General features: G+C 64.4%; 48 protein-coding genes (1 of these 48 cut by a window edge). 18 read left to right on the forward strand and 30 right to left on the reverse strand.

Translation table 11 applies throughout. From position 1 onward, the window contains the following. Positions 1-151: 151 nt before the first annotated feature. Positions 152-967, forward strand: a complete 816-nt coding sequence (locus tag B0E51_RS13025) for a DUF481 domain-containing protein (protein ID WP_077445329.1) — start codon at positions 152-154, stop codon at positions 965-967. A gap of 78 nt (positions 968-1,045) precedes the next feature. On the opposite strand, the gene hemC is transcribed toward B0E51_RS13025, so the two are convergent. Further along, positions 1,046-1,963, reverse strand: coding sequence for a hydroxymethylbilane synthase (hemC, locus tag B0E51_RS13030; protein ID WP_077445330.1), 918 nt, complete (start codon positions 1,961-1,963; stop codon positions 1,046-1,048). 145 nt (positions 1,964-2,108) lie between these two features. On the opposite strand from hemC, the gene B0E51_RS13035 reads away from it, so the two are divergent. Further along, positions 2,109-2,864 (forward strand): Bax inhibitor-1/YccA family protein, encoded by a 756-nt coding sequence (locus B0E51_RS13035; protein WP_077445372.1) that lies wholly within the window; start codon positions 2,109-2,111, stop codon positions 2,862-2,864. Positions 2,865-2,904: 40 nt separating this feature from the next. Here B0E51_RS13035 and tkt read toward each other — a convergent pair whose 3' ends face one another. The 9 genes from tkt to B0E51_RS13080 form a co-directional block, all read right to left on the reverse strand. Further along, complete coding sequence (tkt, locus tag B0E51_RS13040) at positions 2,905-4,953, reverse strand: transketolase (protein WP_077445331.1); 2,049 nt, start codon at positions 4,951-4,953, stop codon at positions 2,905-2,907. Between the two features lie 37 nt (positions 4,954-4,990). Further along, positions 4,991-6,637: a phosphoglucomutase (alpha-D-glucose-1,6-bisphosphate-dependent) gene (gene pgm / locus B0E51_RS13045; protein WP_077445332.1), complete on the reverse strand. Its 1,647-nt coding sequence runs from the start codon at positions 6,635-6,637 to the stop codon at positions 4,991-4,993. Between the two features lie 141 nt (positions 6,638-6,778). Next, complete coding sequence (gene pgi, locus B0E51_RS13050) at positions 6,779-8,443, reverse strand: glucose-6-phosphate isomerase (RefSeq protein WP_077445333.1); 1,665 nt, start codon at positions 8,441-8,443, stop codon at positions 6,779-6,781. Continuing rightward, entirely contained in the window at positions 8,440-9,543 is a 1,104-nt protein-coding gene (gene tal, locus B0E51_RS13055; RefSeq protein ID WP_077445334.1) for a transaldolase, read from the reverse strand. The genes pgi and tal overlap by 4 nt, the downstream gene beginning before the upstream one ends. Before the next feature lie 35 nt (positions 9,544-9,578). Next, positions 9,579-10,292: an HAD family hydrolase gene (locus B0E51_RS13060; protein ID WP_077445335.1), complete on the reverse strand. Its 714-nt coding sequence runs from the start codon at positions 10,290-10,292 to the stop codon at positions 9,579-9,581. Further along, positions 10,286-11,692, reverse strand: coding sequence for a glucose-6-phosphate dehydrogenase (gene zwf, locus B0E51_RS13065; RefSeq protein WP_077445336.1), 1,407 nt, complete (start codon positions 11,690-11,692; stop codon positions 10,286-10,288). The genes B0E51_RS13060 and zwf overlap by 7 nt, the downstream gene beginning before the upstream one ends. A gap of 443 nt (positions 11,693-12,135) precedes the next feature. After that, positions 12,136-12,510 carry a transcriptional regulator gene (locus tag B0E51_RS13070; protein WP_077445337.1) on the reverse strand — a complete coding sequence of 125 codons (375 nt, stop codon included), beginning with the start codon at positions 12,508-12,510 and terminating at the stop codon, positions 12,136-12,138. Between the two features lie 8 nt (positions 12,511-12,518). Then, positions 12,519-12,821 (reverse strand): type II toxin-antitoxin system HigB family toxin, encoded by a 303-nt coding sequence (locus tag B0E51_RS13075; protein ID WP_077445373.1) that lies wholly within the window; start codon positions 12,819-12,821, stop codon positions 12,519-12,521. Positions 12,822-12,902: 81 nt separating this feature from the next. Further along, positions 12,903-14,432: an MDR family MFS transporter gene (locus tag B0E51_RS13080; RefSeq protein WP_077445338.1), complete on the reverse strand. Its 1,530-nt coding sequence runs from the start codon at positions 14,430-14,432 to the stop codon at positions 12,903-12,905. Positions 14,433-14,514: 82 nt separating this feature from the next. Between B0E51_RS13080 and B0E51_RS13085 the strand changes: the two genes are divergently transcribed. Beyond that, positions 14,515-15,252: a TetR/AcrR family transcriptional regulator gene (locus B0E51_RS13085; RefSeq protein WP_077445339.1), complete on the forward strand. Its 738-nt coding sequence runs from the start codon at positions 14,515-14,517 to the stop codon at positions 15,250-15,252. 16 nt (positions 15,253-15,268) lie between these two features. Here B0E51_RS13085 and B0E51_RS13090 read toward each other — a convergent pair whose 3' ends face one another. From B0E51_RS13090 to B0E51_RS13105, 4 genes are all read right to left on the reverse strand, one after another. Continuing rightward, positions 15,269-15,763, reverse strand: coding sequence for a GNAT family protein (locus B0E51_RS13090; protein WP_077445340.1), 495 nt, complete (start codon positions 15,761-15,763; stop codon positions 15,269-15,271). A 27-nt stretch (positions 15,764-15,790) separates the two neighbouring features. Then, a complete protein-coding gene (locus B0E51_RS13095) occupies positions 15,791-16,120 on the reverse strand; it encodes a DHCW motif cupin fold protein (RefSeq protein WP_077445341.1) in 330 nt (109 codons plus the stop codon). A gap of 570 nt (positions 16,121-16,690) precedes the next feature. Further along, positions 16,691-17,059, reverse strand: coding sequence for a hypothetical protein (locus B0E51_RS19275; protein ID WP_143525914.1), 369 nt, complete (start codon positions 17,057-17,059; stop codon positions 16,691-16,693). A 210-nt stretch (positions 17,060-17,269) separates the two neighbouring features. Further along, positions 17,270-25,906, reverse strand: a complete 8,637-nt coding sequence (locus B0E51_RS13105; protein ID WP_077445343.1) for a glycoside hydrolase family 94 protein — start codon at positions 25,904-25,906, stop codon at positions 17,270-17,272. A gap of 180 nt (positions 25,907-26,086) precedes the next feature. Between B0E51_RS13105 and B0E51_RS13110 the strand changes: the two genes are divergently transcribed. Then, on the forward strand, positions 26,087-26,566 hold the full coding sequence (locus B0E51_RS13110) for a GNAT family N-acetyltransferase (protein WP_077445344.1): 480 nt from the start codon (positions 26,087-26,089) through the stop codon (positions 26,564-26,566). Here the strand turns inward: B0E51_RS13110 and B0E51_RS13115 are convergent. Together B0E51_RS13115 and B0E51_RS13120 are read right to left on the reverse strand one after the other, a co-directional pair. Continuing rightward, a complete protein-coding gene (locus B0E51_RS13115; RefSeq protein ID WP_077445374.1) occupies positions 26,550-29,057 on the reverse strand; it encodes a GGDEF and EAL domain-containing protein in 2,508 nt (835 codons plus the stop codon). The two genes, B0E51_RS13110 and B0E51_RS13115, sit on opposite strands and share 17 nt — an antisense overlap. 99 nt (positions 29,058-29,156) lie before the next feature. Next, positions 29,157-30,299, reverse strand: coding sequence for a hypothetical protein (locus B0E51_RS13120; protein ID WP_077445375.1), 1,143 nt, complete (start codon positions 30,297-30,299; stop codon positions 29,157-29,159). 115 nt (positions 30,300-30,414) lie between these two features. Between B0E51_RS13120 and B0E51_RS13125 the strand changes: the two genes are divergently transcribed. Together B0E51_RS13125 and B0E51_RS13130 are read left to right on the forward strand one after the other, a co-directional pair. Next, positions 30,415-31,701: an acetyl-CoA C-acetyltransferase gene (locus B0E51_RS13125; protein WP_077445345.1), complete on the forward strand. Its 1,287-nt coding sequence runs from the start codon at positions 30,415-30,417 to the stop codon at positions 31,699-31,701. 37 nt (positions 31,702-31,738) lie between these two features. Then, positions 31,739-32,275, forward strand: coding sequence for an energy transducer TonB (locus B0E51_RS13130; protein WP_077445346.1), 537 nt, complete (start codon positions 31,739-31,741; stop codon positions 32,273-32,275). A gap of 3 nt (positions 32,276-32,278) precedes the next feature. On the opposite strand, the gene B0E51_RS13135 is transcribed toward B0E51_RS13130, so the two are convergent. From B0E51_RS13135 to B0E51_RS13155, 5 genes are all read right to left on the reverse strand, one after another. Then, positions 32,279-34,171 carry a phospholipase D family protein gene (locus B0E51_RS13135; RefSeq protein ID WP_143525915.1) on the reverse strand — a complete coding sequence of 631 codons (1,893 nt, stop codon included), beginning with the start codon at positions 34,169-34,171 and terminating at the stop codon, positions 32,279-32,281. Positions 34,172-34,194: 23 nt separating this feature from the next. Next, a complete protein-coding gene (locus B0E51_RS13140; protein WP_077445347.1) occupies positions 34,195-34,761 on the reverse strand; it encodes a YceI family protein in 567 nt (188 codons plus the stop codon). Next, positions 34,758-35,231 carry a histidine phosphatase family protein gene (locus tag B0E51_RS13145; protein ID WP_077445348.1) on the reverse strand — a complete coding sequence of 158 codons (474 nt, stop codon included), beginning with the start codon at positions 35,229-35,231 and terminating at the stop codon, positions 34,758-34,760. Before B0E51_RS13145 ends, B0E51_RS13140 begins: the two co-directional genes overlap by 4 nt. Before the next feature lie 57 nt (positions 35,232-35,288). Continuing rightward, complete coding sequence (locus tag B0E51_RS13150) at positions 35,289-35,921, reverse strand: ParA family protein (protein ID WP_077445349.1); 633 nt, start codon at positions 35,919-35,921, stop codon at positions 35,289-35,291. Positions 35,922-35,996: 75 nt separating this feature from the next. Beyond that, the gene (locus tag B0E51_RS13155; RefSeq protein WP_077445350.1) at positions 35,997-37,019 is read right to left on the reverse strand and encodes a hypothetical protein; all 1,023 of its coding nucleotides are present in this window, start codon (positions 37,017-37,019) and stop codon (positions 35,997-35,999) included. A gap of 151 nt (positions 37,020-37,170) precedes the next feature. Between B0E51_RS13155 and B0E51_RS13160 the strand changes: the two genes are divergently transcribed. Further along, the gene (locus B0E51_RS13160; protein WP_077445351.1) at positions 37,171-37,365 is read left to right on the forward strand and encodes an antitermination protein NusB; all 195 of its coding nucleotides are present in this window, start codon (positions 37,171-37,173) and stop codon (positions 37,363-37,365) included. 21 nt (positions 37,366-37,386) lie between these two features. Here the strand turns inward: B0E51_RS13160 and speE are convergent, their stop codons facing one another. Further along, positions 37,387-38,241 (reverse strand): polyamine aminopropyltransferase, encoded by an 855-nt coding sequence (gene speE / locus B0E51_RS13165; RefSeq protein ID WP_077445352.1) that lies wholly within the window; start codon positions 38,239-38,241, stop codon positions 37,387-37,389. 291 nt (positions 38,242-38,532) lie between these two features. Here speE and speA point away from each other — a divergent pair, with 291 nt between their 5' ends. The 4 genes from speA (at position 38,533) to B0E51_RS13185 (ending at position 43,351) form a co-directional block, all read left to right on the forward strand. Beyond that, positions 38,533-40,422 (forward strand): arginine decarboxylase, encoded by a 1,890-nt coding sequence (speA, locus tag B0E51_RS13170; RefSeq protein WP_077445353.1) that lies wholly within the window; start codon positions 38,533-38,535, stop codon positions 40,420-40,422. Between the two features lie 86 nt (positions 40,423-40,508). Then, positions 40,509-41,294 carry a 3-hydroxybutyrate dehydrogenase gene (locus tag B0E51_RS13175; RefSeq protein WP_077445354.1) on the forward strand — a complete coding sequence of 262 codons (786 nt, stop codon included), beginning with the start codon at positions 40,509-40,511 and terminating at the stop codon, positions 41,292-41,294. An 83-nt stretch (positions 41,295-41,377) separates the two neighbouring features. Then, complete coding sequence (locus B0E51_RS13180; RefSeq protein WP_077445355.1) at positions 41,378-42,118, forward strand: acetoacetate decarboxylase; 741 nt, start codon at positions 41,378-41,380, stop codon at positions 42,116-42,118. 30 nt (positions 42,119-42,148) lie between these two features. Continuing rightward, the gene (locus B0E51_RS13185; protein WP_077445356.1) at positions 42,149-43,351 is read left to right on the forward strand and encodes a patatin-like phospholipase family protein; all 1,203 of its coding nucleotides are present in this window, start codon (positions 42,149-42,151) and stop codon (positions 43,349-43,351) included. A gap of 73 nt (positions 43,352-43,424) precedes the next feature. Here B0E51_RS13185 and B0E51_RS13190 read toward each other — a convergent pair whose 3' ends face one another. From B0E51_RS13190 to radC, 4 genes are all read right to left on the reverse strand, one after another. Continuing rightward, on the reverse strand, positions 43,425-44,180 hold the full coding sequence (locus B0E51_RS13190; protein WP_077445357.1) for an SDR family NAD(P)-dependent oxidoreductase: 756 nt from the start codon (positions 44,178-44,180) through the stop codon (positions 43,425-43,427). A 75-nt stretch (positions 44,181-44,255) separates the two neighbouring features. Beyond that, positions 44,256-44,972, reverse strand: coding sequence for an SPOR domain-containing protein (locus B0E51_RS13195; RefSeq protein WP_077445358.1), 717 nt, complete (start codon positions 44,970-44,972; stop codon positions 44,256-44,258). Then, positions 44,972-46,660 carry an arginine--tRNA ligase gene (argS, locus tag B0E51_RS13200; protein ID WP_077445359.1) on the reverse strand — a complete coding sequence of 563 codons (1,689 nt, stop codon included), beginning with the start codon at positions 46,658-46,660 and terminating at the stop codon, positions 44,972-44,974. Before argS ends, B0E51_RS13195 begins: the two co-directional genes overlap by 1 nt. Positions 46,661-47,170: 510 nt before the next feature. Further along, complete coding sequence (gene radC / locus B0E51_RS13205; protein WP_077445360.1) at positions 47,171-47,842, reverse strand: DNA repair protein RadC; 672 nt, start codon at positions 47,840-47,842, stop codon at positions 47,171-47,173. Positions 47,843-47,938: 96 nt separating this feature from the next. Between radC and coaBC the strand changes: the two genes are divergently transcribed. The 3 genes from coaBC (at position 47,939) to B0E51_RS19765 (ending at position 51,982) form a co-directional block, all read left to right on the forward strand. Beyond that, the gene (gene coaBC, locus B0E51_RS13210) at positions 47,939-49,144 is read left to right on the forward strand and encodes a bifunctional phosphopantothenoylcysteine decarboxylase/phosphopantothenate--cysteine ligase CoaBC (RefSeq protein WP_077445377.1); all 1,206 of its coding nucleotides are present in this window, start codon (positions 47,939-47,941) and stop codon (positions 49,142-49,144) included. Beyond that, positions 49,141-49,599: a dUTP diphosphatase gene (dut, locus tag B0E51_RS13215; protein WP_077445361.1), complete on the forward strand. Its 459-nt coding sequence runs from the start codon at positions 49,141-49,143 to the stop codon at positions 49,597-49,599. The genes coaBC and dut overlap by 4 nt, the downstream gene beginning before the upstream one ends. Before the next feature lie 64 nt (positions 49,600-49,663). Then, positions 49,664-51,982 (forward strand): phosphomannomutase/phosphoglucomutase, encoded by a 2,319-nt coding sequence (locus B0E51_RS19765; RefSeq protein ID WP_077445362.1) that lies wholly within the window; start codon positions 49,664-49,666, stop codon positions 51,980-51,982. A gap of 66 nt (positions 51,983-52,048) precedes the next feature. Here the strand turns inward: B0E51_RS19765 and B0E51_RS13225 are convergent, their stop codons facing one another. After that, positions 52,049-52,696 carry a DUF4124 domain-containing protein gene (locus tag B0E51_RS13225; RefSeq protein WP_077445378.1) on the reverse strand — a complete coding sequence of 216 codons (648 nt, stop codon included), beginning with the start codon at positions 52,694-52,696 and terminating at the stop codon, positions 52,049-52,051. Positions 52,697-52,814: 118 nt separating this feature from the next. After that, a complete protein-coding gene (gene pyrE, locus B0E51_RS13230) occupies positions 52,815-53,462 on the reverse strand; it encodes an orotate phosphoribosyltransferase (RefSeq protein ID WP_077445363.1) in 648 nt (215 codons plus the stop codon). A 194-nt stretch (positions 53,463-53,656) separates the two neighbouring features. On the opposite strand from pyrE, the gene B0E51_RS13235 reads away from it, so the two are divergent. From B0E51_RS13235 to B0E51_RS13245, 4 genes are all read left to right on the forward strand, one after another. Beyond that, positions 53,657-54,427 carry an exodeoxyribonuclease III gene (locus tag B0E51_RS13235; protein ID WP_077445379.1) on the forward strand — a complete coding sequence of 257 codons (771 nt, stop codon included), beginning with the start codon at positions 53,657-53,659 and terminating at the stop codon, positions 54,425-54,427. 67 nt (positions 54,428-54,494) lie between these two features. Next, complete coding sequence (locus B0E51_RS13240; RefSeq protein WP_077445380.1) at positions 54,495-55,730, forward strand: MFS transporter; 1,236 nt, start codon at positions 54,495-54,497, stop codon at positions 55,728-55,730. Between the two features lie 43 nt (positions 55,731-55,773). Further along, complete coding sequence (locus B0E51_RS19280) at positions 55,774-56,001, forward strand: hypothetical protein (protein ID WP_143525916.1); 228 nt, start codon at positions 55,774-55,776, stop codon at positions 55,999-56,001. 21 nt (positions 56,002-56,022) lie between these two features. Beyond that, on the forward strand, positions 56,023-56,325 hold the full coding sequence (locus B0E51_RS13245) for a hypothetical protein (protein WP_254424520.1): 303 nt from the start codon (positions 56,023-56,025) through the stop codon (positions 56,323-56,325). Here the strand turns inward: B0E51_RS13245 and B0E51_RS13250 are convergent. After that, positions 56,271-57,425 (reverse strand): anhydro-N-acetylmuramic acid kinase, encoded by a 1,155-nt coding sequence (locus B0E51_RS13250; protein WP_077445364.1) that lies wholly within the window; start codon positions 57,423-57,425, stop codon positions 56,271-56,273. The genes B0E51_RS13245 and B0E51_RS13250 overlap by 55 nt on opposite strands. Positions 57,426-57,438: 13 nt before the next feature. Beyond that, positions 57,439-57,671 carry the final stretch of a peptidoglycan DD-metalloendopeptidase family protein gene (locus B0E51_RS13255; RefSeq protein ID WP_077445365.1) on the reverse strand. It continues 1,210 nt past the right edge of the window, so 233 of the gene's 1,443 nt are visible here — the last part of the coding sequence; its start codon lies off the right edge, out of view; it ends in the stop codon at positions 57,439-57,441.

Genomic DNA, 57,671 nt, shown 5'->3' on the forward strand with positions numbered 1-57,671 from the left:
AACAATGCTTGCATCGAGCACACTGCCAATGGCGTTGCCGACCAAGCTGAAATCACAGAACAGCCTGAACCGCGCCGCCAAGCGTTCATTGGGTGTTCAAGCCAAATCGTTAAGGTACGCATCACTATTAATTAACAAATGGACTGCCCCGATGAAAAAGACCTTGATCGCCGGCCTGCTGCTGACGGCTCTCACGACCTTTGCCGTGCAGGCCCAGGACAGCACCAATGCCAGCACCGCCAGCAACAATGGTGGCTGGACCGGTTCCGGCGAGTTCGGCTTCGCCTCTGCCACCGGCAACACGCGTTCGCAGAACATCAACGCCAAGCTTGGTCTGAGCCAGGAAAACGATCAGTGGAAGAACAACTTCTTCCTCGACGCGCTGCGTACCAAGAGCCAGCTTAAGGTGGTCGACACCTCCGGCAATACAATCAACGAATTCAATACCACTGCGAACCGTTATGACACCGGCGCCTCGGTCGGCTACAAGTTCGATCAGCGCAGCTACATTGTCGGTGCCGCCCGTTATGAGCACGACGAATTCGGCGCCAACCTGTGGCAGGGCGTGATTTCGCTCGGTTACGGCTACATCGCCCTGAAGGACGAGCGCAACGAGCTGTCGTTCGAAATCGGTCCGGGTTACAAGGAATACCGCCCGGCCAACGTCGACGTGCTGGTGGGCGGCGTGCTGGTGCCACAGCAGCAGTCGACCCTGAATGAAGTGGTTGCCCGTGGTCTGGTCAACTACAAGCTGAAGATCTCGGACAACACCTCGTTCGAGGATACGTTCCTGATGGAAGCGGGCTCGAAGAACACCTACCTGCAGAACGATGCCGGCCTGGCGGTCAGCATGACCAAGAAGCTGGCGCTGAAGGTGGGTTTCGAGGTGCGCCACAACAGCGACGTGCTGCCGGGCATCAAGAAGATGGATACGCTGGCCACCACCAACCTGGTCTACAGCTTCTGAGTTGATCCAGCCCAAGGCTGATCACATCGACGGCCCTCCCGCGCATGCGGCAGGGCCGTTTTCTTCATGGTGTCCGGTTCAGAGGCCGAGCAGCTTGTCGGCGCCTTGCGCCAGCAGGGTCGCGGCCACCTGCTGGCCCAGCGCGATCGCCTGATCGCCTGCGCTGCTGGCCTCGGCATGCAACAGCCGGCCGTTTGTCGCATCGCCGACCATGCCACGCAGATGCAGGCCGTGTTCGCCCAGCACGCACCAGGCACCGACCGGCACCGTGCAACTGCCACCCAATGCCTGGTTCATCGCCCGCTCGGCACTGATCGTCAGTCGGGTGTCGGCATCGTCCAGCGCAGCCAGCAGGGCAAGTACAGCGGGCTGGTTGTCGCGTGCCTCGATCGCAATCGCCGCCTGGCCGGGCGCCGGCAGCCAGTCCGGCGCGGCCAGCCGGGCACGGATGCGTGCAGCCAGTCCGAGCCGTTCCAGTCCGGCGCAGGCCAGCACGATGGCGTCGTAGTGGCCGGCATCGAGCTTGCCCAACCGGGTGCCGACATTGCCGCGCAGGTCGAGCAGTACCAGGTCCGGCCGCAACGCGCGCAGTTGCGCCTGCCGCCGCAGGGACGAAGTGCCGACCCGTGCGCCATGGGGCAGCGCGTCGAGATCCGTGTAGTCATTACTGACAAACGCATCGGCCGCATCTGCGCGCGGCAGGATCGCCGGCAACACGAAACCCGGCTCCAGCTGGGTCGGCACGTCCTTCAGCGAATGCACCGCCAGATCGGCACGGCCTTCCAGCATCGCCACCTCGAGTTCCTTCAGGAACAGTCCCTTGCCGCCGATCGTCGCCAGTGGCTGATCGAGGATCTCGTCGCCGCGTGTGCTCATCGGCACCAGTTCCACGGTCAGTCCCGAATGCGCCGCACGCAGCAGGGCGGCGACGTGCTCGGCCTGCCATAGCGCCAGCGCGCTCTTGCGGGTGGCAATACGCAGGGTGGGGGGATTCATTGGAACTCCGCGACATTCGAGATGGTCGCATTGTCGCGTAGTTTCCGCGTAGCAGTGCAGCGACATGCGCGGCGTATCGGCGCAGCATCGCTGTCAAGCCGGTAGCGGGACGGCTACGATGGTGGGCATCTCATGGGAGACGAACATGCAAAGCGGCAATCCGGCACTCAACAAGAACACCTTCCTCGATGCGGCCAGCGGTGCAGTCGTTTCGCGCGGCGACGAGGCGATGACGCTGAATGGCACGGTCAACAAGACCGGTTTGCTGCTGATCCTGGTGCTGGTCGGCGCGATGTACAGCTGGAGTCAGTTCAGCGGCCCGGCCAGCATGCCGGCGATGTTCCCGCTGGTGCTCGGTGGTGCGATCGGCGGTTTGATCCTGGCCCTGATCACCTCGTTCAAGAAGACCTGGGCGCCTATCACCGCACCACTGTATGCGCTGGTGGAAGGTGTCTTCATCGGCGCGCTGTCGGCGATCTTCGAGATGCGCTATCCGGGCATCGTGATCCAGGCGGTGGGGCTGACCTTCGGCACCATGGCCGCGCTGCTGCTGGCCTATCGCAGTGGACTGATCCGGGTCACCGAGAAATTCAAGCTAGGTATCGTCGCTGCCACCGGTGGCGTGATGCTGCTGTACCTGGCGAATTTCGCGATGGGCTTCTTCGGCCATTCGATGGGCTTCATCAACGGCCATAGCGGTATCGGTATCGCATTCAGTGTGGTCGTGGTGGTGATCGCCGCACTGAACCTGGTACTCGACTTCGACTTCATCGAATCCGGCGTCAACGCCGGCGCACCGAAGTACATGGAATGGTATGGCGCGTTCGCGCTGGTAGTCACCCTGGTCTGGCTGTACCTGGAACTGCTGCGGCTGCTGTCGAAGCTTCAGTCGCGCAACTAAGCATGCCGCTGCCGCCGAGGTCGCCCTCGGCGGCGATGGGTTACCGTGCCAGCAGCGCCTTCGCCCGCGTAACCACGTTGTCCACCGTGAAGCCGTACTCACGCAGCAACACGCTGGCCGGCGCGGAGGCGCCGAAGCGGTTGACGCCGAGCATGTCGCCCTTTGCGCCAACGTAGCGATCCCAGCCCTGCGAGACGCCCAGCTCCACAGCGAGTCGTGCGGAGACATTCGGCGGCAGCACCTGATCGCGGTAGCTCTGCGGCTGCGCATCGAACAATTCCCAACTTGGCATCGACACGCAGCGCACCGCGACGCCTTCGGCCTGCAGCTGGTCGGCAGCGGCGAGGATCAGGGCGACTTCGGAACCGCTGGCGAGCAGGATCAACGTGGGCTTGCCGTCCTTCGCGTCGCTCAGCACATAGGCGCCCTGTCGCACGCCGTCGGCACTGGCGTAGCGCGTGCGGTCGAGCGTGGGGAGATCCTGTCGGGTCAGCGCCAGCAATACCGGATGCTTCTCCGATTGCGCCGCCACCTTCCACGCCTCTGCGGTTTCATTCGCGTCGGCGGGACGGATCACGGTGAGGTTGGGGATGGCGCGCAGGCTGGCCAGCTGTTCCACCGGTTCATGCGTGGGGCCGTCCTCGCCTACCGCGATGCTGTCGTGGGTGAACACGTGCACCACGTGCACGCCCATCAGCGCGGCGAGGCGGATCGCCGGGCGCATGTAGTCGGAGAAGATCAGGAAGGTCGAGCCGTACGGCAGGAAGCCGCCGTGCACGGCCAGCCCATTGCTGATCGCGCCCATCGCGTGCTCACGCACGCCGAAATGCAGGTTGCGGCCGGCATAGCTCCAGCCGGCGCTATCGGAACCTTGCGTATCTTGTCCCGGCGTAGGAGCCGGGTTGAAGTCGCCGAACCCTTTCAGATTGGTATGCGTCGAGGAGTCGAGGTCGGCGGAACCGCCAAACAGCGCAGGTAGTTTCGCTGCAAGCGCATTCATCACCTTGCCGCTGGCGACGCGGGTGGCGAGGCCCTTGGCATCGGCGGGGAACACGGGAATGTCCGCGTCCCAGCCTGCCGGTAGTTCACCGCGCAGGCGACCCTGCAATTCTTTCGCAAGATCGGGGAACGCCTTGGCATAGGCGTCCAGACGTCCATTCCATTCGGCTTCCGCCTTGGCGCCCTGTTCGAGTGCCTCGCGGAAATGTGCCAGCGCGGGCTCCGGTTCCAGGAAATCGGGTTCGAGCGGCCAGCCGAGGTTCTGCTTGGTCTTCTTCGTATCCTCGACACCGAGCGGCGAACCATGCGCCTTGAAACTGTCCTGCTCGGGCGAACCGAAACCGATATGCGTGCGCACCAGGATCAGCGACGGCCGCGCAGTGTCGGCGCGGGCGGCGTCCAGCGCGGCGCTGATCGCATCCACATCATTGCCGTCGGCCACGTGGATGATCTGCCAGCCATAGGCCTCGAAGCGCTTCGCGCGATCCTCGGAAAACGTGATGTCTGTGCCGGCGGCGAGAGTGACGTAGTTGTCGTCGTACAGGCAGACCAACTTGCCCAGTTTCAGATGCCCGGCCAGCGAGGCGGCTTCGCTGGCGACGCCTTCCATCAGGTCGCCATCGCTGACGATCGCCCAGGTGCGGTGATCGATCACGTCATGGCCATCGCGGTTGTAACGCGCAGCCAGATGCGCCTCGCCGATCGCCATGCCGACTGCATTCGCCAGGCCCTGGCCGAGCGGCCCGGTGGTCACTTCGACACCGGACGTGTGGCCGTATTCGGGATGTCCCGGTGTCTTGCTGCCCCACTGGCGGAACTGCTTGAGGTCGTCCAGCGACAGCGCGTAACCGGTGACGTGCAGCAGGCTGTACAGCAGGGCCGAGCCGTGGCCGGCGGAAAGCACGAAGCGGTCGCGGTCGGGCCAGTGCGGATTCGCCGGGTGATGCTTCAGCTGCTTGGTCCACAACGTGTACGCCATCGGCGCGGCACCGAGTGGCAGCCCGGGATGGCCGCTGTTGGCCTTCTGCACCATGTCCACCGACAGGAAGCGAAGTGTGTTGATGCATTGCTGGTCGAGTGCGCTGGACATGGTGGTTCCCTGGATGACGTAAGGTGGAAAGCGTGGCTCAGGCGAGCGCGGCGTCGACGATCTTCTGTGCTTCGGCGAGCAGGCTCTGCAGATGGTCCGGGCTCTTGAAGCTTTCCGCGTAGATCTTGTAGATCGCTTCGGTGCCGGACGGTCGCGCGGCGAACCAGCCGCTGGCGGCGACAACCTTGATGCCGCCGATCGCGGCGCCGTTGCCGGGTGCCTTGTCGAGCACCTGTTCGATCTTCTCGCCGGCCAGCTGGTCGCTCTTCAGTTGATCGGGTGAGAGCTTGGCCAGCTTCGCCTGTTGCGCCGGGGTGGCGGCCGCGTCGACACGGTCGGCGAACGGTTTGCCGAGATCCCGGGTCAGCTGCGCGTACAGCTCGCCCGGATCCCTGCCCTCGCGCGCGGTGATCTCGGCCGACAGCAAGGCCGGCACCAGGCCGTCCTTGTCGGTGGTCCATACCGAGCCGTCGTGGCGCAGCAGCGACGCGCCGGCGCTTTCCTCGCAACCGAAGCCGAGCGAGCCATCGAACAGGCCATCGGAAAACCACTTGAAGCCGACCGGCACTTCATACAGCTTGCGACCGAGCCGCTTCGCCACGCGATCAATCAGTGCCGTGCTGACCACGGTCTTGCCGATCGCGGCATTGGCGTTCCATTGCGGCCGGTGCTTGAACAGGTAGTCGATCAGCACGGACAGGTAGTGGTTAGGCACCATCAGGCCGCTGCTGCGGGTGACGATGCCGTGGCGGTCGTGGTCGGTATCGCAGGCGAACGCGACGTCGTATTGGTCCTTCAGGCCAATCAGCCGCTGCATCGCGTACTTCGACGACGGGTCCATGCGGATCTTGCCGTCCCAGTCCACTGTCATGAAGGCGAACTGCGGATCGACCACGTCGCTGACCACGGTGAGGTCGAGCTTGTAGTGCTCGGCAATCGGCGCCCAGTAGTGTACGCCGGCACCGCCCAGTGGATCGACGCCCATGTGCACGCCGGCGCTGCGGATCACATCGAAGTCGATGATATTGGCGAGATCAGCGACGTAATGGTTGAGGTAATCGTGTTCGTGTGTCGTGGCGGCCTTGCGCGCCTGCGCGAACGGCATGCGCTTCACGTCCTTCAGGCCACCTTCGAGCAAGGCATTCGCGCGATTCTGCACCCAGTTGGTAATGTCGGTGTCGGCCGGACCGCCATTCGTCGGGTTGTACTTGAAGCCGCCGTTGTCCGGCGGGTTGTGCGATGGCGTGATCACGATACCGTCGGCGAGGCCGCTGGTGCGACCCTTGTTGTACACCAGGATCGCGTGCGAGATTGCCGGCGTCGGGGTGAACTCACCACCGGTGGCGATCATCGTTTCGACACCGTTCGCCGCCAGCACTTCCAGCGCATTCTCGAACGCGGGTTGCGATAGCGCATGGGTATCGAAGCCGATGAACAGCGGACCATCGATGCCCTTGCTCTTGCGGTACTCGCAGATCGCCTGGCTGATCGCCAGGATGTGCCACTCGTTGAAGCTGCGATCGAACGAGCTGCCGCGATGGCCGGAGGTGCCGAAGGCGACGCGTTGCGCGGGTACCGACGGATCGGGTTTCAGGTCGCTGTAGGCGGCCAGCAGCTTGGGGATATCGACCAGGATCGACGTCGGTGCCGGTTTGCCGGCAAGTGGACTGATTTGCTGACTCATGTGACCTCGAATGACTTGTTTTTGCCGTCATCCCGGCGAAAGCCGGGATCCATGTTGCTATGGCGCAAGGCCAATGGATTCCGGCTTTCGCCGGAATGACGCCATTTGGAAATTTTCAGCGAAGCCATCACTTGGTCCGAGTCATGAGCTTTCCGGGATTTTGCCATCGCGCAATTGGCGATAGCGATGGATCAAGGCGTTGGTCGAACTGTCGTGCGAGAGTTTCGGTTCGTCCTTCGCGGTCAGTTCGACGATGGTGGTCTTCGCCAGCTGCTTGCCCAGTTCCACGCCCCACTGGTCGAACGAGTCGATGTCCCAGATCGTGCCCTGCACGAAGACGCTGTGCTCGTACAGTGCGATCAGGGTGCCCAGCACATGCGGCGTCAGTTTCGCGGCGAGAATGGTGTTGCTGGGCCGGTTGCCCTCGAAGGTGCGATGCGGCACCAGCGCTTCCGGCGTACCTTCGGCGCGCACTTCTTCCGCCGTCTTGCCGAACGCCAGCGCTTCGCCCTGCGCGATCAGGTTCGCCATCAGCAAATCGTGTTGATCGCCGCCACCTTGCGCAGGCAGTGGGTTCAAGGTCTGACCGAAGCCGATGAAATCGCACGGCACGATCCGCGTGCCCTGATGGATCAATTGGTAGAACGAGTGCTGGCCATTGGTGCCCGGTTCGCCCCAGTAGATCGGGCCGGTGTTGTAGTCCACCATCTTGCCGTCGAGCGTCACGTGCTTGCCGTTGCTCTCCATCGTCAGCTGCTGCAGGTAGGCGGGGAAACGCTTCAGATATTGCTCGTACGGCAACACCGCGACCGTGGCGGCATCGAGGAAGTTGTTGTTCCAGATCGCCAGCAGGCCCATCAGCGCGGGCAGGTTGCGTTCCAGCGACGTATGACGGAAATGCTCGTCCATCGCATGGAAGCCGGCCAGCATCTCGCGGAAACCGTCTGCACCGATCGCCAGCATGGTCGACAGGCCGATCGACGAATCCATCGAGTAGCGCCCGCCGACCCAGTCCCAGAAGCCGAACATGTTCGCGGTGTCGATGCCAAACTTCGCCACGCCTTCGGCGTTGGTGGAGACGGCAACGAAATGTTTGGCGACGGCACTCTCGTCACCCAACGCCGCCACGCTCCACGCACGCGCAGCGTGCGCGTTGGTCAACGTTTCCAGCGTGGTGAACGTCTTCGAACAGATGATGAACATCGTCTCGGCCGCGTCGAGGTCGCGCACGGCCTCGGCAAAGTCGGTGCCGTCCACGTTCGAGACGAAACGGAACGTCATGTCGCGCCGGCTGTAATCACGCAAAGCTTCATACGCCATCACCGGGCCCAGATCGGAGCCACCGATGCCGATGCTGATCACGTTGCGGATGCGCTTGCCGGTATGGCCCACCCACGCGCCACTGCGCACCCGTTCGGAAAACGCGGCCATGCGGTCGAGCACTTCATGCACGTCTGGTTCCACGTCATGGCCATCGACCAGGATCTTTTCCGTGGTCGGTGCGCGCAGCGCCACGTGCAGTACCGCACGACCTTCGGTGCTGTTGATCTTGTCGCCGCGGAACATCGCCTCGATCCGCTGCGGCAGCTCGCAAGCCTCGGCCAATTCGCGCAGCAAGCGCAGCGTGTCGGCGTCGACGCGCTGCTTGGAATAATCCAGATACAGCCCGACGTCCTCGACAGTCAGTTGCTTGCCGCGTTGAGCGTCCGCAGCGAACAGCTCGCGCAGATGCTTGGTGCCGATCGTGGCGAAGTGCTGCTTGAGCGCCTGCCATTGCGGGAGTGTGGTGAGAGGGGCGTGGCTCATCGCAGGGCGGGTCCTTTCGATTTGTCGGCCAGTGCGCTGGCCTTGTCGGCGATCCGCTGCAGCAGCTGGTGCCAGGATTTGACGAACGCCGCGGCGCCATCCTGCTGCAGCTTCAGCGCCAGCGCATCGATATCCACGCCAGCCTTGCTGATCTGCGCCAGCACCGCATCGGCGTCGCCACCGTCGGTCGCCATCACACCGTGCAGTTGGCCGTGGTCGGCGAATGCCAACAGAGTTTTCTCCGGCATCGTGTCGATGGTGTCGGGCGCGGCGAACGCGCTGATGTACATCGTGTCCGTCGCGGACGGATCCTTGACCCCGGTGCTGGCCCACAGCAGACGCTGCGGCTGCGCGCCGGCAGCTTCGAGCTTCTGCCAGCGCGGCGAGGCGAGCATTTCACGGTAGGCGCGATAGGTCTGCTGGCCCACCGCGATGCCGAGCTTGTTGTGCAGTTCGGCCGGCAGCTGCGGATTGCTGGCGACATCCCATCGGCTGATGAACAGCGAGGCGACCGAGCCCACGCGCGAACCGAGTCCGGCGGCGATGCGCCGCTCGATGCCGCGCATATAAGCCTCGGCGACGGCCACATACTGCGCGCAGGAAAACAGCAGGGTCACGTTGATCGGGATGCCGAGGAAGATCGCCTCCTCGATCGCCGGCAGGCCTTCCGGCGTGCCGGGGATCTTCACGAACAGGTTGTCGCGCTGCGCCTGGCTGTGGATCTGCTTGGCCGCAGCGATCGAGCCGGCGGTGTCGGCGGCGAGCAGCGGCGAGACTTCCATCGAGACCCAGCCATCGACGTGGTCGGTGTCATCGAAGATCGGTCGGAACAAATCGGCGGCGCGACGCAGGTCTTCCAGCGCCAGCTCGGTGAACAGCTCCTCACCCGACAAGCCGGCCAGCGTCTTGGCGTGCACGCCGGCGTCGTAGGCGTCGCCGTCGCCGATCGCGGCGTCGAAGATGCTCGGATTCGAAGTCAGCCCGGTAACCGAGATATCCGCGATGTAGCGCGCCAGCGTGCCGTCATCGAGCAGGGTGCGGGTGATGTTGTCCAGCCACAGGCTCTGGCCGAGTTCGTGCAATTGCTGGGTCGCTTTCATGCTTGCTCCATGACTTCAGTTCAATACGGATTGTTTCAGTCTGCCCTAAGGCTGATGACGGGCGTGTCTGGCAGGAAGTCTTCCAGCTTACGCCCGCGCAGATCACCGATGCACGCGATCGTGAGGTCCGGCGTGGGCTGCAGGTCGGCCGGTGCAGCGGCCGCGTAATGGCCTTGGCGCACGAACACCGTGGTCAGCTTGTGGCCGAGGCGTTGCTTCATCTCGGCGAGGATCTGCGGCTTGTCGTCGACCATCACGTAATGCGCGGCCGGGTAACGCTGTTGCATCGCCACCAACATCTGCTGCTTGTGCAGGTAGATCAGCACCTCGCCGCGCAGTGCTTTCCACAGGCCCGCGTGCTGGATCTTGCGCGGCTGGAACACCACGTCGCCATCGGACAGGATCGCCGTCGGGCCGAGCGTGCGCAGGTGCGCCACGGTGTCCAGCGCGTGCGGATACAGCCGCTCGGCAAACGGATACTCCAGCAGGTAGGCCGACATCTGCAGCAGCGACGGATCGTTGTCGAGACCGGTGCGGAAGCGCTGCAGCGCGCCGAGGTAATCGGCATATCCCAGCTCGTCGCGCAGCTGCGCATAGATCGCCCAGTAACGGTCGCGCTCGGTGGTGCCGAACGCCTGCTCCAGCGTGTCACCGAGGTCGGCGGCAAAGCGGTCGTTGTCGAGCAGAGTGTTGTCGACGTCGAGCAGGAAGACGACGGAGGCGACACTACTGGCGTTGTCGCTCAGCATGGTTCGCTCGCTTCGGCAACGGGATCGTGCCAGCCCTCGGTACCGCTGACGATCTTCGCCGCCTCGGCCGGCCCCCAGCTGCCCGGCTCGTAGAAGCTCACGCGGCCCTCGTGCTGCAGTACCTGGTCGACCACGGCCCACGCGGCCTCGACGCATTCATCGCTGGTGAACAACGCGTTGTCGCCGCGCATCGCGTCGGCGAGCAGCCGCTCGTAGGGTGGCTTCTCCACCGCGGCATGGTGATGCGCGACCAGCTCCACCGGTTCGCCCTGCATCGCCTCGCCCGGCTTCTTCACCCGCATGCCTTCGGCAATGATCACCTCGGGACTGAGCCGGAAGCGGAAGTAGTTCGATTGCGGTGGCGTGATCTCGTCGAACACCGACAGCGGCGGCGTCTTCATGTCGACGATCACCTCGGTAGTGGTGATCGGCAGGTTCTTGCCGGTACGGATGTAGAACGGCACGCCGGCCCAGCGCCAGGTGTCGATGTGCAGGCGCAGAGCGACGAACGTCTCCACGTTGGAATCCGGCGCCACGCCGTCGACCTGGCGATAGCCGTTGAACTGGCCGCGCACCACTTCCTTCGGATCGAGCGGGCGCATCGCGCGGAACAGTCGCAGCTTTTCCGCATTCAGCGAGACGGGATCGTTGCCGATCGGCGCATCCATCGCCAGCAGCGAGGTCACCTGCAGCAGGTGGTTCTGCAGCACGTCGCGGATCGCGCCGACGCCTTCGTAGAAGCTGCCACGGCCATCCACGCCGAACTGCTCGGCCATGGTGATCTGCACGCTGTCGACATAGCGGTTGTTCCACACCGGCTCGAGCACACTGTTGGCGAAGCGGAAATACAGCAGGTTCTGCACCGGCTCCTTGCCCAGGTAATGGTCGATGCGGAAGATCGCCGATTCCGGGAACACCTCATGCAGGGTGCGGTTGAGGGCCTGCGCCGAGGCCAGGTCGCGACCAAAGGGCTTTTCCACCACCACCCGCGCGTTGTCGGCACAGCCGGCCTGCTGCAGGTTCTTCACCACCACGCCGAACAGACTCGGCGGAATCGCCAGGTAATGCAGCGGCGCCTTGGCGCTACCGAGCACCTGTTTCAAGTGGGTGAACGTGGCCGGATCGTTGTAGTCGCCATCGACGTATTGCAGGCGTGCCGAGAACTTCGCGAACGCGGCCTCATCGACGTCGCCGCCATGCTGCTTCGCCGCCTGCGTCAGGCTGTCGTGGGCGCGCTGGCGCAGCTTTTCGACGTTCCAGCCGGAATGCGCCACGCCGATGATCGGCAGATCCAGCCCATCGCGCAGCATCATCGCCTGCAGGGCGGGGTAGATCTGCTTGTAGGCGAGGTCGCCAGTGGCGCCGAAAAAGACCAGGGCATCCGAACGGGGTATCGGCATAACGATTGCTCTCTCCATGGAGCTGGCGGGCGCCGTCAAAAAACACGGCGCAAGGGGCAGACGATGCAGCGGTCACTTGGTCGCCCAAGATGCCGGACATCGGGTCTACTTTCCAGCCTGCACGCAGCGAGGTTAAAGCGATGCATAAGCCTGCTCGTGTACGGCGTGACGCGGTGGTCGCAGGAAGCTGCGTCGCTGGCCGCGCGAACGGTCAGGCTGCGGACCCGAGCGGCCATCTTGGGAAACTGAATACAGCAGGATGCAATTAAGAGCAGTCGCCAGCATGCTTGCACGCCCAACACTGACGGTTACATGCCTTGCCTCGATACCGGAGATATTGTGATCTGGACGATGCGGAACAGATCAGAAAGCTGTGTCAGGGGGAGGCCCTGCCACTGGCGAACGATGTGGACAGATTCTCCAAGGGATCTCGCGGATCGTGGTTACGCTACGTGAGTGTGGGTTGCTGGCCGGATAAGACTCTCGGCCGGGATGCCGAACATGTCGTGCAGCTTCCAGATCATGGGCAGTGTCAATGACCGTTTGCCGCTGAGTACCTCGTAAACCCGGTTCGAGCGGCCGATGGCAGGTTCAAGGTCTTTCACGGTCAAGCCGGATTGTTCCATGCAGAACTTGATGGCTTCGATCGGATCGGGCGGGCTCATCGGGAAATGCCGCGATTCGTAGGCTTCGATGAGAGTCACGAGTACGTCGAGCTTGTCGCCCTCGGGAGTGCCGAGTTTGGCGCTCATCAATCCGTCAACCACAGCAAGGGCTGCCTTGTAGTCTGCTTTGGTCTTGATGGGTTTGATGTTCATGGGGCACCTCAGATGTTTTGAGCGTCAATCTTGTCGTACTGCTTGTGCGTACCGATGAAGCGCACATAGACAACGCGGTAGTCGTAGTTGATCCATACGACCAGCCGGTATTTGTTGCCGGCAAGGTTGAACACGACGCGACCGTCCTGGAGGATGCTGGCCGTGCCAAATGCGGCCTTGACGTCCGCAGGCTGTGACCAATCGGCGGCAACGGCTTGCCGGTACCACGCCAGTGTCGGCTCTTCAGTATCCCGATAGGCCGGTGTGTTCGTCCAGAATGCCTTTAGTGTCGACAGGGCAATGATGCGCATGGGACGAATCATAGTCCCGGCATGGGACTATCGCAAGGATTGGCTTGATGGCCGTGAACCCCTCTGCAGCCCCATGACCCGTCAACGCTTCTTCAGCGGCACATCCTCGAGGAACCACGTCAGCGCGAAGGCCAGCACGATGATGCCGGCGGCCACCAGGTAGACCATGTGCAGCGCGCCACCGAAGGCCTGCAGGTAGTCCGCGCGCAACACTGGCGGCAGCTGATGAACCGTGGTCGGTCCGAGTGTGCGGGGCAATTCGGTTCCGGCGGGAATGAGCTGGTCCAGCCGCGCATGCAGCCCGTTGGTGAAGATCGCGCCGAACGCCGCCACGCCGATCGAGCCGCCGATCGAGCGGAACAGCGTCGCGCCGGAGGTCGCCACGCCCATGTGCCTGAAATGCACGCTGTTCTGCACGGCAAGGATGAGCACCTGCATCACCATGCCCAACCCGAGGCCCAGCATGCTTATATATACGTACATCACCTCGACCGGCGTCGAGTTCTGCAGGGTGCTGAGCAGCGCCATCGCGACAAACGCAACGCCGGTCCCCGCGATCGGGAAGAAACGATATTTGCCGATCCTGCTGATGATCCGGCCGCTGATGATCGAGCTCACCATGACGCCGCCCATCAGTGGCAACAGCTGCATGCCGGCTTGCGAAGGCGTGGAGCCCTTGACCACCTGCAGATAGAGCGGCAGGAAGGTCATCGAACCGAACAACGACATGCCGATCACCAGCCCGATCAGGCAGCTCAGCAGAAAGGTGCGTTCGCGGAACAGTTCGAGCGGAATGATCGGCTCGGCCGCGATGCTTTCCTCATAGATGAAGCCCACGATCGAGATCAGGCCGAACGCGAGCGTGCACCACAGTTGCGCCGACGACCACGGCAGGATGGTGCCGCCCTGGGTCGTGAACAGCACGATGCAGGTCAGTGCCAGCGCGAGGTAGGCGGCACCCGGGTAGTCGATCTTGTGCTTCACGTGGGCGACGTGCGGCTTGAAGACCGCCCCGATCACCAGCAACGCGATGACGCCGAGCGGCAGGTTGATGTAGAAGATCCAGCGCCACGAGAAATGCTCGACCAGAAAGCCGCCGATCAGCGGCCCGATTACCGTGGCCAGCCCGAACACGCCACCGAACAGGCCCTGGTAACGGCCACGCTCGGCCGGCGGTATCACATCGCCGATCGCCGCCATGGTCACCACCAGCAAGCCACCGCCGCCCAGGCCCTGCAGGGCGCGCATGAAGATGAGCTCGGCCATGTTCTGCGCCAGCCCGCACAGGGCCGAGCCGAGCAGGAACAGCACGATGGCTACCTGCAGGACGATCTTGCGGCCGAACAGGTCACCCAGCTTGCCGTACAGCGGCACCACGATCGTCGACGCCAGCAGGTAGGACGTGACGACCCACGACAGACTTTCCAGACCACCCAGCTCGCCGACGATCGTCGGCAAGGCGGTGGACACGATCGTCTGATCGAGCGCAGCAAGCAGCATCACCAGCAGCAAGGCCGAGAACAGCAGCCGGATCGGCGGGTGCTCGCGTGCGGGTGCGTGCGGCGAAGCCGTGTCTACGGCCTCGACGGGTGCGGAAATATCGGCGCTCATGGATGTGCCTGGTCTTGATATTAATTAACTAGATAATTAATATACGTGGGAGTATCCCGATCAGTCAACAGGCCAGCTCAAGATGGCAGCGCGAAATCCCGACAAGCCGGCGGCACGCGAGCCGAAAGCAGCGAAGAAACGAAGCGCCGCGCCACGCCGTCCCGGCCGACCGAGCGGCGGCGCCAGCGCCGTCGATCAGCGCAACCGGCTGATCGACACCGCCTTGACCCTGTTTGCGCAGCAAGGCATCGCCGATACCTCGCTCGCCGCGATTGCCAAGGCAGCCGGGGTAACGCCGGCGATGCTGCACTACTACTTCAAGACGCGCGAGCAGTTGCTCGATGTGCTGATCGATGAACGCTTCCTGCCGGTCCGGAAATCCATCGAGGAGGTGTTCGAGGCCAACGCGGACGACCCGGTGGCGGCGATCACCCTGCTGGTGCAACGCTTCATGAGCATCGCGGAGGAATACCCGTGGTTTGCCTCGATATGGATGCGCGGCGTGCTCAGCGAAGGCAGCCTGCTCAAGGATCGGATCCGCGAGCGCTTCGGCGACGCCCACCAGAAATCCGCGTTTCAGTGCATCGTGCGCTGGCAGGCCGAAGGACGCTTGAACGCGGATCTGGAACCTGCGCTGGTGTTCATGTCCCTGCTCGGGCTGACCATGCTGCCGCTCACCGCGGTGAAGATGTGGCGCGATGACCCGCTGCGCCGCGAGCTGGGTGCCAAGGAGATCGCGCGGCATGCGCTCGCATTGCTGATGCACGGCGTGGGGCCACAGCTGCCTGCTAGCAAGAAGCTCAAGAAGCAGGTTTCCTGACGCGGGGAAATTGCAGTCAGTTCGCCAGTTCCTTGAACATCACCAGGGCATCGACCAGGCCAAGGCGCTGGTGCCGGAAAGCGCGCGGCAGCGTGCCGACCACGCTGAAGCCAAGCTTCTTCCACAGGCGCACGGCGCGCTCGTTGGTCGATACGACCAGGTTGAACTGCATCGCGAGAAAGCCCATCGACAGCGCTTCCACTTGCGAGTGCACGCACATCACCGATGCAATGCCCTGACCCTGTGCCTCAGCGGCGACCACGTAGCCACAGTTGCAGACGTGTCCGCCGAGACCCGGCTGGTTGGGTTTGAGGATATAGCTGCCCACCACCTGCCCGTCCGGCGCACAGGCCACGAAAGTCGCGGCCGGAAGCTCGACCCAGGCCTGGTGTGTTTCGGCCTCGGTACTTTGCGGCGAGTTGGCGAGTGTGTCGCCGGACTGGAAGGTCGCGTGCAGGATCGACCAGACGGCGGACCAGTCGGTTTGCTGGAAGGGACGAATGAGGGTCATGGGTGTGGTGAGTCCGTTGCTTGGGCTTCAATCGACAATGAACAGCTTGGCCCCGACTTCGGTGAACGATCGATGTGGTTCCGCATTGTCGGCGACTTGATAGCTCATGCCCGCGGTCAGGGTGAACTTGCGACCGTCTTCCAGTTCGGTGTGAAGTTCTCCCTCGACACACAGAAGTACGTGCCCCTTGACGCACCAGTGATCCGCGAAGTAGCCAGGCGTGTACTCGACCATCCGAACGCGGATGCTTCCAAACTGCTGTATTCGCCAGAAGGCGATGCCGCTGACGCCTTTGTGTTCAGTCCGTTCGACCGTCGACCAGTCAGTCGTGCCGAAGGGGATGTCCGACATCTGCATGTTTGGTGCCCAGCGCTGGAGTTAAGCGGCGGCGTAGCCGTCCGCCTTGAACGAGTAGTTAGATGGTGCCTGTGAAGTTGCTAGAACCACCACATGAACCACCGCACAAACAAGCCGCCCCACCACAAGCTACAAGATAGACCAGCGGCAATGAACGTAAAAAGGGGAGCGACGCCACTCCGATACCCCGTCGCGGCGTCGTAGAAAAGCCACGCTAGTGCGGCAGCCAACGCTACAACAAGAGCAAGCCCGACTAACCACTGCCTAGGCTTGACGGAGAACGCGGGCTTGTTTTGGATACGAACAGCCGAACTTGACTGACGCGAATTGCGGACTAGGACAAGGCCTCCGAATAGTGCAAGCAGCCCAACGGACCGAATTGCGAAGTTGTGTTGCCCATAGACAAGCATGCAGACCGCTGCAAAAGCCAACAACAACGCTTGCAAGATAAAGGAGATTGCCCGTTTGAGTTTGGGGGGTGCTGCCATAGTTCTCTAGCCTCATGCCACGGAACATCTAACGCTGGAGTTAAGCGGCGGCGAAGCCGTCCGCCTTGAACGAATGGTTAGATCAGTTGCTGGTGAGATATTCCAACATGCTGCGGCAGCCAATGATCTGCTCGCTAGGAGCCATCCTATTAAAATCAGCAACGTCGACGGCAGCGTCAATCTTGGCTTGCTCTAACGTGGACACCCCATTTGCCTCGTGTTGTTTTGCCAACACTGAGGTTATTTGATCAATCGCTTGACGAGTGCGGCGCTGCCAAGCCTTTAGAGATGCATCGTAGGTGCTAGTGTGAGATGGGTTGATTCGCTTGCAAGTCTCAAACGTTGCTGGTGCGGTATATGACGCTAAGACTTGAACCAATTTTGGCGTTGGTACCTGAGCCACGGCACTGCTCCCCGTGGCCAAGGCGAAGACGATACCGAATAATGGCATTCCGCGAACTCCCTGAACTGATCTAACGCTAAGTAGATTTCAAAGTGCAGTCTAATCCCTGCAGCCTAATCCCTGCACACGATGTAGATAGTGGGTGGCAGTGCAAGGAAATCAGCTATTTGCTTTCTTAGTCGCAGCCTAATCCTGCAACCTAATCTCGCAGTGTTCATCGGTCGGAAATGACCGATCTTCATGAGCGAGAGACGCCGATCACTGCGTACGCGGATGATTGAGCTCCACGCTGTGCTCCACCCCATCATCGACCAGCGCAATGCATCCATCCGCCTGCGCCACCCCATCCAGCCACACCGTACTCACCGTGCCGACATCGCTCTGCCGCAGATTGATCCGGTACAGCGTGTCGTGATGGCGGTAGTCCAGCGAGAACCCTTCCCACTCCGCGGGCAGCACCGGCGCGAAGCGCAGGCGGGCGGCTTCCAGCCGCAGGCCGAGTAGCGACTCGACGATCAACCGGTACATCCAACCGGCGGAGCCGGTGTACCAGCTCCAGCCGCCGCGGCCGACGTGTGGCTCGACCGCGTAGACATCGGCGCTGACCACGTAGGGCTCGACCTTGTAGACGTCCATTTCTGTCGCGTCGCTGCCGTGGCTGACCGGGTTGATCATGCGCAGCAGTTCCCACGCACGGGCGCTGTCGCCGAGTTCGGCGAAGGCCATCGTGGCCCAGATCGCGGCGTGCGTGTATTGGCCGCCGTTTTCGCGCACGCCGGGGACATAGCCCTTGATGTAGCCGGGATCGAGTGGCGACTTGTCGAATGGCGGATCGAGCAGTTGCACCAGGCCGGCGTCGCGACGCACCAGATGCTGGTCGAGCGAGGTCATCGCCTGCTGCTGGCGTTCGGGCGAGCCCGAATGGGACAGTACCGACCAGCTCTGCGCGATCGAGTCGATGCGGCATTCGTCGTTGCTACTGGAGCCGAGCGGCGTGCCGTCGTCGAAGTAGGCGCGGCGGTACCAGGCGCCATCCCAGGCGTGCTGTTCCAGCGCGCTGCGCAGCTTGGCGACTTCATCCTCGCAGCGCAGCGCGAAAATTTCGTCTGCATGCAGCCGCGCCACTTCGGCGAAACGCGTCAGCACTTCGCAGGAGAAGAAGCCCAGCCATACGCTTTCGCCGAAGCCCTTCTCGCCGACCCGGTTCATGCCGTCGTTCCAGTCGCCGCTGCCGATCAGCGGCAGCCCGTGCGTGCCGCGCGGCAGGCTGTGTTCGATCGCGCGCACGCAATGCTGGTACAGCGTTTCGCGCAGCCCGGAATGTTGCGGCAGGTCGTAATACGACTCTTCGCCCGGATGCAGCGGTCGACCTTCGATGTAGCCGACCTTCTCGTCCAGCACGCCGGTGTCGGCGGTGGCCAGCACGTAACGACTGGTGGCCAGTGGCAGCCACAGGTAGTCGTCGGAACAGGTGGTGCGTACGCCGCGATCCAGCGGCGGATGCCACCAGTGCTGCACGTCGCCTTCGGGGAATTGGTGTGCCGCGCACAGCAGCACTTGCGCGCGGGCCAGTTCGGGTGCGGCGTGGATCACCGCCATCGAATCCTGCAGCTGGTCGCGGAAGCCGAATGCGCCGCCGGACTGGTAGTAGCCGCTGCGCGCCCACAGCCGGCAGGCGATGGTCTGGTACAGCAGCCAGCCGTTGGCCAGCACATCGAGCGCGGGTTCCGGCGTGCGGACCTGCACCGCACCCAGCGTGCGCGCCCAGTGCGCACGAACCTTGGCCAGCGCGTCGGCGGCCGAGCCGTTGCCGCGGAAACGCTGCACCAGCGCACCGGCGTCGGTGGCATTGCGGCCCAGCCCGAGCCGGAAGATCACCTGCCGCTGCTCGCCGTCATTAAGTGTCAGGTTCGACTGCAGCGCCGCGCAGGGATCGAGTCCGGTGCCGAGGCGGCCGGACAGATGCGTGCGGCCCAGTGCAGCAGGTGCGCCCATGCTGCCGTTGCGGCCGAGGAATTCGCTGCGGTCGCCGTCGATGGTGCGCGCGGGATCTTCGAGGTCGAAGAACGCCACCCGGTTCGGGAACTCGCTGTTGTACGCATTGCGCGCGAACAGCGCACCGCTGGCTGCGTCCGATTCGGTGACCACGTGCATTGCGGTCTTCTCGCGCAGATCGCCCAGCAGCCATTCGACGTAGCCGGTGACGCTGAGCTTGCGCGACTGGCCGGAGTCGTTGCGCAGCTTCAGCACCGAGAATTTCACCGAGGCGTCCAGCGCCACGTACACCCACAACTCGGAGTGGATGCCGTCCTCGACATGCTCGAACACGCTGTAGCCGAAGCCGTGGCGGGTGATGTATTCACCGCTGCCACGGCACGGCAGCGGCGTTGGCGACCACACCTGGCCGGTTTCCTCGTCACGCAGGTACAGCGCCTCGCCGCCGGCATCGCCGACCGGATCGTTGTGCCACGGCGTCAATCGGAACTCGTGCGCGTTCTCGGCCCAGGTATACGCACTGCCGCTCTCGGAGATCACCGTGCCGAAGTGCGGGTTGGCCAGCACGTTCGACCACGGTGCGGGCGTGCTGTCGCCATCGGCCAGCACGACCACGTATTCGCGACCGTCGGCGGTGAAGCCGCCATGCGGATTGGCCAGCTGCAGCACGGGCAGCGTGGATGCGGCCGGTGCGAGGGTGCTGGCGATACGCTTCGGCCGGCTCGGTTCGAAGCGCGGCGCATGCGTCTCGACCAGGCGCCGGCTGATCTGCTCGGCCAGGCTACCGCGGTTGTCGGCCAGGATGATGCGTGCGCTGGCTAGCACCACCATCCGGTCCTCGCTGGATAACTGCTGCGCGGGGCGCACGAAGATGCCGCCGGGACGATCGAGCAGGCTGGCCTCGCTGCCGGAGGCGATCAGACCCATGATCGCGTCCTGCAACTCCTGCCGGTAGCCGGCGCGATCCTCGTTCCAGATCACCAGGTCGACCGCCAGCCCTTTCAGCCGCCAGTACGCATGCGCCTGCACCAGCTGGCGCACCAGTTCGATCCGCGCGGGGTCGCTGATCTGCAGCAGCACGATCGGCAGGTCGCCGGAGATCGCCTGCCCCCACAGGCCGGACTGGCCGCGGCGGTTGCCGCGCAGGACCGCGGCTTCGGCACGCAGGTTCGCATTCGGGTAGATGATCGAGGTGGCCATGTGCTCGTACAGCTGCGCATCGGCGAGGCTGGCGTTGAGCTGGCGCAGCAGCACCTGGCTGTGCGTCCAGGCCAGGTCGAACACGCGGTCGGCGAGATGGCGGTCGCGGTATTTGCCGATCAACTGCACGCAGGCGTCGCGGCTGGGGGCCATGCCGGTGACCAGATCAATCGTGGCCGACTGCTCCGGTTCCAGCGTGATGCGGCAGCGGATCGCCACCACCGGATCGAGTACCGAACCGGCGCTATTGGACAGCTGCGTCTGCTCGCGATCCAGTGCGAGCGGTTGCGCTGCGCTGCGGCCACGGCCGATGAAACGCGCGCGATCGGTTTCATACGAGATCTCGTCGATGTCGGCGTCGTGCACGGCCAGCAGGTGGCACATCCACGGCACCGCTTCGTCGTGCGCGCGCGGCCGGCGAGTGCATACGATTGCCTGCAGCTCGCGCACCAGTTCGGTCTGCACGAACAGCTTGCTGAAGGCCGGATGCAGCGCATCGGCCAGGGCCGGCGCCAGCACCACTTCGGCATAGCTGGTCAGCTCGATCGTGCGCCGCGTGCGGCTGCGGTTGGTGATGCGGGTGCGGCGCAGTTCGATGTCGTCTTCCGGCGACACCACGATCTCGGTGTGTGCATCGAAGTCGCGTTCGCGCACGCGGAACTCGGCGCGCGCATCGGAGAAGATCGCTTCGAACAGCTCGGTCTTCTTCAGCGTGGGCTGATAGGTGGTGGACCAGTACTCGCCGCTGGCGACATCGCGCAGGTAGCAGAACATGCCCCAGTGGTCGCGCGTGATGTCCTCGCGCCAGCGCGTCACTGCCAGCTCGCCGCAACGGCTGTAGCCGCCGCCGGCGCTGCTGAGCATCACGTGGTAATGGCCGTTCGACAGCAGCTGCACCGCCGGGCGCGACCGGTCCGGATCGGCGAACACGCGCAGTCGTGCTTCGGCGGCGCGCGAATGGCTGTCCGTTTCTGGGACGCCGGACGTGTGTATGTATTCAGCGGCCGTGCGTGGAATGCGTTCCTGCAGCAACAGGCTGGTGGCCTGGAACTGCGGGTCGGATTCGAAACGCCGCTGCATCGGCTTGCCCAGCAGCGCGTAGTCCAGCGCCAGCAGGCTCATGCCCTGGTGATGCACCATGAACGAGCGCACCAGCGCCGAGGTCTGCCCCAGCGGCAGCCGTGCCGGCGTGTAGTCGATCGCTTCGTACAGGCCGAAGCGCCCTTGCACGCCTCCTTCTGCCAGTCGCTGCAGGTTCCGGGTGGCGGCGGCTGGTGCCACCATCATCGCCATGACGCTGGCATACGGCGCGATCACCACGTCGTCGCCGAGTCCGCGTTTCAGGCCCAAGCCGGGTACGCCGAACGCGCGGTACTGGTAGGTGAAGTGCGCATCGAGCGTGTTGTAACCGGATTCGGAAACGCCCCACGGCAGGTTCAGCTGGTTGCCGTATTCGATCTGCCGCGCCACCGCGGCGCGGCAGGTCTGGTCGAGCAAGGTGCCTTCGTAGCTCGGCATCACCAGCATCGGCATCAGGTATTCGAACATCGAGCCAGTCCATGACAGCAGCACCGGTTCGCCACCGCTGGTGGTCAGCAAGCGGCCCAGCGAGAACCAGTTGTCCTGCGGCAGCTGACCCTGCGCGATCGCCACGAAGCTGGCCAGCCGCGCCTCCGAGGCCAGCAGGTCGTAAAAGCCCGCATCGAGCCGGCGCTCGTCGACGTTGTAGCCGATCGCCAGCAGGTCGCGTGCGCTGTCGTACAGGAAACGGTAATCCATCAGTGCGAGTTCGCCGGCCTGCTGCGCCAGTTGTTCGATTACCGCGATGCGTGCGTTCGCGCGTTCGCGCAGGGCGTCGGCGTCATGCGTAGATGGCCAGCACAGCGGTTCGATCCGTGCCAGCTGCAGCAGCGTGGGGATGCCGCTGAAGCCGCCGTCATCATCGGATGGCGGATCGAGATTGAACGCGATTGCTTCGTCATACAGGTCGCTGCACTGGACAAGCAGTGCGTCGAGCCAGAATTCCGCATCGCTGCCGGGTTCGACGGTGAGTGTCTGCGCCAGCGCATGGGCCTCGTCGAGTTGTCGTTGCAGCAAGGCCACGGCCGCACTGGTGGTGGCCGGTGGCGTGGCCAGCGCAGTTTCCAGTGCCTGCTGCATCGGCTTCAACGCATCGAGTCCGGCGCGGTCGAGCGTATCGTGCAGCACGCCGAGCGTATCGAGCAGGCCTTGCAGCGCACTTGGTTGAAACACCGGTTCATCGAGCAGCCCCAGCAGGCCCGGTCGCAAGGTCAGCAGGTGGCCGGCGAGGTTGCCGCTGTCCACCGCCGAGATATACAGCGGCGCCAGCGGCTGCAGGCTCAGCGTGTCGTACCAGTTGTAGAAGTGGCCGCGATGGCGCGGCAGCGTGCGCATCGTGGTCAGCGTCTGGCGCGTGCGTTCAAGCAGCCGGCCAGTGCTCAGGAAACCGAAGTCATGACCGGCCAGATTGGCCAGCAGGGCCAGCCCGATATTCGTCGGCGAGGTGCGGTGGGCGATCGCGGGCGCGGGCTGTTCCTGCAGATTGTCCGGCGGCAGCCAGTGATCGTCCGGTCCGACATGGGCGTCGAAGAACGCCCAGGTCCGGCGCGCCAGCGTGCGCAGGAAGCGCAACTGCACGACCGTCGGCGCAAACGTGGTGGGCACGCGCGGTTTGCTGATCCACCAGGCGATCGTGGGCGACAGCAGCCACAGCACCAGCAGTGGCGCAGCGAGGATCAGCACCAGTGGACGTTGCAGCGCCAGCGCCACGGCCAGCAAAACCGCCAGCAGCGGGCCGACCCACATCAGGCGCCACAGCGTACCGGGCGCGTTGTTGCTGTGCCGTTCCACGTCGCTGGAGGTCTGCCATTGCAGCAGCAGGCGTCCACTGACCAGCATCCGCCACAGCGTGCGCACGATCGCATCGAGGCTGTACAGCACTTCGTGCGGCAGCCACGCGAGCGCCAGCGCCATCCGCGCAAAGTGCTGGCCCATGGCGCGCAGCGCGGCGCGCAGATGCTGATCCAGTTGCACCTCGGTCGGCTTCTGCACCAGATCCAGCAAGGCTGACAGCAGCGGTGGAATCAGCACCATCGCCAGTACCGCAAGCATCCACGACAGCGCGGGCGACATCACCAGCCAGCCAAGCATCAGCAACAGCAGCATTGAGGTGGGCACCAGGCTGCGGCGCAGGTTGTCGAGAATCTTCCAGCGCGACAATGCGGTCAGTGCATTGCGACGCCAGCCGTCGTGCGCAGTCGGCGCCCACGGCAGCAGCCACGGCATCAGCTGCCAGTCGCCACGGATCCAGCGATGGCGGCGCTTCACGTCGGCGCTGTAGCGGGCCGGATATTCCTCGTACAGCTGCACATCGCTGAGCAGGCCCGCGCGAGCGTGACAGCCTTCGACCAGGTCGTGGCTGAGGATGCGGTTTTCCGGGAAGCGACCATCCAGGGTGCGCTCGAAGGCATCGATGGCATAGATGCCCTTGCCGATGAACGAGCCTTCGTGGAATACGTCCTGATAGACGTCCGAGACCATCTGCGTATACGGATCGATGCCGGCGTCGCTGCCGTACAGCTGCGCATAACGTGACCGCGCGGTGCTGGGCAGGCTGATGCCCACGCGTGGCTGCAGGATCGCGTAGCCGGCCACCACGCGCCGCAGTTCGGGGTCGTACACCGCGCGATTGAGCGGGTGATCGATGGCGCCGACGAACTTGTGCGCGGAATCGCGCGGCAGTTGGGTGTCGGTGTCCAGCGTGATGACGTACTGCACCGGTGGCAGTGTCGCGATATCGCCAGCGATCAGCAGGAAGCGCTCGCGTCCGTGGCCGCGCAGAAGTCCATTGAGATCGGCCAGCTTGCCGCGCTTGCGCTCGTGACCCATCCAGCACTGCTCGGCCGCGTTCCACAGGCGTGGCCGGTGGAACAGGAAGAAGCGGTCGGCTTGCGCGGTGCCGTATTGATCGTTCAGCGCCTCGATACGCCGCCGCGCCAGTCGCAGCAGCACCGCATCCTCGGGCAGGGTTTCACTGGCGGCATCGGTGAAATCGGTGAGCAGGGCGAAGTGCAGGTGTTCGTCGCGGTTGGCGAGAAAGCGCACCTCCAGTGACTCCACCAGATCCTCGATGTCCTGCGCGCTGGCGATCATGCTCGGGATCACCACCAGCGTGCGCGCGCTGGCCGGAATGCCCTTCGAATAATCCATCCGCGGCAACCGCTGCGGTGCCACCGTCAATGTGGCCAGCCAGTTGAGCAGGCTCAGCCCCAGCTGGCTGGCGAGGATCGTCGCAGGTATCGCGATCGCGACCAGCGTCCACAGTGGCAGCTGATCGTGCGCGGCCGCCTGTACCAGTGGGCGCGCAAACAGGAAGGTGAGCAAGACCAGCAGGCCGAGGTAGATCGGCAGCGGCGCCCGGTCGAGCAGCCGGCGCAGCGTTTCGGCGAGCGGCGGGCGTATGCCGAGTCTTTGCTCCAGTACACGACGACCCTGGTCAATCAGATAGAAGCCGACATGCCGTTGCAGCGATGCCGGGTCTCCCGTCAGTGCGTCGTCCTGACACAGTTCGACCGCCGCGTCGGCCACCTGCTGCTCGCTCGGCACCTGCTTGCGCGCCAGCGCTTCGATCACATGGCGATAATGATCACGGGTGGCGAAATCCATCGTGGCGTAGACACCGGCCGGATCCTCGCGCAGCCGCTGCTCGACGAGGCTGGTGTGCTCGACGAAGTCGCGCCAGTCGATCGCCGACAGTGCGCGCAGGCTGCCGATGCTGTTGCCAACCGACACCTGATGGGCGGCCTGCTGCTGTGCCTCCAGCTGCACCAGGTGCTCGATGCTCTGGCCCGACTCGGACAGGCGTTGCTCGATCCAGCTCAACGGCAATGCCAGCGCGGGACTCTGCCCCTGCAGCCGGCGCGCCATTTCGGCGACGAACGGGCTGGTCATCGGCGGGTTCGAACGCGCCATGTCGGCGACCACCAGCACCACGCTCTTCGGATCGCGCTCGGCGGTGCTGGTCATCGCGTCGGCCCAGCGCGCCGCCTTGCCGCGATAGCGCCAGTCCGCGATCACCCGTGCGGCGACCCGGCGCAGGTTCTCGATCAATGCCAGCCGCAGCATGATCGGGATCGCCCACAGCTCGCCCAGCTTGAGCGGGGTGACGGTCTGGTAGGCGTTGACGAAGCGGCTGAGGCTGTTGATGTCGACGCGGCCGTCGCCATGCGAAATGATTTCCAGCGCGATGTCGTAAACGCGCGGCAGATCGATCGATGGGCCGTTCTGCAGTCGCGGCAGTTCGCGGCTATAGCCTTTCGGCAGATGTCGACGGGCGATGCGGATCTGTTCCTCGATCAGGTAGAAGTTGTCGAGCAGCCATTCACCGGCCGGGGTGATGCGTCGACGCAGCCGGGTCGCCGCGGTGAGCCGTTCGCAGGCATGGATCAGTACCGCTTCGTTGTCGGCCAGCCGCGCCAGCAGCAGGTTTGCGCTGGCACGCGTGCTCAGCCGGTGCTGGTCGGCCAGGGTCTGGCCGTGACGCTCCATCTGGTCGGCGCTGAATAGCTCCGCGCGCAGTGCAGGCTCCTGCTCCGGTTTCGTGCGTGCGGCTGCACGGCGCCGACGGAAGGCGCGCAGCCGGCGCAGCTTGAGCAGGTCGAGTGTGCTTCCAATATTCAAAATTCGAGCTTTCCTTCGATTTGCACGCGATCACATCGCGGAAAGGCCGGTGCCGGCTTGCTTGCCGATGCGTTCATGGCATCCCGCGTCTACAGGCACCGGCCCCGACCCTACGCGACATCGTGTGAAGGCGACGCACGCTAGGATGTGCAACATCGTCCTGTTCACTGGAGTTGCTCCGTGCCGTCGCTGCTGATTCGCACTGCCACACCTGCCGATATTCCCGACCTGCTCGCATGGAACGCCGCGATGGCGTGGGAAACCGAGCGGAAACGCCTCGATCCGGCGGTGCTGGAACGCGGCATCGCCGGCGTGTTCGCGCAATCGCAGCGGGGCTTCTACCTGATTGCCGAGCGCGATGGCGTGGCCGCGGGCAGCCTGCTGGTGACGTACGAATGGAGCGACTGGCGCTGCGGTGACTACTGGTGGATCCAGAGCGTGTACGTGGTATCCGAGGCACGTCGCGGCGGTGTGTTCCGTGCCTTGTATGCGGATGTCGTGCAGCGCGCCGCCGCGGCCGGCGCGGTTGGTCTGCGGCTGTATGTGGAGACCGAGAACCAGCGTGCGCAGACCACCTATGCCGGACTGGGCATGCAGCGTTGCCACTACTGGATGTATGAAAGCCTGCTCGGTGGCAACCCGCTCAAGACAGCGGAGTAGTCCGCGCCGGGGCGTGGCCGGCGGTATCGGCGAGCAGCTGCTGGAATTCCGTGGCCGGCATCGGCACGCCATACAGGAAGCCCTGCAGCTGCGAGCAGCCGGCATGGCGCAGGAACGCGCCCTGCTCCGGGGTTTCCACGCCTTCGGCGATCACGTCCTTGTTGAGGCTGCGCGCCATCGCGATGATCGCGCGGGTGATCGTGGCGGTGTCGCGGTCGGTGGTGAGGTCGCGCACGAACGCGCGATCGATCTTCAGCGCGTCGATCGGGAAATGCTTCAGGTAGGACAGGCTGCAGTAGCCGGTGCCGAAATCATCCAGCGACAGCCGCACACCGCGCTGCTTGATCCGCCGCAACAGATTGGCGGTGCTCTCGCCACCTGACATCACCATGCGCTCGGTCAGCTCCAGTTCGAGCAGGTGACCCTCGAGACCGCTCTCGCTGAGGACGTCGTCGAGCCAGGTATAGAAATCGGCGTGCTGGAACTGCAGCGGCGACACGTTCACCGAAACCGGCATGCGATGTCCCTGCTGCTGCCACAACCGCGCCTGCTTGCAGGCCTGGCGCAGCACCCAGGCACCGATCGGCAGGATCAGCCCGCTGTCCTCGGCGACCGGGATGAACTGGTCCGGCTTGTGCAGCTCCTGCCCGTTCACGTGCCAGCGCAGCAAGGCCTCGGCACCGACAATCCGGCCATCCTGGGCATCCACCTTGGGCTGGTAATGCAGGCTCAGTTCGTGGCGCGGCAGTGCCTGGCGCAGGGCGCTCTCGATGCGGCGCCGCGCCTGCGCGCGTTCATTCATGGCCGGTGTGAAGAAGCGGTAGCCGTGCTGGCCTTGCGCCTTGGCAGCGACCAGGGCGGTTTCGGCGTGCTGCAACAGGCTTTCCGGTTCGGTCGCATCGTCCGGATAGACGCTGATGCCGATGCTGACGCGCAAGGCCAGTTCCGGCAGACCGTCGACGCGGATCTGTTCGCAGTGGTTGATCAGGATCTGGCCCAGGTTGGCCGCCTCGCCCACGCTGTCCAGATGCGGCAGTATCACGATGAACTCGTCGCCACCGTAGCGGCTCAGCAGTTCGTCGCCAGGCAGGCAGCGCTGGATCTGTGCGACGAGCGCGCGCAGCACGCGGTCACCGTCGGCGTGCCCGTGCTGTTCATTGATCTGCTTGAAGTTGTCGATGTCGAGATAAAGCAGCGCGGCGCGCTGCTGGCGCCGCTCAGCCGTGACCAACGCCTGGCCAATATGTGCCTGCAGCTGGCTGCGGTTGGGCAGGCCGGTGAGCGTGTCGTGCTGGGTCAGGTGAATCATCTTCAGCGCCAGCGAACGGGTCTCGCTGACATCGTGGAATACCAGCACGCCGCCGATCACGTTGCCGGCATGGTCGTGGATCGGTGCCGAGGAATCCTCCACCGGCGTGTCGAAACCATGCCGGTGCCGCAACAGGGTCTTGCCGGCGAGATCGACGATGGTGTTGTGTTCGATCGCCGCGCGCAGCGGGTTGGCCACCGGCTGGATCTGCTGCGCATCGAACAGCTGGAAGATCTCCTCGATCGGTCGGCCCTGGGCTTCGCTGTCGGTCCAGCCGGTCATTGCCTCGGCGATCGGATTGAGCGAGGTGACGTGCAGCTGCGGATCGGTGGTGATCACGGCGTCGCCAATCGAACGCAGGGTCACCTCGGCCAGTTCGCGCTCGCGATGCAGCGCGTCCTCGAAGGCCTTGCGTTCGCTGATGTCCTGCGCCTGCGAGACGAAGTACAGCGGCGTGCCCTGGTCGTCGCGCACCAGCGACACGCTGAGCTGGATGTAGACGGTGTGGCCGTCCTTGTGGAAATTGCGCTTCTCCAGCTGGTACGACTCCCGCTGACCGGCCAGCAGTTGCGCCAGCAGCGCCATGTCGGCGGCCATGTCATCCGGATGGGTGATCTCGGTGATGTTCAGTGCCAGCATTTCCTCCTCGCGGTAGCCGAGCATCTGGCATACCGCGGTGTTGACGCGCAGGAAACGGCCATCCGGGTGAACCAGCGCCATGCCGATCGCGGCGTGCTGGAACGCGCCGAAGAAGCGCTGCTCGCTCTCGTGCAGCTGCAATTCCAGCGTGCGCCGTTCGGTAATGTCGACCAGCGCGGTGAACACGCCACGCACGTGGCCGGCCGTATCGAAATCCGGCTGGAAGTTGCCGTGCGCGTAACGCCGTTCGCTGCCGTTGTAGAGCTCGCCTTCGTAGCTGGCCATCTGGCCGGCATATGCCTTTTCCAGGGCGGCATTGGCAAGCTGGTGGTTGCGCTTGCCGATCACCTCGATCAGGCGGCGGCCCAGCAGGGTCTGCGGATCGATGCCGAGCCAGCTGCGATGGACCTCGTTGGCATAGAGGAATCGCTGGTCGATATCGAGATAGGCAAGCAGCACGGGCGCACTGCGCACAATACGTGCGGGCCAGTCCGGTCCGTGGAGAAGCGATGGCAATACCTCGGCAGACTTGTGCGGCCGCATGGTCATTCCGTCAGCTGGAGCGCCCCCTGTCGGCGCAAACCCATCATGCACCCGGTGTCTGCTGCGGCACAAATGCCACGGCGGGAAACTGTGATCGGCTCAATGCAGGGCAATCGCCGGCGCACCAAGCCGGCCGTGCTCGTCAAGCACGATCCGGCCCAGCGCATGCAGGTCAGCGGCGGTGTGGTAGCGCTCGGCCAACAGCGCCAGCAATGGTCCCAATGCCTGTGGCTGCAGCGGATAGGCGTGCGCCAGCACCCGTGCCACGCCGGCTGCGCTGCGCTGGGCCACGCTGACTGCAACCACGCCGAGACCCGGTGCCTCGTGTGCGAACAGGGTCGGTGGATCGTAGCCGGGCTCGGCTGCGGCCAGGGTTTCCAACAGATAGCCGGCCGCGGCCAGGGTTTCCTGCCCGGCAACGGCCTGCAGGCGCAACGGCAGCTGATGGGCGTCGAGCAAGGCGGCGTACTGGCGCAATTCGAACACGATGCCGGCAAACGCGTGCACGCGCTGGGCGGTTTCGCCGCGCTGGGTGACCAGCCACTGTGAAGGCGACTGCGCTTCCACCATGCCGTCGGCGTAGTGCAGGGTCAGGCCGCGTGCACTGAGCGTGGACTCGGCGCGGTAAGGTGTCAGCAGCGCGGCTTCCAGCAGGGTCCACAGCGAGGCCAGATTGACGTGCTCGTACTGCACGCAGGTCAGTGCGAGCAGGTCGTTGCGGCTGAGGTAACGCACGTGCTCCAGCCGGATGCCGAGCGTACGCATCAGCCAGTCAGCCGTACGCGCGCCGGCTTCGCCTCGGCCGACCAGCTGGATCTCCAGCTGGTCGGACAGCGCCTCGGCCAGTTCCGGTGGCGCCAGCAGGCTCAGCGGCAGCAATCGCATCGGGCCATCGGCGAGCACTGGCGAGGGTTCCAGCGGGTGCGCCGGCATGTGGCCTTCGTGGCTGCCGAACGCGACCACGTTGCCCAGCTGGGCGCGCGGCACGCGCCGGGCCAGTTCATCCAGCGTCGCCCATACCGGGAAGCCCGGTCGCAACAGCTCGACCTGGTCGAACAGTGCCCCGGCCAGCGCCAGTCGCGCGGCATCGACCTGCGGCACCAGCGCATGCAGGTCGGCGGCAATCAGCTCGACCAGTTCGGCGGCTTCGTCGCGGCTCAGCGTCACACGCGCTGCGGTTTCGCCGGCGACCGGTTCCAGTGCCAGCACCACAGGCAGGGCGAGCAGCGTTTGCGCTTCCACAGGCAGCAATTCCGAATGGCAAAGGGAATCAATTCTACCATTCAGCGTTTTGGGCTTTCGCCGCACGGCATGGCGGGTTAGCCTTGGGCGACTTGAGTTCGGGACTGTTTTGAGCATGGAAAACACGCAAAGGCGCGTCGGAGTGATCGGCGGCGTACGCATCCCGTTCTGCCGCAACAACACCGCGTATGCCGATGTCGGCAACTTCGGCATGTCGGTGAAGGTGCTCGGCGCGCTGGTCGAGCGGTTCGGCCTGCATGGCGTGGAACTGGGCGAAGTGGCGATGGGTGCGGTGATCAAGCACTCGTCGGACTGGAACCTGGCGCGCGAGGCGCTGCTCAGTTCCGGGCTGGCACCGACCACACCGGGCATCACCACCGCGCGTGCCTGCGGCACCTCGCTGGACAACACGATCATCATCGCCAACAAGATTGCCGTCGGGCAGATCGACGCCGGTATCGCCGGTGGCTCGGATACCACCTCCGATGTGCCGATCGTCTACGGCGCACGCCTGCGCAAGCGCCTGCTGGCAATGAACCGCGCCAAGACGCCGCTGGACAAGCTGAAGGCCGCGCTGCGCGGATTCGCCTTCCGCGAGCTGAAGCCTTCGTTCCCCGGCGTGGCCGAACCGCGCACCGGCAAGTCGATGGGCGACCACTGCGAGCAGATGGCGAAGGAGTGGCAGATCTCGCGCGAAGCGCAGGACCAGCTGTCAGTGGACAGCCATCACAAGCTCGCCGCAGCGTATGCGGACGGTTTTTTTGACGAACTGCTGGTGCCGTTCCGCGGCCTCAAGCGCGATGGCTTCCTGCGGCCGGATTCAACCATGGAGAAGCTGGCTACGCTGAAGCCCGCGTTCGACAAGACGTCCGGCCACGGCACACTCACCGCAGGCAATTCCACCGGTCTGTCCGATGGCGCCGCCGCGGTGTTGCTGGGCAGCGATGAATGGGCCGCGCAGCGTGGCCTGAAGATCCAGGCCTACCTGCGCGATGCCGAAGTGGCCGCGGTCGATTTCGTGCACGGCGAAGGCCTGCTGATGGCGCCGACCGTGGCGGTGCCGCGCATGCTGGCGCGACAGGGCCTGACCCTGCAGGACTTCGACTACTACGAGATCCACGAGGCGTTCGCGGCCCAGGTGCTGTGCACGCTGCGCGCATGGGAATCGGCCGACTACTGCAAGAACCGGCTCGGCCTGGATGCACCGCTGGGATCGATCGATCCGGCAAAGCTCAATGTGCACGGTTCCAGCCTGGCGGTCGGCCATCCGTTTGCTGCCACCGGCGCACGCATCGTCGCCACGCTGGCGAAGATGCTGGAACAGAAAGGCTCCGGCCGTGGCCTGATTTCGATCTGCACCGCTGGTGGCATGGGCGTCACGGCGATCCTCGAGCGGCCGTGAACGCCGCTTCCGCAAAAAATCCCGCCACCAGGTTCGCATGTTGCGCCTGCGCACGAGCACCGGCCTGAGCCTGCTGACATTGGCGGTCGGTGTGGCCGGCACCGCCTGGCTCAGCAGCCTGACCGCCGGCTGGCAAGGATCGGCAGCACGCTTGGGCGTGGTCCATCACGCACCACGGCGTCATGCCCTGCCCTTGCCAGTCCGCAGGTCTGGCCCGATCAGTGCGGTGCAGACGCAGCGCATCGTTCCGGAGCACCGGATCGAAACGCCGCGATCCAGTGCACCGGCGGAATTGGTGCCGCAGACGATGCCCGACGACACCTCCCAGTCCTGGGCGGTCCTGCGTGGCCATCTCGATGGCCGCGTGGTGGCACATCTCGACATCGATGGAAGCGGCCGCGTGCGTGCTGCACGCCTGGTCGAGTCCAGCGGCGATCCGGTACTCGACATGCACGCACTGCGCAGCGTGGAGGGATGGCATTTCGCCGTGCCGGCCGATCATGCCGACGGCATCAGTGGCGATCTGCCGATGCGATTCTCTTCCGGCGATCAGCGCACGGCGCAGTTGCCGTAGACGTCAGAGAATTCCTTTCACGCCGGCGCCGAACGCGGTGATCAGTCGGGTGATGATCAGTTTCGGCGACAGCGCCACATCGGGAAAATCGCCGACGGGCGCATAGCAGGCGTAGAAACCCGGATTGTTGGCGCGCATCGGCTGGCAGCCGGAATTGAGGTCGTAGCTGGTGGCATAGCGGAACGGCCACAGGTCAAACAGCGGCAGTTGTTCGGAAACGCTGCCGATGGCTTCGCTGAGATCGCCGAGCACGGGTATTTCCGGACGCCGCGGCGCGACCACCCACGCGTTTTCCGGCTCGGTATCGCGCAGGATGCTGTGTCGCAGCTGGTCGGCGAAGCGTGCGTCGTAGACGATCACCCCGGCCTCGGTGTTGTAGTGGTCCGAACGCGGGTCGAAGTTGTGCGAGCCGACCATCGCGAACAGGTCATCGATCACGATCGACTTCGCGTGCAGGCCGAAGCGACGGCCTTCGCTGCGCAACGGTGCCGGTCGGCTGCCGCTGCCGCGGCCGCCCAGCAGATGGAAGCGGGTACGGGTGGCACTGGCCGGGCTGGCGGTTTCCGGCGGCAGGGTCGATGTATCGGCGCCGAGGTTGGCCAGTTCGTAATCCACGGCGGGGCCGGGCGCATGCGGCTTGAGTTCGTGGATCTCGAAGCCGAACGTTTCCAGGTAGCGTTTGCGGTGCTTGTATGACAGCGCATAAACGGCGAACGCATCGGTCGAGGCGAGTGAATTGGTGGACACCGTCACCTGGGGCGGATCGGCGTTGCGGTGCAGGCGCTTGAAGATGCGCTGCGCACGACGGCTCATCACCAGGTACGGGGTCTGCAGCAATACCTCGTGCTTGGCGTCGCCGACCATCGCCATGATGTTGCGGGTGAAGTCCTGCGCGCGTTTCTTTTCCGGCTGATCGGTCTTCGACGGCAGGTCGCTGAAGTATTCGACCTTGCCGACATGCAGGGTCGGTTCGACCAGCCACGCCTGCAGCCATGCGACATCCCCGGCGGCTTGCTGCACCTGGGCCACCCGCAGCGGCTGTCGGTAGTGCGGCGCCGGCCAGGTGATCGGACTGCTGTCGGCCAGCATGCGCTGGTTGACGTCGCGCAGATGGGTCAGTGCGACCGCGCGCTTGTGCTGCCAGAACAGCTCGAAGCTGGCGGCCATCTGCTGCGCGGCCGGCCCGCCGACCATCACGTCGCGGTCGATATAGTCGAAGCTGTCGTCCCAGTTGAAGTAGCGATCCTGGTAATTGCGCCCACCGGTGATGCCGATGCTGTCGTCGACCAGCAGCAGCTTGTTGTGCATGCGCTGGTTGAACTGCACGAAGCAGCACAGCAGGCCGGCGGCGAACTCCACGGGCTCGGTGCGGGCCTTGTGGAAGGTGGGGTTGTACAGGCGCACCTGCAGGTTCGGGCTGACCCGTGCCAGCCGATCGAGCAGGGCCGGGTCGTTGAACGAGAACAGCTGGTCGGCGAGGATGCGTACCTGCACGCCGCGCCGCGCCGCCTGGACCAGTTCGTCCAGCATCAGCTGGCCGGTGTCGTCCTGGTCCCAGATATAGGTCTGCACGTCGATCGAGTGCCGAGCTGCGCGGATCAGGTTGACGCGCGCGACCAGGGCCGGCTCGCTGTCGTCGAGCAGGGTCACCACATGTACCGGTTGGTCGGCGGTGGATGCCGTGAGTGCCTGGGTTGCCGCATCCAGCAGCGGCGACGGCAGCGCGCAGTGATCGTCGCGCGTGCAGCTCGTCTGCCGGTCGGTCGTGGCGGCGACTACCGCATCGGCACGACGGATTTGCGCCCGCGACAACGTGCAGCCTTGCAGCAAGGCCGTGGCGAACAGGCCGAGCAGGATGATGCGGGCGATCCGGGCGATCTGGTGCGGCTGGGGCATGCGCCCATGATACGGGGACAGGCTCATTCCACGGCGGGGCCAAGCGCAATCCACAGACCCAGTTGCACCTGGTCGGAAAGCGCGGTGCGATGGGTGCTCATGCCGAACGCGTTGCGCGACAGCGTGCCATGCGCCTCGATCACGCAGCCTGCCGTGGTGATTGCGCCGCAGGCGGCGGGTTGCAGCTCGAAGCGGATCGGCTGGGTCATGCCGCGCAGGCTTAGCCTGCCGTTGAGCGTGCCGCCCGTGCTCAAAAGAGCCAGCGGGATCGGCTCGGAGATGAAATGGATGGCCGGATACTGTGCGGCATCGAAGAATTCCGGTGCCAGTACCCAGCGGCGGAAGCGCGCTGAATCCATCGCCACACTGTCCACGGCAATGCGCGCATCGACCGTTGCCAGGCCGTGCGGATCAAGCCGTATCTGACCGTTGATCTGCATGAAGCGGCCACTGATCGTGTGCAGCCAGAGCAGGCGCACGGCGAAATCCGCGTGCGAACGGTCTGCAGCGATACGGTAGTCGGTGGATCGTGCCGCTGGCGCAGCGAGGGCCAGGGCGGCCAGCAGACAGGCAGTGAAGCGTCGTCTCACGGTGACCAGAAGGCATCCAGCCGGGCATTGCCCGGTTCGAGTGCGCCATCCAGATGCAGCACGGCCAGCGCGCCGGGCGGCATGCCGCGGAATTCGTCGGAGCGGCCCTCGACCAGCAGTGCCACCAGCCGCTCGATGCCGGGGTTGTGGCCGATCAGCATCACCGTGCCGGGCTCGCCGTATTGATCGAGCAGGGCCAGCAACTCACCTGGTGAAGCATCGTAGATTTCCGGTGCCAGTTGCAGCGTGGGGGCGTCGGTGATCGCGGCCAGCGCGAGCCGTGCGGTTTCATCGGCGCGCCGGGCCGGCGAACACAGCGCACGTCCGGGTCGCACGCCGTGCGAGGCCAGCCATCGTCCGGCGGCCTGTGCTTCCTGCTGGCCGCGCGCGCTCAGCGGTCGCTGCTGGTCATCACCGGAAGTTTCGATCGGCACGGCTTCGGCGTGTCGCAACAGGATCAATTCGTGCATGGGGGACTCCGATGGATGAGGACGCGCGAGGATGGCTTCACAACAGGCGCAGCGGCCTCAATGCTGCCGCTTGATCCAGCGCAGCAGGGCCTTCCAGTCCTGCTGGTGACTGCGTACCTGTTCGGACTGGTAATCGAAGATGCCCTTGCCCAATGCACTCAGCAGCACATAGGCCTGACTGTCACGCAGCTGCGCGACGATCGGGAAGGGTGATTGTTCGGCAAGCTGGGCGATCGCGTCCTGGCTGGCGTGCGTCCACGGCTTGAGCCGGTTGGCGACCAGTCCCACCGGCAGCTTGCCGCGGTGGATGCGGTTGATTGCGCGCAGCTCCTCGATGAAGCCGAGCGTGGCGTGCAGATCGAACGAGGACGGCAGTACCGGCACCAGCAGCACATGGGCTTGTTCCAGATACGGTTCCAACTCGCGCTCGCCGGAGCCGGCCGGCGTGTCGATCAGAACCTGCTGGGTATCCGGTGGCAATTTCTGCAGAGATTTGCGGCTGCCTTCGAGGGCCAGCACGCCAGGCACGTTATCCGGTCGCAGGCTGGCCCAGCGGAAGCTGGAACCCTGCCGGTCGGCGTCGATGATGGCGGTGTGTTGCCCGGCCTGTGCCCAGTGCGAGGCCAGCTGGGTTACCAGTGTGCTCTTGCCGCATCCGCCCTTGCTGCTTGCCACCAGCGTCGTAAGCATCGACTCACCCTTGTCGCGGAAGGTGGTCCAAGCCTACACGGCTGCGGATGCCGCGCAAAGCGGCGTTGCGTCAGGTTACTGTGGCTTCCAGTCTGTCGGGGGATCAGTCGGGAGGTTGTTGTCGCGAAGGGCCGCCAGAACCAGACTCATCTCGGTGCCGCCGTTGCGGGCCAGCGCCAGCAGGTGCTGGGCCAGCGCCTTGTCGTCCGGCGCACGGGCGAGCAGCTGGGCGAAGCTCTGTACCTGCCAGATCAGGCTGAGCCGGGTGCGTTTGGCATCTTCCTGCTGGGCCGGGTCATCCGCCAGCACTTCGCGCAGGTGCAGGCCGAGCGAGCGAGCCAGCGGGCTGGATCCCCATTCGAGAGTCTTGCCGAGTTTCAGGCAGTCGGCCTTGATCGAGGCATCGTCGCCGGCGTTTTCGCACAGCTTGGCGGTGAGCTGCAGACCCGGTTGCGGCTGGCTGCTGCCGATGCCGTAGACCAGCATTGTCTGCATGCCGACCGCGCCGGCTGCATGCGCCGGATCGAACGTGCCGGCCGGTGGTGGCAACGTACCGACCGCGCTGGCCAGCGCCTTCAGGCTTGCACCGGTGTAATCGTCATACAGCTTGGCTGCGGCAGCCCTGCCCAGATCCTCGCGGGCGGCATCCGACTTCAGGTTGCGGGTGTCTTCGGCCAGCTTGAGCAGCCATACCGCAGCGTTGTCCGCTGCCTGCGTTTGCAGCAACTCCAGTGCGGCGGGATTGGGGCAGGCATCGGCCTTGGCATCACAGTCAGCCAGGCGGACCCAGCTCACCGCCGCATCGGCATCTTCAGCCATCGCGGCACGCCCGATCAGGGTATGGAAACTGCCGGTCTCCGGTTGGTTGAACAACGGCCGCGCCAGCAGGGCGGCACCAAGCAGGGGTTGTGCCGTGGCGCTGGGTGCCAGCACGCTGATCAGATCACGCTGGAATGCCAGCTGGGCCTTGTCGCGGGCCTTGGCCGCCTTGCTGGGTGAACTGGCGGCCTTGCCGGCCGCGGTTTTGCCAGCGAGAGCCGGTGTGGTCACCAGTGAAACTGCACATGCCAGGGCAAGGCAACGCCATCCACGCATCATGGGTTGGGTCCGAGGTCAAAGAGGTGAGCATACAGCCCGCAGATTAAGCACGGCTGACACGGTTGTCCGAGGTGCCCGGCAAACGTTGCCAGGCTTGCTACGATGCCCAGCTGGGTGCAGAACCGCGCCCCTCATGTCCGGGAGACGCATAGTGGATCATTTGTCGAGACTTGCCGATGGCGCACCCTGGTTCGTGGGCTGGGGCACGCTGGCCTTGATCAACGCCGCACTGGCGCAGGGCAAGAACCGCAGCGGGTTGCTGTGGTTCCTGCTGTCGCTGCTGTTCGGTCCGTTCGCCACGCTTTTGCTGGTGCTGCTGCCGAAGGTGCGCGGCACACTGTTCTGATCCGAGGCGTGCAGGCGGAGCTTATTCGCCGAGTGCCTCGCGCATGAACTCCGGCTGCGCCAGCGCAGCCTTGTGGATGTCGGCGTTGTAGTAGCGGGTCGGGAAGTTCTTGCCGAGCGCGCCGCGCTCGCGGAAGCCGGACAGGTCGCCGCCCTTGCGCGCCATCGTGCAGCTCCACCAGCCGGTCGGGTAGCACGGCTGCGGGAACGGCAGTGTCTTCACCGCGTTGAAGCCGGAGGTGCGCATCGCCGAGCGCATCGACTTGATCAGGTCCAGATGCGCCAGCGGCGACTCGCTCTGCTGCACCAGCAGGCCGCCATGACGCAGCGCCTTGTGACAGCTGGCATAGAACGCAGCATTGAACAGGCCTTCGGCCGGGCCAACCGGGTCGGTCGAGTCGACGATCACCAGGTCGAGCGAATCGGGTTCGCATTCGGCCATGTACTTGATGCCATCGATGAACAGCAGCTCGGCGCGCGGGTCATGGTTCGAGTCGCACAGCTCCGGGAAATACTCCTCGGCCAGCCGGGTCACGCGCTCGTCGATCTCCACCTGCACCGCGGACTCCACTTCCTCGTGCTTGAGCACCTCGCGCAGCGTGCCGCAATCGCCGCCGCCGATGATCACCACGCGCTTGGCGCGCGCATGGGTGAACAGCGCCGGATGGGTCATCATCTCGTGATAGAGGAAATTGTCGCGGGTGGTCAGCATCACGCAGCCATCGATCACCATCAGGTTGCCCCAGTCGGTGGTCTTGTAGATCTCGATGGTCTGGAACGGGGTCTTCTCCGCATGCAGCAGTTGCTCGGTGCGGAAACCGATGGAGGAGCCGGAAGCCTGATGGGCTTCGGTGAACCAGCTGATCTGCTGCGACATGGCGGGTGTTCCTGAAGAACCGGATGGGAAGATAAAGACCGCCAATTGTAGCCGCAACGGCGGTGAACATCCCGGCGTGGCACCGGGGGGTCATGCGCCAATTGTCACAGCAGACCATTACAATGGCGCTCCGGCCTCGCCGGCGCAGCGCGCCTGGTGGCCGACAAGCCCGATCGACCCCGCGGCGTGCGAGGCTTCCGGTCGCTCGGACTTCGTGCTCCTTCGTCGAGCAACACCGTCAAGGCTCGCCGCTGCGACGACATCATCCGTTTACACAATGGAACTTCGTTGATGTCGAATCCTTGGAATACTGACTCCGCCCGCCACACCTACGCCGTGCCGCATTGGGGCGATGGCTATGTGGACGTGAATGCGGCCGGTGAGATCGTGATGCGCCCGCGCGGCGCCAGCGGCCCGGCCTTGTCGCTGCCCGGCATTGTCGAGCGCGCCCGCGCCGAGGGGCTGCGGTTGCCGTTGCTGGTGCGCTTCCCGGACATCCTGGCCGATCGCCTCGCGCGGCTGCAGGGCGCGTTCGCCAAGGCCATCGGCGAGTGGAACTACGCGGGCGGCTATACCGCGATCTACCCGATCAAGGTGAACCAGCAGCGCGGCGTGGCCGGCGAACTGGTCGCCGCAGGCAAACACGGTTTCGGCCTGGAAGCGGGTTCCAAACCGGAGCTGATGGCAGTCCTGGCGATGGCGCGGCCCGGCTCCATCGTGATCTGCAATGGCTACAAGGACCGCGAGTACATCCGTCTCGCACTGATCGGGCTGAAGCTCGGCCTGCGCGTGCATATCGTGATCGAGAAGCTGTCCGAGCTGGATCATGTATTCACCGAGGCGAAGGCGCTAGGTATCGAACCGCTGCTCGGCGTACGCGTGCGGCTGGCCTCGATCGGCGCCGGCAAGTGGCAGAACACCGGCGGCGACAAGGGCAAGTTCGGCCTGTCGCCGCACCAGGTGCTGACCCTGATCGAGCGGCTCGATGCGGCCGGGCTCAAGCACACGCTGAAGTTGCAGCATTTCCACATGGGCTCGCAGATCTCCAACGTGCGCGACATCGCCAACGGCATGCGCGAGGCCACGCGTTATTTCGTCGAACTGAAGCGGATGGGTGTACCGCTGGAGATTGTCGACGTCGGCGGTGGCCTCGGCGTGGATTACGAAGGCACCCGTTCGCGCAGCCACAATTCGATCAACTATTCGATCGAGCAATACGCCGCCACCATCGTGCAGTCGCTGGCCGAAGCGGTGGAAGCTGAAGGCCTGAACGCGCCGCATATCCTCACCGAGGCCGGTCGCGCGATGACCGCGCACCACGCGGTGATGGTGGTCAATGTGACCGAGGTGGAGGAAGTGCCGGTTGGTGCGATTCCGCCGCCGTGCGCGGATGAGCCGGCCGTATTGCGCCGGTTGCGTGAAACACATGAGGAACTGGATCGGCGCCCCGCGCTGGAGCTGTTCCACGAAGCGCAGCACCACCTGCAGGAAGGCCAGACGCTGTACGCGCTGGGCCAGCTCGCGCTGGCCGATCGCGCGCGACTGGACGAGATGTACTACGCGATCGCCAACGCGGTGCGCGCACGCCTGCTGCCGGCCGAACGCTCGCACCGGCCGGCATTGGACGATCTGGACGAGAAGCTGGTCGACAAGTACTTCGTCAACTTCTCGGTGTTCGAGTCGGTGCCGGACATCTGGGCGATCAAGCAGATCTTCCCGATCACGCCGATCGCGCGGCTCGACGAGGAGCCGACCCGTCGCGGCGTGATCGTCGACCTCACCTGTGATTCGGACGGCCGCATCGACCACTACGTCGATGCCGATGGCATCGACGTGAGCCTGCCGCTGCATGCCTTGAAGGAGGACGAGAGCTACCGGCTCGGCATCTTCATGGTCGGTGCGTACCAGGAGACGCTGGGCGACATCCACAACCTGTTCGGCGACACCGACGCGGTGAACGTGCGCGTCGATGGCGAGGGTTATGTGTTCGCACACAAGCGCCGCGGCGATACCACCGATCTCATGCTCGACTACGTGGGCTACGACCTCGAAGCGCTGCGCCGGAGCTACCGCGAGCGCATCGCCAGTGCGGGCGTGACCGGACTCGAGGCCGAGCAGCTGTATGGCACGCTCGATGGCGGTCTGACGGCCTACACCTATCTGGCGGAAGAAACACACTGATCCGCAAGCCGGTCTTCCCTTCCTGGCCCGGCCGGGGTTCAATGGTGCACTGCAAAAAATCCCCCACATCGATCCAGGAGCAACTCATGGCAAGTCTTGATGGCAAGGTGGCATTGATCACTGGTGCGGCCAGTGGTATCGGCAAGGCGATCGCCGAGCTGTATGCAAAAAATGGTGCGGCGGTGGGCATTGCCGACATCAACCAGCAGGCCGCCGATGCGGCGGCGGCCGAGATCACGGCCGCCGGTGGCAAGGCAATCGGTGTGGCGATGGACGTCAGCAACGAGGATGCTGTCAACGCGGGTACCGACAAGGTGGTGGCCGCGTTTGGACGTCTGGACATCCTGATCTCCAATGCCGGCGTGCAGATCATCAACCCGATCGACCAGTTCGCCTTCGCCGACTGGAAGAAGATGCTGGCTATCCACCTCGATGGCGGTTTCCTCACCACCAAGGCCGCGCTGCAGCACATGTACAAGGGCGACCAGGGCGGCATCGTGATCTACATGGGCTCGGTGCATTCGCATGAAGCATCCAAGCTGAAGTCGGCCTACGTCGCCGCCAAGCATGGCCTGCTCGGCCTGGCGCGCACGCTGGCGAAGGAAGGCGCCGCACACAACGTGCGCTCGCACGTGATCTGCCCGGGCTTCGTGCGCACGCCGCTGGTCGAGAAGCAGATTCCCGAGCAGGCGAAGGAGCTGGGCATCAGCGAAGCGGAGGTGATCAAGAACGTGATGCTGAAGGACACCGTCGACGGCGTGTTCACCACAGTCGAGGATATCGCGCAGACCGCGCTGTATCTGGCCACCTTCCCCAGCGCCGCGTTGACCGGACAGTCGTTTGTGGTCAGCCACGGCTGGTACATGCAGTAGCCACGTAGCAGCTGCATTCCGTGGCGGCGTGGTCGCAGCGATCGCGCCGTCTCCATTGTCATGCCGTGCCAGGACATGTCCCCATGAAGATTGCCGACGTGAAGGCGAATGCGTTCGCCATGCCGCTGACCAGCCCGGCGTTTCCACCCGGGCCGTATCGCTTCATCAACCGCGAATTCCTGGTGATCACCTACCGCACCGACATGGATGCGTTGCGTGCGGTGGTACCCGAACCGCTGGAAGTCACCGAGCCGCTGGTCAAATACGAATTCATCCGGATGCCGGATTCCACCGGCTTTGGTGACTACACCGAATCGGGTCAGGTGATCCCGGTGAGTTTCCGCGGACAACGTGGCGGCTACGTGCATTCCATGTACTTGAACGACCACCCGCCGATTGCCGGCGGTCGCGAACTTTGGGGTTTCCCCAAGAAGCTGGCCAGCCCGGTACTGGAGACCGAGATCGACACCCTGGTCGGTACGCTCGACTACGGCAAGGTGCGGGTCGCCAAGGCCACGATGGGTTTCAAGCATCGCGAGGCCGACCATGCTGCGGTGCTGGCCGGGCTCGCGGCACCGGGGTTCTTGCTGAAGATCATTCCGCACGTGGACGGCACGCCGCGCATCTGCGAGCTGGTCCGTTACTACACCACCAACGTCACGCTGAAGGGTGCATGGAGCGGACCGGGTTCGCTCGAGCTGCACCCGCATGCCTTGGCGCCGGTGGCTGATCTGCCAGTGTTGAAGGTGGAGTCGGCGCTGCATTACATCACCGACCTCACCCTCGATTTGGGCGAGGTCGTGCATGACTACCTTGCTGATTGAACCGCCTCACCGGATGAACGGAGCCAGCGCGTGAATTCTCGCAAACCCAGTCCGCCCGCCAACGGTGGCGGCAAGTCCGCTGCCGCCAAGCCGGCGCAGGAGTACCACACCACCGCCCTGGTCCTTCAGGGAGGAGGTGCGCTGGGCGCCTATCAGGCTGGCGTCTACGAAGCGATGGCCGAGGCCGGTCGCCATCCGAACTGGGTGGCCGGTATCTCGATCGGCGCGTTGAACGCGGCGATCATTGCCGGCAATCCGCCGGAGCGGCGGGTCGAGCGGCTGCGCGAATTCTGGCAGACCATCTGCCAGCCTCCGCTGCTGCCGGCGCTGGGACTGCCGGCGTTGCCGGACGGGCATGGCTGGCCGGCATCCACGTTGAGTGCTATGAGCGGCTGGGCTGCCTGGCGCGCACTTACCGAAGGTCAGGCCGGCTTCTTCACGCCGCGGTTGCCGCCGCCCTACCTGCAGGCTCCGGACAGACCAGCCAGCGCCAGCTACTACGACACCGCGCCACTGCGCGGCACGCTGGAGCGGCTCGCCGATTTCGACCGGATCAACGACCCGCGCACCTTGCGCGTGTCGGTCGGCGCGGTGAACGTGCGCACCGGCAACTTCGCCTATTTCGACAGTGCACACCAGCGCCTGCGGCCGGAGCATTTCATGGCCTCCGGCGCGCTGCCGCCGGGCTTTCCCGCGGTGGAGATCGACGGCGAGTTCTACTGGGATGGCGGCATGGTCTCCAACACGCCGCTGTACCGGGTGCTGACCGAACAGCCGCGGCGCGACACGCTGGTGTTCCAGGTCGACCTGTGGAGCGCCGCCGGAGCGCTGCCGCAGGACATGCTGCAGGTCGCCGAACGCAGCAAGGAGATCCAGTTCTCCAGCCGCACACGGCTCGTCACCGAATACATGCGCACCGCGCAGGAGCAGCAACGCCTGCTGCACGATCTGATGGCGCTGGTGCCGCCGGATCGGCGCGGCGATCCGGCGTTCCGTCGCGCCGAAGCGCGCGCCAACGGCGCGCTGGTCAACGTGGTGCACCTGATCTATCGCGACAAGCCGTACGAAGGCAACTACAAGGACTACGAGTTCAGCGCGGCGACCATGCAGGAACATTGGCGCAGCGGCGTGGACGACATGCGGCATACGCTGGGGCACGCGCACTGGCTCGACCTGCCCGATCCCGCGCGTCCGTTCGTGACGCATGACGCGCATCGCGGCGAGGCCAGCTGATTGCTTTGCGCGTGCTTGCCTGGGAAGTACGGGGTTGGTGAAAGCGTATTGCCCGTCCAGCGGGCGCATCCGTTCAGCTGTCGCGGGCAACCTGCAGCCCGGCCGCTGACTGGCTGACCGGCATCACCTCGATGCGGTTGATGTTCAGGTGCGGCGGCTGATTGGCGACCCACCAGATCGTGTCGGCAATATCGCCGGCGGTGATCGGGTGCGCGCCGGCGTAGAGATTCTCTGATGCGGCCTGGTCGCCGCCAGTGCGCACCAGGGTGAACTCGGTTTCGGCCATGCCCGGCTCGATCGAACTCACCCGCACACCAGTGCCGTGCAGATCGCTGCGCAGGTTCTGCGAGAACTGGGTGACGAAGGCCTTGGTGCCGCCGTATACGTTGCCGCCGCGGTAGGCGTAGCTGCCCGCGATCGAGCTGATGTTGACGATCGTGCCGCGGCGCTCGATCAGTTGCGGCAGCAGCAGATGGGTCAGCGACACCAGCGCGGTGATGTTGGTGTCGATCATCTGCTTCCACTGCGTCAGGTCCGCCTGCTGCGCCGGCGCAGTGCCCAGCGCCAGGCCGGCGTTGTTGACCAGCAGGTCGATACCGGCGAACTCAGGTGGCAGGGCCGCGTGCGCCGCACGCATCGCCGTCTCGTCGCGGACGTCGAACGCCGTCGCATGCACGCGCTCGGCACCGTGCTGTGTCGCCAGACGTTGCAGCCGCTCGGCGCGGCGGCCGCTGGCGATCACCCGCCAGCCACCGGCCACGAAACGTTCCACGGCGGCTGCGCCGAACCCGGAGGTGGCGCCGGTTATCCATGCAGTCTTGGTCGTCATGCGTGAGAGTCCAGCCAGGCGGGTCGTGACATGGAGGTCAACAGGGCCGCTTGCGCGGCTGGGGTTCGCTGCGCGCTATTTGCCCTCCTTCAAGGCGATGGCGTTGATTCCCGCCGACGCCAGTCGCTGCTTGGTCGACTCAAGCTCGGTGGCCGAATGGAACGGGCCGAGGCGGACGCGATGGTAGGTCTGGCCATTGATGTCGACCGATTGCACGTTGGCGATGAAGCCTTGCAGGGCCATCTTCGCCTTCAGGGTTTCCGCATCGGCGGCATTCGGGAACGCACCGACTTGCAGCAGGTAACCGCTGCCGGTCGTGCTGGGCGGCGACACCGCGCTGGCGGGAGCGGCAGTGATGTTCTGGCTGACCGCGGCGGGTGCATTCGCCGGCGGGGGCGCCTGTTCGGTGGCGACCTGCGGTTGGGCTGCGGCCTGCTGCTGGGCGGCGAGCTGCTTCTGCTGCTGTTCGGCACGTGCCTGCGCGCTGATCACGGCGTCCGGGATACGGACTTCCTTCTCCGACAGTACCGAGTAGAAGTCGTACTGCGGCTTCTTCGGTGCGCTCTCGCTGGGGGCTGGCGCGAGGCCGGCATCACTGCCGCTCTGTGCAGTCGCCTGCGGATTCGCTTGCGGGCCCACCGGCTGGCGCAGGCTGGTCAGCAGACTGCCGCGCATCATCACCGCCATCAGGATGGCGCCGATCAGGACGCCGATGACCGCGTAACCCCAACCCGGAAAACCGCCGCTGTTGTTGCGCACGGCCTGCCGACCCTTGCCCTTGCGTGCTGCCATTACATGCTCTCCGGGGCGCCCAGGCCCAGCAAATTCAGACCATTCTTCAACACCTGCCGCGTTGCCACCACCAGCGCGAGACGCGCGTTGCGCAGCGCAGCGTCCTCGACCAGGAACTGGTACGAGTTGTAGTAAGTGTGGAACGCGTTGGCCAGTTCGCGCAGCCATGCGGCCACCAGGTGCGGCTCCAGGTTTGTCGCGGCGGCCTCGACCAGTTCGGGATACTTCGACAGTTCGGTCAGCAGGATCTGTTCGTGCTCGTTGTCCAGCCGGGCCAGGTTGGCGAGGCCGTCCTGCAGGTCGAACGTGAAACCCTTCTCGGGCGCCTGGCGCAGCACGCTGCATACGCGCGCATGGGCATACTGGATGTAGTAAACCGGGTTGTCGTTGCTCTGCGAACGCGCCAGGTCGACGTCGAACAACAACTGTGAGTCAGACTTGCGCGCGATTAGGAAATAACGTGTGGCGTCGCGGCCGACATCATCGATCAGATCGCGAAGAGTCAGATAGCTACCCGCCCGCTTGCCAAGCTTCACCTCTTCGCCGCCACGCATCACCGTCACCATCTGATACAGCATGTAGTCGGGGTAACCCTTGGGAATGCCGCAATCCAGCGCCTGCAGACCGGCCTTCACCCGTGCCAGCGAGCCATGGTGATCCGAGCCCAGCACGGTGATGGCCTTGCCGTAGCCGCGCTGCCATTTCGACAGGTGGTAGGCCACGTCCGGCACGAAATACGTATAGGTGCCGTCGGACTTGCGCATCACCCGATCCTTGTCGTCACCGTAGTCGGTGGTGCGCAGCCACAGCGCGCCACCCTCCTCGTAGGTGTGGCCGTGGGCGACCAGCTCGCGCACGGTCTCCTCCACCTTGCTGTCGCTGTACAGCGATGACTCCAGGAAATAGGTGTCGAAGCCGACGCCGAACGCCTGCAGATCCAGATCCTGCTCGTGTCGCAGGCTGGCCACGGCGAAGCGGCGGATCGCGTCGAGGTCGTCCACGTAACCACTGCCGGTGACGGTTTCGCCATCGGCCACCACGGATTCGCGGTCGAGGTAAGCGCGTGCCACGTCGGCGATGTAGTCGCCACGGTAGCCGTTCTCAGGCCAGCCGCTGTCTTCCGGGGTGATGCCGCGCGCGCGCGCCTGCACCGAGATCGCCAGGTTGGCGATCTGCACGCCGGCGTCGTTGTAGTAGAACTCGCGCTTCACATTCCAGCCGCTGGCGTCCAGTAGCCGGCTCAGGCAGTCGCCGATAGCTGCGTTGCGGCCATGGCCGACATGCAGCGGGCCAGTCGGATTGGCCGAGACGAATTCCACGCCGACCGTCTTGCCGGCGCCACGGTCATTGCGGCCGTAGGCGTCGCCTGTCGCCATGATCTGGCGCACTTCGGCGTGGTACGCAGCGGCGGCCAGATAAAAATTGATGAAGCCGGGCCCGGCGATCTCGATTTTTTGCACCAGTGCATTGGCGGGGAGTGCCGCCACCAGTTTTTCGGCCAGTTCGCGAGGCTTCGCACGCGCCGGCTTGGCCAGCAGCATGGCGGCGTTGCAGGCGAAATCTCCATGTTCGCGGCTGCGTGCGCGTTCGATCACGAAGCCCGGCAAGGCGAGGTCGGCAGGCAGGGTGGTATCGGCTTGCAGGGCCTGGATCGCCTGCAGCACCAGTTCGCGCAGCTGTTCTTTCACGGGTGGGATCGGTTTCGTGATGGAACCGCCAATCCTAACAGACCGCCATGAGCACGGACCGGGTTTGCCGGTGCCAGATCATGCCGGTGTCCATGAATTGCCCGGCCGTTCAGGAGTTTGATGCACTGCGGTTGTCATCCTGTGGATAAGTCTGTGGGGAAAGCAGCATGTCGGGGCCAGAAAACCGCTGCAATTCCACAAAAATCAAAAATTGAAAACAAATATCTTTTGAATATCAATTGTTTATACGATGAAATTAGAGCGAAAGGCGTGATTGCTCTCGCAAGTGCCGATATAGGCGGTTTGTGCATAAGTTTTGTTGACTCGATGGCATTTCCGACGGGAGGTTTCCACGTCATCAACCTGTCATGCGGCGCTGCGACACTTCTTGGGTGCCTGACACGACTCCCCTCCATGACAGGCATCTGGAGACGCCGCACTCTCCCCTCCCAAAGCGGCCCTGGCGGCGTGGTTCATTCCACGCCGTTTTTTTTGTGGCCGCATACCGGATCAGAGCAGGCCGCGGGCGGCCATCGATATCGGCTCGCCGGTGCCGATCACCAGATGATCAAGTACCCGCACACCTACCAACCGCAGGGCATCGCGCAGCTCATGAGTGATCGCCCGATCGGCGGCACTTGGCTCGGCGACACCGGAGGGGTGGTTGTGCGCAAAGATCACCGCGCAGGCGTTGTGCTTGAGACAGGCTCGTACCACCTCGCGCGGATGCACGCTGGCACCATCGACGGTACCGCGGAACAATTCCTCGAATCCCAGTACGCGGTGACGGTTGTCCAAATACAGGCAGCCGAATACTTCGTACGGAAGGTGGCGCAATTGCGCGCGCAGGAAGTCGGCGCTATCTCGCGGGTTACCCAAACGGGGTTGCTGCTGCAGCTGCTCGGCCAGGCTGCGTCGGGCCAGTTCGAGTGCGGCGGTAATCCGTGCTTGTTTGGCCGGTCCCAGTCCGCCGACACGAATCGGCTGCTCAGGCCGACCGAGCAACGCCCCCAGACTACCGGCGCTGGCCAGCAGTTCGCGGCCCAGCGCAATGGCATCCTTGCCGCTGCTTCCGCTGCCCAGCAGCACGGCCAGCAACTCGGCGTCGGATAGCGCGGCGCTGCCACGTGCCAGCAATTTTTCGCGAGGACGTTCGCTTTCGGGCCAGTCACGGATACTCATGCTTACAACTTGCCGGACGACACCCAGGACGGGCAGCGGCTGACGTGAATGAATCCGGTAAGCTACAGGTCTGCCCGATTGTCAGGCCCGCCTTACATGAGTCTTGCCCAACGCCGCATCCTGCTGGGAGTATCCGGCGGCATCGCCGCCTACAAGTCCTGCGAACTGGTTCGCCGCCTGCGCGAGCTTGGCGCCGAGGTGCGCGTGGTGATGACCGAAGGAGCCACTCGATTCATCGGCCCGACCACGTTCCAGGCGTTGTCCGGGCAGCCGGTCCGCGTCTCGCTATGGGATGAAGGCGCCGAAGCGGCGATGGGCCATATCGAACTGGCGCGCTGGGCCGAACGCATCCTGATCGCGCCAGCCAGTGCGGACCTGCTGGCACGTCTGGCACATGGGCTGGCCGATGACCTGCTGACCACCTTATGCCTCGCCAGCGCCGCTCCGCTTTACGTGGCGCCGGCGATGAACCAGCAGATGTGGGCGCATCCAGCGGTACAGGCGAACATCGGCACGTTGCGCCAGCGTGGCGTGCAATTGCTCGGTCCAGCAGCCGGCGAGCAGGCCTGCGGCGATATCGGCAGTGGCCGCATGCTGGAGCCGCATGAACTGCGTGATGCGCTGGTGGCTTCGTTCGGCAGTCAGGTACTGGCCGGCCTGAATGTGCTGGTCAGCGCGGGCCCGACCTACGAGGATATCGATCCGGTACGTTTCATCGGCAACCGCAGCTCCGGTCGGATGGGTTTTGCGGTGGCCGAAGCGGCTGCGCAGGCAGGTGCGGTGGTGACTCTGGTCGCCGGACCGGTGAGCCTGGCCACGCCGGTTGGCGTTGCTCATCGTATCGATGTGCGCAGTGCGGCGCAGATGCATGCGGCGGTGCTGGCGGCTGCTTCGCAGTCGAACATCTATATCGGTGCCGCTGCTGTCGGCGACTACCGACCGCTGGAGGTATCTACGCACAAGCTGAAAAAGCGCGCTGGGGCGCCCTTGACACTGCAGCTTGGCGAGAATCCGGACATCCTGGCTAGCCTGTCGGCACAAGTCGTGCATCCCTTCCTGGTCGGCTTTGCTGCCGAAACGCATGATGTGGCGAGCTACGCGCAGGGCAAACTGCAACGCAAGGGGCTGGACATGATTGCTGCCAACCAGGTCGGTGAGGGTCTCGGTTTCGAGGCGGCCGACAATGCCTTGAGCCTCTATTGGGCCAACGGTGCGGTCGAGCTGCCACGGGCAGCCAAGCCCGAGCTGGCCCGGCAGCTGATCGCCCACGTGGCCGAGCGCTACCGGGTGTCCCGCGCATGAGGGTCGATGTCGAGCTGAAGCTCCTCGATGCGCGCCTGGGTGAAAGCATCCCGTTGCCTGAGGCCGCCACGGCAGGGAGTGCCGGGATGGATCTGCGCGCTGCGCTGGAGATGCCGCTGACGCTGGCGCCGGGTGAGAGCGCACTGGTGCCCAGTGGCATTGCGATCCACATCGGTGATCCGGGCTGGTGCGCACTGATCGTTCCGCGCTCGGGGTTGGGTCACAAGCATGGCCTGGTGATGGGCAATCTGGTCGGGGTGATCGATGCCGACTATCAGGGCCCGCTGATGATTTCATGCTGGAATCGCGGCGTGCAGTCGTACACCATCGGCGTGGGCGACCGCATTGCGCAGCTGCTGCTGGTGCCGGTGGCGCAGGCACGACTGAACATCGTGACCGATTTCGCGCCAAGCGAACGCGGCGGCGGCGGATTCGGCTCGACCGGTATCAAATGACAGGCTGGGTCGGTATGGAGTACGCGCCGGACCGATTCACCGGGCACAACCTGCGGGGCGGGACATGGCGATAGACATCGCAAGGGAACGGTTGCGACAACTGCAGGTCGACTGGCGCAATTTGCTGCCATTGATCGGCGGCACGCTGCTGCTGGTGCTGGGGCTGTTCTGCGCCTGGCAAACCTGGCTGATTGCCGATGAAGGCAATGCCATCGAACGGGTGCATGTTGCCCAGGATCAAGTCGTGCATGCCTTGGCCGATGAGATTGCCATGCAGCGTGGCAAGGTCGAGAAAGTGCTGGCGGCGGCCGATCCTGCCACCTTGATGAGCGATCCTGTGCAATCGGCCATCGCCCTGCGCAAGCAGTTGCCACAGGTGCAGAAGCTGGAGCTGTACAGCGGCGACCTGCACGAAGTGCTGAAGGCCAATTACCGTGAATTCGGCTATGCCAAGGCAGCCCAGTTGATGGCCGCGCAAGGTGCTGAAGGGACGCCGTTGGCGCAGAGTGTCTCCTATGGCGGCAATGATCGCCGACTGAGTCTGGTGATCCCGCTGGGACTGCCGCAGCAGGTACAGGCCTGGGCCTGGGTCGAGTTGCCGTTCACGCCGTTGCGCCAGCACTTTGAGTCGATCTCGCCGGCCGGTGGCCGGCTTGATTTGCGTCAGGGCGACGAGCACGGTGACATGGCGCTGCTTTCGAATGGAGGTACTTCGGCCGAAACCGAGCCGACCGGCAAACCGGTGCCCGGCAGCGCATTCAGCGTGGGGGTCGGTTTGCCCGGTGCCTTCATCGTATTGCCGCACTCATGGTTTCTGAGCGGTTTGCTGACCTTGCTGGGCCTCGGCGGCGGGTTCTTCCTGCTGCGCCTGCGCCTGCGATTGCATGACGTTTCGGCGTCCGAACCCGAGGAAATTGATTTGCCCGCAAGAATCGAAAGAGCCGCTACCGCACCTGTCATGCCTGCAACCCCGGTACCTGCCCCGGCACCTGTGCTGGCGGTCAGTGTGGATCCGAGCATCTTTCGCGCCTATGACGTGCGAGGCGTGGTCGGCAAGACGCTGAACAAGGAGGTCGCGCACGCGCTCGGTCAGTCGATCGGTACCCTGATGGGCGAGAAGGGTTTGCGCGAGATCGTGGTGGGGCGGGATGGCCGTCTGTCCGGACCGGAGCTGGTCGGTGCGCTGGCCGATGGCCTGCGCGCTGCCGGTATCGATGTGATCGATGTTGGCGCGGTACCGACGCCGGTGGTGTACTACGCGGCCTACCGCTTCAATACCGGTTGCGGCGTGGCCGTCACCGGCAGCCACAATCCGCCGGACTACAACGGATTCAAGATCGTGGTCGGCGGCGAGACCTTGTCCGAAGGCGCGATACAGGATCTGTACCAGCGCATTGCCAGCGGCGCGCTGGCCAGCGACGGCCAGGGCAGCCTGCGCCAGGTCGACGTGGCACCCGATTACATCGAGAAGATCGTTTCCGATGTGCTTGCCGAGCGCCATCTGAAGGTCGTCGTCGACTGCGGCAACGGCATTCCAGGTGCGATCGCGCCACAGGTACTGGAAGGGGTCGGTTGTGAAGTAATCCCGCTGTACTGCGATGTCGATGGCAACTTCCCGAACCATCATCCGGACCCGTCGGATCCCCACAATCTGGAGGACCTGATTCTTTCGGTGAAGCGGACCGGTGCCGATCTGGGACTGGCCTTCGATGGCGACGGCGATCGCCTTGGCGTGGTCACCCAGTCCGGCGAGATCATCTACCCGGACCGGTTGCTGATGCTGTTTGCGCGCGACGTGTTGTCGCGCCAGCCAGGTGCCACGATCATCTACGACGTCAAGTGCACCAACCATCTGAAAGGCCAGATCCTGGACGCTGGCGGCAGCCCGTTGATGTGGCGCACCGGCCATTCGCTGATCAAGGCCAAGATGCGTGAGACCGCTGCGGAACTGGCCGGCGAGATGAGCGGGCATTTCTTCTTCAAGGAGCGCTGGTACGGTTTCGATGACGGCATCTACGCTGCCGCGCGACTATTGGAGATCCTCGCCGGCGACCTGCAGGGACGTACGCCGGAGGAAATCTTCGCCACCTTGCCGAAGAGTGTTTCCACGCCCGAATTGAAGATCGAGATGGATGAGGGCGAGCACTACCGCTTCATGGACAAGCTGCGCCAGCAGGCCAGCTTCGATGAAGCCACGCTGATCACGATTGACGGTGTGCGCGCGGACTGGCCGGATGGCTGGGGTCTTGTGCGCGCCTCCAACACCACGCCGGTACTGGTGTTGCGCTTCGAGGCGGACAATCCGGTAGCGTTGAAGCGCATCCAGCAAGTGTTCCGCAAACAGTTGCTGGCCGTGGACTACAGGCTAAAAATGCCGTTTTGAGCGTCTAGTGGTCGCTGGCATGGGAGGGCGTCACCCAGGCCCTGCGATATTCCGAGTCCATGTCGACTAAGGTTGGCCTTGGGCTTGCGCCGCCTTGAGCTGGCGATAGCGCGCCAGATCCTTGACCTGCTGCTGCACGGTCTGGGCGCGCAACGCCTGCTGATGTTGCAATGTGCTGCGCTGTCCAGTGACGACATCACGCTGGCTGGCGATGCTGTCGCTGAGGAATTTCGGTACCGGTGACTTGGTACGCTCGATGTCAGCCGCCCGAGCGAGCAGGTCCGTCAACGCCTTTTCCTGGCTGCGCAGGTTGATCTGAGTGGTATGCATCTGCTGATCGATGGTGTCCAGCTGCTGTTGCTGCGAAATCTTGTAGGAGTCCTCATCCGGATATGCCGACAGCATCTGCGCTTCGGCATTGGCCACCTCCTGCGCTGCGCGCCGCTTGGCGGCTTCTTCCTCGGCCAGCTTGTTGGCGGCGGCGCGCTCTTCCGGATTGAGCTGGCGCGCTACGTGCTGGATGACCAGACCCTGGTCGTTGACCAGGTCGTAGCCATACTTCATGGCTTCGGCGCTCAAGCTGTCGCTGAAATGCAGCAACCCCTGGCCGTCGTGCCATTTATAACGGATGCCGCCACCCATGGTCTGTTGAGCGTGCACCGGCAAGCTCGCGAGTAGCATGGTGACGACTACGACAGTCAGTAACTTGCGCATGAACATTCCCCTTTGTCTTTCAGTATAGCCATCACGATTGCGCCGCGTAGGTGGGCGGTAATGGCAACGCGATTTACTGTGATCAAGAGCATTCGATCCTGGTGGTTCGCGGATGGGCTCAGCGGGAAACACCATAGCGCTCGCGGTAAGCCAGCAGCCGGGCATGTTCAGCGGCCAGCAGCGGTTGTTCACCGGCGTAGGCCAGCACGTCGTCGAGACCCGTAATCGCGATCACCGGGATGCCGTAATCTGTGGTGACTTCCTGTGCAGCCGAGAGTTCGCCCTGCCCACGTTCCTGCCGGTCCAGCGCGATCAGCACACCGGCCGGCTCGGCGCCATGCGCGCGGATCAAGGCCAGTGATTCACGCACGGCCGTGCCAGCCGTCATCACGTCGTCGACAATCAGCACGCGGCCCTTCAACGGCGCACCAACCAGCACCCCGCCCTCGCCGTGATCCTTCGCTTCCTTGCGGTTGTATGCCCATGGCAGGTCGCGCTGGTGCTGATCGGCCAATGCGATCGCGGTGGCCGCAGCCAATGCAATGCCCTTGTAGGCAGGGCCGAACAGCATGTCGACGTTGATCCCGGCGTTGACCACGGCCGCCGCGTAGGCGCGCCCGAGCTGGGCCAATGCGGCACCGGAATCGATTCGCCCCATGTTGAAAAAATAGGGACTTTGCCGGCCGGATTTCAGGGTGAACTCGCCGAAGCGGAGAACTTCGCGCTGGAGGGTGAGTTCGATGAAGTCGCGCTGGTAGTCGTGCACGGAGTTGTCTCGTGGGATGAAAGTCAGAGGGCAGCCGATATGGCTTCCCGGAACAGTTGCCATGGTAGCGCGCACGGAAGCAGCGAGGTCGCAGCAGGCGCGACACGCAGACGGACGGGTTCATGTCGATGAGGCGAACGCGTTAGTCGTGGTCTGTGGTTGTTATGATCGTCCATCAGCAATCGGGAGACGCCATGCGCATCATCAGCCTCAACGCCAACGGCATCCGTTCGGCTGCGACCAAGGGGGTGTTCGACTGGTTGCGTTTGCAGAACGCTGACGTGGTCTGCCTGCAGGAAACCAAGGCGCAGGAGGATCAGCTCAGCGATCCGATGTTTCGTCCGGATGGTCATCATTGCTTCTATCGCGACGCCAGCAGCAAGAAGGGCTACAGCGGCGTGGCGATCTATGCGAAGCGTGAGCCCGACCAGGTGCTGACCGAGCTGGGCTGGGACGAATTCGACAACGAGGGTCGCTACATCGAGGCGCGCTTCGGCAACCTTTCGGTGGTATCGCTGTACTTCCCGTCCGGCTCCTCCGGTGACGAGCGCCAGCAGTTCAAGTTCAAGGCGATGGAATGGATCACGCCTATCTTCGACCAGTGGCTGAAGAGCGGTCGCGATTACGTGATCTGCGGTGACTGGAACATCGTGCACACGAAGAATGACATCAAGAACTGGAGCTCGAACCAGAAGAACTCCGGTTGCCTGCCGGAGGAACGCGCGTGGCTGGACCTGCTGTTCCAGCAGCGCGGCTGGGTCGACAGCTTCCGTGCGATCAAGCCCGAAGCGGTCGAATACACCTGGTGGTCGAATCGCGGCCAGGCGCGTGCGAACAACGTGGGATGGCGCATCGATTACCAGGTGGTGTCGCCGTCGCTGTGCGAGCGCCTCAAGCACTGTTCGATCTATCGCGACCAGCGCTTCTCCGATCACGCACCGTATACCGTCGACTATGCCGATTGAACCGCGCGCGTCGACGGCGCGCAAGCCATCGATCTGGCGGGCGTTCTCGCAGCCCGCTGCATGGACGATGTGCCTGCTGGGGTTCTCCTCCGGCCTGCCGTTTCTGCTGGTATCCGTCACGCTGGCACTGTGGCTGAAGGAAAGCGGCATCGCGCTGAAGGACGTCACGATGATCGCCAGCGCCGGCATGACCTATGCCTTCAAGTTCGTGTGGGCGCCGCTGCTCGATCACTGGCGGCTGCCGCTGTTCGCGCGGCTGGGCCAGCGCCGTGGCTGGCTGTTGTTCGCGCAGCTGGGCGTGATCGCCGGACTGTTGGCAATGGCCCTGCTGACGCCGCATCGGCTGCAACTGTTCGTTGTGGCAACCCTGTTGGTGGCCTTCATGGGTGCCACCCAGGACATTGCGGTGGATGCGTACCGCATCGAGATCGCACCGCCTTCCGCGCAGGGTGCGCTGGTGGCTACCTATTCGCTGGGTTACCGGCTGGGCCTGTTGGTGGCCGGTGCGCTGGCGCTGATCCTGGCCGACCACATCGCTTGGGCCTGGGTCTATGCGCTGATGGCGGTGGCGATGCTGTTGCCGGTCGCCACCACACTCACCATGCGCGAGCCGGACGTGTATCGAGCGGTGCCTGCCACCTGGCATGCAGCGATGCGCGACGGCGTGATCGACCCGTTTGCGGATTTCTTTCGCCGCTATGGCTGGGCCCTCGCCGGGGTGACGCTGTTGTTCATCCTGCTGTTCAAGTTGCCCGAGCAGTCCATTGGCACCATCTTCAATCCGTTCATGCGTGACATGGGCTTCAACAAGACCGAAATCGGCGCAGTCACCAAGATCTACGGCGTGTGGATCGGCATCGCCGGCGCCTTCGTCGGTGGCGCGTCGGTGGCGCGCTGGGGCGCGTGGCGCACGCTGGGTGTGGCGATCGTGCTGGAGAGTTGCAGCAACCTGTTCTACCTGCTGTTGCTGAATCATCACGGCAGCCTGCCGATGCTCACCGTGGCGATCTCCGGCCAGAATTTCGCCGAGGGTCTGCTCGGGCCGCCGACGGTGGCGTTCCTGTCGTTGCTGGTCAATCGTCAGCACACGGCGACGCAATACGCGCTGCTGAGTTCGCTGGTGAACTTGCCCGGCAAGGTGCTGGGCTTTTTTGCCGGCGGCATTGTCACGGTGTTGGGATATGGCGGCTATTTCGCCATTACCGTGGTGTCGATCCTGCCGGCGATGGCCTTGTTCGCTTACCTGTGGTCGTATTTTCGTGCCGCTGAACGTGCAAGTGAAGTTGCTCAGGGCGAGCCCTAGCAGGACGGCGAGAACATCCTGGTCATGAATCCATGGATGGCGCATGCGCATCAAGCGCACGTTGGGCCGGGTGGTTCTAGAAAATGCACGAATCCGCTTTGCCGGCACTCTTGCACGATGGCACCAGTCATTGGCTGGCGGCATTCGTGACCCCGGTCACGCGGGCTCCGGCCAGCCTGGTGAGATTGCCAACCAGGGCACGGAAGTGATTGCCGGATTCGTCAGAATCCGGGTCAGCGGAATGGGAATCTCCAGTTCCTGCGGAACTTAAGGAGTGGCGCTTGTGCCGGACATGATCTTGCAGCACGTCGATGGCTTGCTGGTCGAGCGCATTCATTCGCTGGCCAAGGCGCGGCAGTGGTCGGTCAATGAAGTCTTGTTGTATGCCTTGCGCAAAGGCATGGGCATCTCGACCGCACAGCCGTTCAGTGAATCGATGCTTGATCCCCATGCGCTGACCGAGATTGGCGGCGACTGGGCGGCCAATGAAAAGGGTGTATTCCAGGAAGCATTGCGCGCACTGGCGCAGCGCAGTGCGACTCAACTGGCGCCGGAGAATATCCGCGGCGGGGAGTCTGCACTGGGAGCCGAGTAGATCGCGCCCAGCACGCGCGCGCCTCGCGCGCCGGTCACAGCCGGCAGATTTCCGGGCAGACCGAGCAGCCGCTGGCGCGCCAACCACGCGAACGCGGTGGCTTCGAGAAAGTCAGGATCGATGCCGTGGCGGGCTGTGCTGCACAGGATGTGCGGGACCAGCAGTTCACCCAGCCGTCGCATCAGTGCACCGTTGTGCACGCCACCACCGCAAACCAGCACTTCCTCCGCGTCCGGTGCGTATTGTGCAATCGCTCCGGCGACGCTGCGTACAGTAAGCTCCAGCAGGGTGGTTTGCACGTCGGCTGGGCTCAGCGATGTCAGTCGCGGATGCGTGGCGAGCCAGCCCAGATGGAAGTGTTCGCGACCGGTGCTCTTCGGTGGTGGCAGCGCAAAATAAGGGTCGGCCAGCAAGGCATCGAGCAGGACGGAATCGATCCGGCCGCTGGCGGCGAATGCGCCGTCGCGATCAAATGCCTCGCCGCGATGGCGCAGGCACCAGGCATCCAGCAAGCCGTTCGCCGGGCCGGTGTCAAAACCGTGCACGCTGCCGTCGGCACCGAGCACCGTGATATTGGCAATGCCACCGAGATTGAGCACGACCCGTGCATGGCCCGGGCGGCCCAGCAGCATGGCGTGCACTGCCGGCAACAGTGGTGCACCCTGCCCGCCAGCGGCGATGTCGGCGCGGCGAAAATCTGCCACCACGTCAATACCGCAGCGTTCAGCGATCACATTAGGGTCCCCCAGCTGCAGCGTGAATGGATGATCGCCGGAGGGTCGATGGCGTACGGTCTGTCCATGCGAGCCGATCGCCCGTACTGCCTGTGCGGATGTGCCGTTGTGTTCAAGCAAGTGCAGCGCGGCATCGGCGAAGTGATGGCCGATTTCGACATCCAGGCGTCCAAACCCGTCCAGATCCAGCGAGGCTTCGTCTTGTGCCAGCGCCAGCATGCGTTCGCGCAAGGCTGCCGGCCATGGATGACTGTGCGCAGCCAGCAATTGCGGTACGCCGCGGCTGAAACTGACCAGGGCGGCATCGATGCTGTCCGCGCTGGTGCCGGAGATCAAGCCGAGATAAAGCGCCGAGGCGTCATCCACGCGCGTCGCGCACTCAGTTGTCGTTGTTGGCGGGAGCGTTCGCACGTGCCAGCTTGATGCGCGCATCAAGCTCGGTCAGCCGGGCGAGCTGGGGCTGCACGACCCGGGCCTTGAACTGGGCCAGCTGGGCGGCCGGCAGCGGCTCCGGCCGCGGCAAGGTGACCGTCTGTGGATTGCGCTGCACGCCATTGACGCGGAATTCGTAATGCAGATGTGGGCCGGTGGCGAGGCCGGTCATGCCGACAA

Source organism: Rhodanobacter sp. C05 (assembly GCF_002001165.1).
Taxonomy (GTDB): domain Bacteria; phylum Pseudomonadota; class Gammaproteobacteria; order Xanthomonadales; family Rhodanobacteraceae; genus Rhodanobacter.

Bases quoted from the DNA above. Each gene is read 5' to 3' on its own strand.
- B0E51_RS13235 (WP_077445379.1), top strand. From the start codon at position 53,657: ATGCGCATCATCAGCCTCAACGCCAACGGCATCCGTTCGGCTGCGACC.
- B0E51_RS13130 (WP_077445346.1), top strand. From the start codon at position 31,739: ATGTTGCGCCTGCGCACGAGCACCGGCCTGAGCCTGCTGACATTGGCG.
- B0E51_RS19280 (WP_143525916.1), top strand. From the start codon at position 55,774: ATGCGCATCAAGCGCACGTTGGGCCGGGTGGTTCTAGAAAATGCACGA.
- B0E51_RS19765 (WP_077445362.1), top strand. From the start codon at position 49,664: ATGGCGATAGACATCGCAAGGGAACGGTTGCGACAACTGCAGGTCGAC.
- B0E51_RS13025 (WP_077445329.1), top strand. From the start codon at position 152: ATGAAAAAGACCTTGATCGCCGGCCTGCTGCTGACGGCTCTCACGACC.
- B0E51_RS19275 (WP_143525914.1), bottom strand. From the start codon at position 17,059: ATGCCATTATTCGGTATCGTCTTCGCCTTGGCCACGGGGAGCAGTGCC.
- B0E51_RS13155 (WP_077445350.1), bottom strand. From the start codon at position 37,019: ATGATGCGTGGATGGCGTTGCCTTGCCCTGGCATGTGCAGTTTCACTG.
- B0E51_RS13035 (WP_077445372.1), top strand. From the start codon at position 2,109: ATGCAAAGCGGCAATCCGGCACTCAACAAGAACACCTTCCTCGATGCG.
- B0E51_RS13190 (WP_077445357.1), bottom strand. From the start codon at position 44,180: ATGACGACCAAGACTGCATGGATAACCGGCGCCACCTCCGGGTTCGGC.
- dut (WP_077445361.1), top strand. From the start codon at position 49,141: ATGAGGGTCGATGTCGAGCTGAAGCTCCTCGATGCGCGCCTGGGTGAA.
- B0E51_RS13075 (WP_077445373.1), bottom strand. From the start codon at position 12,821: ATGCGCATCATTGCCCTGTCGACACTAAAGGCATTCTGGACGAACACA.
- pgm (WP_077445332.1), bottom strand. From the start codon at position 6,637: ATGAGTCAGCAAATCAGTCCACTTGCCGGCAAACCGGCACCGACGTCG.
- B0E51_RS13225 (WP_077445378.1), bottom strand. From the start codon at position 52,696: ATGCGCAAGTTACTGACTGTCGTAGTCGTCACCATGCTACTCGCGAGC.
- B0E51_RS13240 (WP_077445380.1), top strand. From the start codon at position 54,495: ATGTGCCTGCTGGGGTTCTCCTCCGGCCTGCCGTTTCTGCTGGTATCC.
- radC (WP_077445360.1), bottom strand. From the start codon at position 47,842: ATGAGTATCCGTGACTGGCCCGAAAGCGAACGTCCTCGCGAAAAATTG.
- B0E51_RS13135 (WP_143525915.1), bottom strand. From the start codon at position 34,171: ATGCCCCAGCCGCACCAGATCGCCCGGATCGCCCGCATCATCCTGCTC.
- B0E51_RS13070 (WP_077445337.1), bottom strand. From the start codon at position 12,510: ATGAACATCAAACCCATCAAGACCAAAGCAGACTACAAGGCAGCCCTT.
- zwf (WP_077445336.1), bottom strand. From the start codon at position 11,692: ATGCCGATACCCCGTTCGGATGCCCTGGTCTTTTTCGGCGCCACTGGC.
- B0E51_RS13085 (WP_077445339.1), top strand. From the start codon at position 14,515: ATGGCAGCGCGAAATCCCGACAAGCCGGCGGCACGCGAGCCGAAAGCA.
- B0E51_RS13125 (WP_077445345.1), top strand. From the start codon at position 30,415: ATGGAAAACACGCAAAGGCGCGTCGGAGTGATCGGCGGCGTACGCATC.
- B0E51_RS13175 (WP_077445354.1), top strand. From the start codon at position 40,509: ATGGCAAGTCTTGATGGCAAGGTGGCATTGATCACTGGTGCGGCCAGT.
- B0E51_RS13245 (WP_254424520.1), top strand. From the start codon at position 56,023: ATGATCTTGCAGCACGTCGATGGCTTGCTGGTCGAGCGCATTCATTCG.
- B0E51_RS13090 (WP_077445340.1), bottom strand. From the start codon at position 15,763: ATGACCCTCATTCGTCCCTTCCAGCAAACCGACTGGTCCGCCGTCTGG.
- speE (WP_077445352.1), bottom strand. From the start codon at position 38,241: ATGTCGCAGCAGATCAGCTGGTTCACCGAAGCCCATCAGGCTTCCGGC.
- coaBC (WP_077445377.1), top strand. From the start codon at position 47,939: ATGAGTCTTGCCCAACGCCGCATCCTGCTGGGAGTATCCGGCGGCATC.
- B0E51_RS13145 (WP_077445348.1), bottom strand. From the start codon at position 35,231: ATGCACGAATTGATCCTGTTGCGACACGCCGAAGCCGTGCCGATCGAA.
- B0E51_RS13060 (WP_077445335.1), bottom strand. From the start codon at position 10,292: ATGCTGAGCGACAACGCCAGTAGTGTCGCCTCCGTCGTCTTCCTGCTC.
- B0E51_RS13195 (WP_077445358.1), bottom strand. From the start codon at position 44,972: ATGGCAGCACGCAAGGGCAAGGGTCGGCAGGCCGTGCGCAACAACAGC.
- B0E51_RS13115 (WP_077445374.1), bottom strand. From the start codon at position 29,057: ATGCGGCCGCACAAGTCTGCCGAGGTATTGCCATCGCTTCTCCACGGA.
- B0E51_RS13150 (WP_077445349.1), bottom strand. From the start codon at position 35,921: ATGCTTACGACGCTGGTGGCAAGCAGCAAGGGCGGATGCGGCAAGAGC.
- tkt (WP_077445331.1), bottom strand. From the start codon at position 4,953: ATGTCCAGCGCACTCGACCAGCAATGCATCAACACACTTCGCTTCCTG.
- B0E51_RS13080 (WP_077445338.1), bottom strand. From the start codon at position 14,432: ATGAGCGCCGATATTTCCGCACCCGTCGAGGCCGTAGACACGGCTTCG.
- tal (WP_077445334.1), bottom strand. From the start codon at position 9,543: ATGAAAGCGACCCAGCAATTGCACGAACTCGGCCAGAGCCTGTGGCTG.
- speA (WP_077445353.1), top strand. From the start codon at position 38,533: ATGTCGAATCCTTGGAATACTGACTCCGCCCGCCACACCTACGCCGTG.
- B0E51_RS13180 (WP_077445355.1), top strand. From the start codon at position 41,378: ATGAAGATTGCCGACGTGAAGGCGAATGCGTTCGCCATGCCGCTGACC.
- pgi (WP_077445333.1), bottom strand. From the start codon at position 8,443: ATGAGCCACGCCCCTCTCACCACACTCCCGCAATGGCAGGCGCTCAAG.
- B0E51_RS13095 (WP_077445341.1), bottom strand. From the start codon at position 16,120: ATGCAGATGTCGGACATCCCCTTCGGCACGACTGACTGGTCGACGGTC.
- hemC (WP_077445330.1), bottom strand. From the start codon at position 1,963: ATGAATCCCCCCACCCTGCGTATTGCCACCCGCAAGAGCGCGCTGGCG.